We start from the raw sequence: 57,671 nt of genomic DNA on the forward strand, positions 1-57,671 counted from the left end.
CCTAACAATGCCATACACTCGCTCTGGGTCGGTAATGGCTGTTATTAGCGCCGTAGGTTGGGTTGCAATTACGCAACCCAACAATTCCTTTAAAATCGAACTCTTCATACCATGACTGAATTAAGCACCCTATATGACACCAATTACAGCGCCTGGGCAACGCAAACGGCTGAATTATTACGCACCGGGCGCTTTGCTGAATTAGACATCGAGCATTTGTTAATTGAACTTAGCGACATGAGTAAAAGTGAGCGGGATGAACTGGAAAGTCGCCTATTGATTTTAATTTCCCATTTATTAAAATGGGAATACCAATATCACACCTTATCTGAACGGTGGCGGGAATTTGATGGCCGCAGTTGGCAACGCACAATTATTGAACAACGGAAACGCTTAAAACGGCGATTGCTTAAATCGCCTGGCTTAAAAGCAATTGTGAACGAAGTAATTGCCGATGTGTATTCCGATGCGGTAGATTTAGCGCATAAAGAAACGCACTTGCCCATCACGACCTTTCCAATTCACTGCCCCTATCAATTGGCGCAATTGTTGGATGATAATTATTATCCTGACGCAGGACATGACAAGCCATGACTGAATTAAGCACCCTATATGACACCAATTACAGCGCCTGGGCAACGCAGACGGCTGAATTATTACGCACCGGGCGCTTTGCTGAATTAGACATCGCGCATTTGTTAATTGAACTTAGCGACATGAGTAAAAGTGACCGCCGCGAATTGTCTAACCGCTTGTTAATTCTATTGGCGCACCTACTAAAATGGCAATATCAATATCACATCTTATCCGAACGGTGGCGTGAATTTGACGGACGCAGTTGGCAGCGGACTATCACTGAACAACGCAAACGCATTGCTATTTTACTGCGGCAAGCGCCCGGCTTAAAAGCAATTATTAATGACGTGATTGCCGAGGTCTATTCAGATGCGGTAGATTTGGCGCATAAAGAAACGCACTTGCCTATGACGACCTTTCCAATTCATTGCCTTTATCAGTTGACGCAACTATTGGATGATAATTATTATCCGGAATCAGCAGTTTAGCTGACACAATATGAGGTTAAATAATGAATATGCCACAACTTGCTAATACCTCAGAACGGTTTAACTATGGTGATTATTGCCAATGGCCGGCCGATGAACGTTGGGAGTTAATTGATGGACAAGCCTTCGCTATGACCGCGCCCAGCCGTCTTCATCAAGCGTTCGTCGTGGAATTGACGCGCCAGATTGCTAATGCACTACAGAATCATCCGTGTCGTGTTTATGTCGCCCCCTTTGATGTTCGTTTACCGAAATATGATGAGTCAGATGATCGCATTGACACGGTGGCGCAACCCGATTTAGCGATCATTTGTGATCGGAATAAATTGGATGATAAAGGCTGTCGCGGCGCGCCGGATTGGGTGATTGAAATCCTCTCGCCCAGTAGCGCGGCACACGATCAAATCCATAAACTGGCGTTATATGAACGGCACGGTGTGCGTGAATACTGGTTATTGCATCCAATTGATCGGATTTTAATGATTTATCTTTTAGGTGAAGATCGGCGCTTTGGCAAACCAACCGTATGCGAATTAATTCAGCCGACGGCGGTGACAGTGATTGATGGATTAAACATTCAGTGGCCTGAGATGCTGTAGGTTAAATGATTGCTTTTGGATGTTGGGTTGATTACATTAACTCAATCTACGCGAATTGAATAACGATTATTCCCAAATCAAAACACACAACACCATGACAGAATTAAACACGCTTTATGATAGCAATTACAGCGCGTGGGCAACGCAGACGGCTGAATTATTACGCGCCGGGCGCTTTGCTGAATTAGACATCGAGCATTTGTTAATTGAACTCAGCGATATGAGTAAAAGTGAACGGGACGAGCTGGAAAGTCGCCTATTGATTTTGATTTCTCACTTACTAAAATGGGAATACCAATATCAAACCTTATCTGAACGCTGGCGCGAATTTAAAGGTGATAGTTGGCAACGGACGATTATTGAACAACGGAAACGCTTAAAACGGCGATTGCTTAAATCGCCCGGCTTAAAAGCAATTGTGAACGAAGTAATTGCCGAGGTGTATTCCGATGCGGTAGATTTGGCGCATAAAGAAACGCACTTGCCTATGACGACCTTTCCTGTCAACTGCCCCTATCAGTTGGCGCAATTGTTGGATGATAATTATTATCCAGAAGCGGGGTACACAACACCATGACAGAATTAAACACGCTTTATGATAGTAATTACAGCGCGTGGGCGACGCAGACGGCTGAATTATTGCGCGCCGGGCGCTTTGCTGAATTAGACATCGAGCATTTGTTAATTGAACTCAGCGATATGAGTAAAAGTGACCGCCGCGAATTAGCCAATCGTTTATTAATTCTGTTGGCGCACCTATTAAAATGGCAATATCAATACCACATCTTATCTGAACGGTGGCGTGAGTTTAAAGGTGATAGTTGGCAGCGGACAATTATTGAACAGCGCAAACGCATTGCGGTTTTATTGCGGCAAGCGCCCGGCTTAAAAGCAATTATCCATGAAGTGATTGCCGATGTGTATTCAGATGCGGCAGATTTGGCGCATAAAGAAACGCACTTACCTATGACGACTTTTCCTGTCAACTGCCCCTATCAGTTGGCGCAACTATTGGATGACAATTATTATCCGGAAGCGGGATGCGCAACGCCATAACTGAATTAAACACAGTTAATAACAGCAATGACAGCGCGTGGGCGACGCAGACGGCTGAATGATTAAATTATTCACCTAAATTGGACTGCGCGAGCAACCCGCCATTTCATTTCAATTGCCCACTGCGTCATTCATATTTATCCAAGTCTATTGCCTGCCCGCCTTCAAACCGCCGCCACTGCGCCCCGTCCCAGATTTCCAGCGGCCGATACTGTTGTTTATAAGCCATTTTGCGGCTGTTGGCGATCCAATATCCCAAATACAAATGCGTCACCCCCAACTGCTGCGCTTCGGTGATTTGCGCCAAGATCGCCGCTGTCCCGAGAGCGCGGCTGGACTCCGCGGGATCAAAAAAGGTGTACACCGCCGACAAGCCATCACTCAACACGTCAGTCACCGCCACCGCGACCAGCCGCTCGCCCTCGCGCAATTCCAATAACCAGGTGTCGCCGCCCCACGCCGTCAACAAAAAGCGTTCGTAAGCGTCAGTTGAGACATCGTCCGCCATGTCGCCATCCGAATGCCGCGTTAATACATAACGCGAATAGAGCGCGTAATGTTCGGCATCAAACTGCGGCGAGCGTTGAATGCAGCGTAAATCTTGATTGCGTTTAGCCGCCCGCCGCTGGGAGCGATTCGGTTGAAATTGCGCCACCGGCAAGCGCACGGCACGGCATTGTTGACACTGGTGCGGACGACACGAGGGGCGGTAAAAATGACTGCCGCTGCGGCGAAAACCAATTTCCTGCAACCACTGCGCCCGCTCAGTGTTGATTTCGGCAAGTGGATCAACAAACAACGTCCGCGCTCGTTGCTGGTCAAGATACGAGCAGGGGTGATCGTCAGTGAGATACAGTTGCAGGGCGTGATTGATTGGCGGCTCGGAAGTCATAGGGTGTCAGTTTGAGCAAGTGGAAAGTGGAGCGGGGCGGGATCCCACACGTTGACGGCGCAGGGCAGGTCGCGCACTGCGGTTAAACGGGTGACGAATTCGGCGCGGGACATGAGGTGCGCGCCCATGCGCATCAGGTGGCCGGTCAACACTTGGCAGTCAATGAGCGCAAATTGCCCGCGTGCCAATTGGTGGCATAATTGCACCAGTGCGATTTTGGACGCATTGTCCGCCGCGCTGAACATGGATTCGCCAAAAAATGCGCGGCCGATTGCCACACCGTACAGACCACCGACCAGTTTTTGCGTGTGCCAAACTTCCACCGAATGCGCAAAACCGCGCTCGTGCAGGGTGCAGTAGGCGCGGATCATCTCGGGTAACAGCCAGGTGCCGTCGTGCTGGCGCTGGGCGGCGCACTGGTGAATCACGGCGGGAAAATCGCGGTCGAAGGTGACGCCAAAGCGGCGTTTACGCAACAGTTTGGCCAGACTGTGTGAAATATGCAACGCGCTCGGCAGTAACACGGTGCGCGGGTCGGGCGCCCACCACAGAATCGGCTCGCCCTGACTGTACCAGGGAAAAATGCCGTGTCGGTACGCATTGACCAACCGCGTCACGCTCAGATCGCCGCCGATGGCTAATAACCCGTCGGGATCGCGTAATGCTTTGCTGACATCGGGAAATGCGCCGCTGGGATCATTGGCGGATAATAGATACGGCAATGAAGCGGCGTAGCGAATCACAATGCCGCCGTATTCGAGTTGGACGCAATTAATAATACCGTTAATTGGTCATTTAATTGCATTTGTACACCTCACGGCGGCGCAGTTGCATTATTGAAAACGCCTCAACTCGGGCGGCCGGGCGCCGTCCAGCGTTCAATTTCACGATTGAGATTGCGCCCGTAAAAAATCTCCATCATCTCCCGCCGCACCAGACGTTGAATACGCTCGTATTCTTTATCCGACAATTCGGCCGTATTCACACAAAACAAATAATCGTCCAAGCGGAAATCATTCACCACCATTTTGGTGTGGAATAGATTTTCTTGATAGACGTTGACATCAATCATTTGGTATGCGTATTTGGTCTCGGGCGTCAAATAGTTCTGAATGGAACTGATGTTATGGTCAATAAAATGTTTACGGCCGGTTAAATTGCGCGTAAAGCCGCGCACCCGGTAATCCATAATGACGATGTCCGATTCCAATGCGCGAATTAAATAATTCAACGCCTTGAGTGGTGAAATTAACCCGCAGGTCGAAACATCAATATCCGCCCGAAAAGTGCTAATACCATTGCGCGGATGACTTTCGGGATAAGTATGCACCGCAATATGGCTTTTATCTAAATGCGCCACCACCGCATCTGGTAAAGGCCCGGGCGTGGCGGAATTACTCATCGCCTCTTCACCGGGATGTTCTTCGGCAATTAACATGGTGACGGATGCGCCCTGCGGGTCATAATCCTGTCGCGCAACATTTAATACATTGGCACCGATGATATTCGCCACTTTGGTTAAAATCGTCGTTAAACGTTCTGCATTATAAGCCTCATCAATATAAGCAATATAGGCTTCTCGTTGTTCACAAGAATCGGTATAGCACACATCGTAGATATTGAAACTCAACGACTTGGTCAGATTATTGAAGCCTTGTAACTTCAAGCGTTTTAATGGCTGTGTCATGGTACCCCCAATTAAGGGCGCGAGAATTGCTCCGTTACGCGCAAAGGTTCAAACAAATTACTCAGTGTCACTGAGTGCTATTAACACCGCCGGATCAGGGCGGCGAATTTCGTAATCATGGGTGATGGTGGCCGTGGCGCCCAACATAATTGCCGCCGAGCAGTATTTTTCCGCGCTGAGTTTAATTGCCCGCTCGACGTGACGCGGATTTAACTCCTGCCCGGTGATAATAAAATGCACATGGATTTGCGTAAAGACTTTTGGATCGGTACTCGCCCGTTCCGCCGTGATTTCCACCACGCAATCCGTCACCGCTTGTCGAGCGCGGCGCAAGATCAATAGCACATCAAATTGTGTGCAACCCCCCATCCCTAATAATAACAATTCCATTGGCCGAGCGCCGAAGTTATTTCCCCCAAACGCCGGTGGCCCGTCCATGACAATTGTATGACCGCTGTCGGTGTGACCCAACATCACACAATTTTCTACCCATTTAATGCGCGCTTGCATGATAATTGTCGTTTCCTAAACAATGGCGGCGTGTTAATTAAGAATTGAAAATGAACACGCATACTGTGACAACTCGGGTCAATTTTATCACTAAAATCAAAACTGTTCCAAAAACCAATTATCTGCCGGCGGGGCGGGTGATTTTTTCGGCACCAGCGCGGCGCTCGACATTTTCACCCGCTCGGTCAATTGCTGACCAACCGACCAGGTCGGCGCGGAGGTGCGCTGCAACGTCGGTTGTTTCCAATCACCCGTGACGCGATATTGATAACTGCTCAGGCGATCCACCGCCCCGCCCGCCGCCTTGTCCACCAAATACACCGCCGCCCCGACCAGCGGCCCGCCCGCCACCGCACTCGCCAATGCCACGCCTGAGCCAATTTTTGGTGTAATTTCAACCAGATGGTCAACTGATGCGCGCACCAAATTCGTCGTGCCAGTGATGCGCACATCCGCCGTCGGTGACAGCAGCTGAATTGGATTTAACCGCGCCCGCCCGCGTTCCAGTTGCACCTGCCCGCTGACGCGATCAAAACTCAACCCGTCCGCAATCACGTCGCTAAAATCCAGCGTCACGCGCCGTAAAATCGCGTTCACGTTCAAAATTCCCAGCATCCGCCCGACGCCCGGCTCGACGTTGAGTAACTGCCCGCCGCCCAATTCAAACCAAATTTGCCCGCCCACCTGCGCCAGCGTGACCTCGGCGGGCGCCGCCGCCCACTCCAGCCGCGCCGTCGCCTCCAACACCCCACGCTCAAGTCCTTGATAAATCGCCAATTGTTTCAACACCGCCCCGCTGTCCGCGCAGGACAGATGCACATTCAACCGCGTTGACTCGTCCGTCCAACTGCCCGTCCCGCTCAATGTCAGCCACCGCCCATCAACCCGCAGCGCCTGCAAACGAATGCCCAGCGGGTCGGGCACCAATTGCAGCGCCGCCGACCCGAGCGCCAATTCGCCCCACTGCAATTGACCAATTGACAATGTCACCGCCGGCCACGAGCGCGGGTTGGCCGAACGCGGCGCCGCTGGCGACTTGACTGCTGCCGCGTCACCCGCCGCCGCGGCCGCTTGCTGCAACAGTGGTTTTAAATCCAATTGTTGCAATTCCGCCACGAGCGGCGGCTGACGGCTGGACGCGGCGGGAATGCGCACCTGCCCGCGTCCCTCGGGTACTTGCGCGCTGATGAGCCAATCTTTGGCTAACTGCTTGATTTCTAACTGAACTTGCGTTCCCAGCCGAATATTCAACAGCGGCGGCTGATCGGCAATTAAACGAGTCGTGATAACCAACACCCGCGCCGCCGCCGCCGATTTGCCCAATGATCCGGGCAATTGCAGCGCCGTCCCGCGCAAATCGGAACTGAGTTGCACCGTCAACGGCGGCGCCGCCGCCCCGACATCGGCGTTGCGCAGCGCCAGCGTCAACTGCCACGCACTCTCGCCGCTGGCAACTGACCAGAGCGCATTGGGAAACAACCGCGCCAGTTGCGGCACCGCAACAGTGGCCGTCATGGTCACAAGCGTTTGCGCACCCGCCGCACGATTGGCTTGCGTCGTGGCGATCTGCACCCGCAGTGGTCGCCCATCACACTGCGCGTTCAATGACGGCGCGGTGAGACCCTGTGGCGTAAATGTCAATTGCCCGCGCACCTGGTCAAAATGTAATGTGTCGCGCAAATCACCCAGTGGCCGCAGCGCAACACTGGTGGCGCCGTCAAATGCCAGTTGCCCGCGATAATTCCACGCCGCGTCAGAATTGAGCGGCACGTCGAGCTGCAACTCGATGCCCAAGTCACCCGTGACCTCGAACGCTCGGCTCAAGTGACCAAAACGGTCAACCAGTGGCGTTTCTGCCAACACTCGCAATCCGTCGCTGGCCGGCCCCGCGCCGTGCAGTTGTAAATTTAACACGGTGGCATGTGCCAAATCAGGCAAGGTCGCGCTGCCGCTGACCAGGCGCGTGTTGAGAAACTGCCCATTTTGCGCGGTAATTTCCATGCTATTGGCGGTGAACCGCAACTCGGCGGCCAGCTCAGTCAGCGGCGGCCAGTTGTCGGGTTGATAATCTAAGACACCGTTGCGTAATTGTAACACAGCTAAAAAAATGCCTTGCTGAGTTTTGAACGGGTAATCGGCCAGCCGCCCGCGTAACAAAATGTCACCGCTGGTCAACTCGCCCGCGACAATCGCCTGATTTAACCAGCGCCGCAGGTGCGGTTTGACTAATTTGACCGGCAAATACCGCCCGACCGCGGCCGCGTTGGCATCGCGCAGGTGCAGGTGAATGTCCGCCGCCGGGCTGGGATCGCCGGCACGAAATTGGAGTTGTAACCGCGTTTCGGTGTACGCATCGGACGTGATCGCCACCAACGCGGGCGCGCTGATGGTCAGGTCGCCCGCCGCGTCAAACGCCCAGCCAAGTTCGCCGTCAAGGTGGCGCAGCGGCAGCGCCGTCAGCAAATATGGGCGTAAATCCAACTCGCCGTCGGTGCTGTGCAAATGCGCAACACCGCCGCTCGCCGTCAACGCAAATTGCACGTTGAGATGTTTGACGCCGGGCAACTTGGCGGTCGCCGCAGCAGTCAAGTCGTGGATTTGACCGCGCAGTTGCCAAGTGGCCGCGGCGTTTGATGGCGCTTTTACCACAGATGGTAGATTTGCAACGATCTGCACCTGTTGCAATTGCCCGCCGAGCGGTTGCGCGAGTAACGGCTGCAATTGACCAGGTAGCGGCAGCGCGGCGCTCTGCACTAGTTGGCGTAACTCGTTGATTGGTAACGCATCTAGCGCGGCAGTCAACTGCTGGCGCTGCGGCTGCCACGCGCCGCGCAGCGTCCAACCTGTGGTAAAAATACCGCCGCCAAGGTGGCGCAGGTGCGTGTGCCAGTCGCCCGTGTCACGCTGCCACCGTGCCTGCGCCGTCAAGCTGCCGAGTGCTAAAATATCCCCAACTTTGTAAAGAAAATCCCCCCCGCTCCCCTTTTGCAAAGGGGGGTGAAGAGTTGACGCAACACGTTGTAATTGCACATCAGTCACCGTCACCTGATGCACCGCGCTGGTCAGTTGCCCGCCGCGCAATTCACTCCAGCTGCGCCACTGCGCTGCCCGTGTGGTCAGTTGTAAATGTGCCAACGGGTCGGGAATTTGCCACTGCTGCCGCAGCGCCGCGACGTATGGATTGCGCCACACTGTAGCCAAATCGCTCATTTGCCAGTCGCTGTAGAGCCGCCCTGACCACGCCAGTGGCTGCGCAGCATCACCAGTCAACTGCGCCAAAACGGTCAAGTTGGTATTTAACACGTCGAGCGTCACGCGCCACTGGTGCTGATCACCGTGATTAATGTTGGTTAATTCAGTCACTTGCAGCGCCAGCGGCGGCTGGGCGTGTTGCTGATCATGCCAAGTCAGCCGACTGTTCAAGATCGCCACCCGCCCGTGCTGTAGTAAAAATGTCAAGGCGGCGGGATCGTCACTTTTTGGCAACGAGCGCAGCGCGGGAATGACTAATTCACCACTCGGCAGGCGTTGCACCGTCAAATCAAGTCCACTGATGCTGATCTGCAACAGGCGCGGGCGGTGAGCGCGCAGCGTTGCCAGCAGATCGAGTTGCACTGTCAACCGCTCGGCAGTCAGCGGCGCGGCGTGGGGTTGGTCAGGTGGTGATACTCTGATTTGGCGGGCGGTGAGGTGTGGCGTCGCGCCGTGCCAGTCGAGCGTGAGTTGCGTGGTGCGGAGTTCCAACCCGAGTTGCCGACTCAATGCGTCCAGCAGCGGCGCTTGCCAAAAGGTGGTGTGCGGCAGGATCAGTTGCGTTGTCACCACAATCAGTGCCGCGTTGGTCAGCAGCAACAGTAACAGTGCCGACAACAGCGGCGCGATCTTGCGTGTCAGTCGCAGCATGAGGGGGGGAATCCGGCAAGCAGATCAATCCAGTGATGTGAGCGCTTGACCGCTTGGGTGGTGGCGTCAATCAGGATAAAACGCCAAGTTTAATAGGGCATCTCTCATCGTTTTGATTAAAGAAGTCAACTGATCCAGCACAGTTTCCATGAATAAATTGTTCATTCACGCTATTTAATCCATTTAACCCCGCCGCTCAGAGGCCGATTTATTTACAGCGGTGGATGTTAAATAACGCGCTCGCCGCTGCCGCAGATGTTGAATTAAATGCCAGCGCCACAGTGTAATGACGATGAAATACCCCAGCGCCGCACCGGCAGTGGCACAGATTAAACAGCCGAGTAAAAATGGCGCGAGGACGCCGGCCCAATTTTGCCAATTGAGCCAATGATGCCAGTCAAGCCAAAAGCTCGCCATATCGCCTAAACTTTGCGCCGGCTGCCCCAGTAGCCAACAGCCGAGCAAATACGCGGCATAAAACATCGGCGGCGCGGTAATCGGATTTGTCACCCATGCTAAAACAACCGCAATCGGCAAATTAACGCGCAATTTAATCGCGGCTGCGGCGGCAATGAACATTTGCCCCATCATCGGCAAATACATGACAAATAATCCCAGCGCCGTTGCACCCGCGACCGAGCGGCGGTTGAAATGCCACAGATTCGGGTCTTTGAATAGGTGACTAATGCCTTGAAAACTGGCATGACCGAGCAAAGTATGGCGAGTGGGCAGGCGATGTTTTAACCAGTGTTTCAAGCGAATTCCTGCATGGGGTGAGAGGGCGATTAAATGGCGGCGCTAGTATAGCCGTGCCAAGTGACGACATGCAGCGTGACTATTGATGCAATTGCGCAATAGTCTCGCGTTTATTAGCGGCATCGGCGGCTATTTTATTCAACCGCACCTGCCCGCCACCTGGCTGGTCGTCACCGCGCTACTGGTCACGGTCGGCATTGCGTGGCGCTGGCGCTGGATGTTACCGCTCGCCATCGCGCTGGTCGGCTTCAATTACACCCATTTCACCGCCGGCCGCGAGTTAGCCAACCGCCTTGACCCGCAGTGGATTGGACAGGACGTGCAATTGATCGGGCGCATCACCAACCTGCCCGACGTCGGCGAGCGCTCAACCCGCGTCACCTTCGCCATCGAATCCGCCCGCCACCAGCTGCAACCCATCACTCTGCCGCGTCAGGTCAGCCTCAGTTGGTACGCCACGCCCGCCCAACCCGTGCCGCACCTGCGCGCCGGCTCGCGTTGGCAATTGACCGCCCGCCTCAAACCGCCGCACGGTCTCATCAACCCCGGCAGTTTTGACGCCGAACGCTGGTTCGCCACCGAACATCTCGGCGCCACCGGCAGCGTCCGCCCTAAACCACCGCCGCAATTGCTCGCCGCCGCCAGCGGACATGACCGCCTCAATCGCTGGCGACAGGGTTTGAGTGAACAAATCATTCACGCCCTCGGCGCCACGCCCGCCAGCGGTTTAATTCGCGCATTAGTGTTAGGGGATTGCACCGGCATGACCAGTGCGCAATGGCAAATATTCGCCCGCACCGGCACCAGTCATTTAATCGCCATCTCTGGCGCCAATATCGGGTTAATTGCCGGTTTATTATTCTTAATCACCCGCTGGTTATGGTCACGCAGCGCCACGCTCGTATTATGGCTACCCGCCCCCCGCGCCGCCGCTATTGTCGCGTTAATCAGCGGAATTGGCTACAGTGCATTAGCCGGTTTCGCCATTGCCACGCAACGCGCCGCTATCATGTTAGCCGTCATTTTAATTGCCACCATCAGCGGCCGCGCCCTCCGCCCCAGCAGCGGATTATTATTAGCGATGATCGGCGTCTTATTACTTGATCCCATCACCATTTTATCATTTGGTTTTTGGTTATCATTCGGCGCGGTGGCATTATTAATCTACGGATTAAGCGCCCGCCTCAGTCAACCCATCTCAAGCTGGCGCAGTGTCTTGCATCAACCAATTCAACTCATCGCGCTATGGAGTTGGACACAATGGGTTGTCACGCTCGGATTATTACCTATCAGCGGCGCATTATTCGGTTATCAATCCGTGATCGGCTTTTTTATCAACCTGATTATCATTCCGCTGTTTAGCATTTTTTTACCCATTTTATTAACCGCCACCGCCGCGAGCGTCCTATTTGATTGGTCACTGCCATTGCAGTTAATGGCCGATTTACTCACGCACACCGAACACTTATTAGCACAACTTGCGCAACTTTCATGGGCAATTATTCCGATGAGCGCCCGCCCCGTCTGGGTTTTGTGCGCACTGGGCATTGGCATTTTAATACTACTGGCACCCCGCGGCATCCCCGCTCGGTGGCTCGGCAGCATTTGGTTATTGCCATTTTTGTTCATTACCCCGTCACCACCCGCCCCCGGGCAGATTCAATTCACTTTACTCGACATTGGACAGGGTTTAAGCGCCGTTATTCGCACCGCCAATCATACGCTGGTGTATGATCTTGGCCCGAGTTATTCCAGTGGATTTAATAGCGGCGAGCGCGTGGTGATGCCGTATTTACGCGCCGTTGGTATTCAACACATTGACCAGTTAATCATTAGTCATGCCGATAATGACCACGCCGGCGGCTTGTCGGGTTTATTAGCCGGACAAATACCAATTCACCATGTTTTGAGTGGTGAACCGCAGCAATTAACCGGCGTCACCGCCGCGTTTTGTCAACGTGGTCAACATTGGCACTGGGACGGCGTTGATTTCGAGATATTACACCCCGATCAACCGCGCAATAACGGCAATGATTGCTCATGCGTCTTAAAAATCCGCACCGGTCAATTCAGTGTTTTATTCACTGGCGACATTAGCAGTAAAATTGAAAAAGAATTGGTCAGGGTATTTGGTGCGCAATTAAACAGCGATCTTTTAATTGCCGCGCATCATGGCAGTGCCGGTTCAACATCATTGCAATTTTTACAGCAGGTGGCGCCGCAATGGGTGTTGTATTCAGCCGGTTATTTAAATCGCTATCGCTTTCCAACACAAAAGGTGCGCGAGCGGGTGAATGAATTGGGCATTAACAGTTTGAATACGGCCACGGCGGGTGCAATTGATTTTTTAATCACGCCAACCGGTTTTACTGCCCCGCAATTGGCGCGCCCGCAGGCGGCGCGGGTGTGGCGGCATGTGATGCAGTGATATTCTGTATCAGAAAAGTGCCAATTGGCAGGCAAAACCGGTAATTGATTTTAGTTGGGCAGCAAAAAAATTCCTTATCAGTACAGACTGATAGCGCAATCTCCTCAATAAAAGGTAAAATTCACCCTTGACAGTATCGCCAGTTACGTCTAAAACTAACTAAATACAGGGAGTTGTGAGCGATACTGCGTGTATTACTTTAACTTTGACCGAGGGGAAATCATGCGAGTATGGTATAAAAACAGCATCCTTGTTGCTATTTTGGTCACAATGGGATTGGCGCAGGGGTGCGCGAGTCGCGGCAGTAACGAGTTGAGCGGCGGCAAGTTCGAGCCGGATGCCGAGGACAGCCAGCGGGCTGACGTGGTGATGGCGGCGCTGTCGCAGGTTGGTACACCGTACGTTTATGGCGCAACCAAGCCCGGCGCAGCGCTCGATTGCAGTGCCTTGACTCAGTACGCGCACCGGGCGGCGGGTTTGGCGATTCCGCGTGCGTCCATGGCCCAGCGGGCAGCGGCGGCACCAGTGAAAAAACAACGGCTTGAAGCCGGCGATTTAGTTTTTTTTCGCACCGGTCCCGGCCAGTACCACGTTGGAGTGATGGTTGATGCGGCGCGTTTTGTTCATGCGTCCACGTCGGGACATCGGGTGTTAATTACGCACTTTGATACGCCGTATTGGAAAGCGCGTTATATTGGCGCTGGAACTTATGTTAAACCATAATTCACAGATTCTTATTAGATTTTATTCAATTTAGGCAGTTTGCAATTATAACACCAGTGGTTTTGCCAATTAAACCTGTTTAATACGCGAATCATTCAAGTCTGCAAACGTCTCATATCACTATTCAATTTTTGGCTGTGGCTTGGTCTTTAGATGTGCGCACTGCAACCCAGTATTCTACGCCGGTTGTCGTGCGCTCTTTTTTCCACAGCGGCACTGCTTTTTTCAATTCATCAATTAAAAACTCACACGCTCGAAATGCTTCTTTGCGATGCGCACTCGCCACCGCAATTAAGACAATTGGTGTTTGCGGATTTAATTGCCCAACGCGGTGAATGATGCGCACTGCTTCTAATGGCCAGCGCAGCGCGGCTGTCTGTGCTAATGTCCGTATTGCCCGCTCGGTCATTTCGGGGTAATGCTCAATCTGCATGGTTGCAATGCGCTGATCATCATTAAAATCCCGCATGATGCCAACAAAACTCACCAGCGCCCCGCTCTGCTGACAGTGATGTCGTATTGCAGCTTGTTCGACTTCAGGATCAAATAGATCAGTCCGGATTTGAATACTAATGTCAGTCATGGTTTATTTGTCGTAACCTGAAGCAAATGCACGGTTATTGGTGATATAAAAATCACGTTTGCAATAATGTTAATTACTCCGATTGAATGCAATTAGTTAGAAACACTAAACCAATGCCACTGATAACCAGTGAGTGTTTTTAATTGCATGAATAATGCCGGCAATGGCATGACTTCACCAGGAAAAATTGCCTCGACACTTAAAATAACTCGCCCAAATCCTGCATGATGCCCCCATTGCCATTGCCAGCCGGGTTGGTAATAATCACACGCCGCACACCGCAATAGCGGTTTATTATCATTTTCTAACCAGTTAATTATTTGTTGTTGCCAATCAATAGCTGCTTTACCGCATACCGGACAGCGCGGCGGGCGTGTATTAAACCCTGAAAAAAAGCGGGGGTGTGTTGTTGGCCCTGCTAATTGCAAATGACAGGGCGGCACTGTGGCAGCAGTGGTTGATGTGTTGGGCAATTGTACCGCGCAGCCAGTGAATGCAATGAAATGAAAAAACTGTTCACCACAGGTGAATGCAATTGGCTGGGTATCATCACACGCTGATCGGGTTAATTGCGTTCCTAATAACCCAAGTGCTTGTAATTCAAACTGTAATTTTTGACAATTTGGTGCAGCATCAACTGGTTGTGGCGCTAATAATAAACGGCCGCTAGGTGGGGAAATTGGCATCATGGTGCGAAATGCTGGTATTGTATGGTTGTTATAATTAAACAGTAGGTGATCCAACGAACTGGCTATTTATACCTAGTGATTATTGGGAGTATACTACAGGGTGAGTGATGATAAAACGATTGAGATTATCCGGTGACATCCAGTTAAAAATCGCATACGCATACAACAATACCAACCCGATTTTTTATTTAAATTGTAGCAAAAAAACTGCGCCCAAATTGTTTTTGTTACAGCCCATCATCACAATAATGAACGCTTGATAAACAGCACATTCTCATTTAAATATTGTCGCATCTGTTAAAAATACATATTTTAAGTGGATTTTCGGTTTATACGATTCATTCCCATTCGCCCTTTGTCTGTTGAAAGACGTTATTTATTTATCCTTCGACAAGCTCTGAATGAGCGGCAATGATTAAAATGCTCGGAAATTGTTATTTATAGAATACATGAGAACTCATCATTAATCCGCTCGGATTTTAATTGTCAATTAAACATGACTATATTGACTACTGTATAGTGCGTTAAACTACACCTACCGGCTGTGATCTCTGGTTAACAATTTAACAATAGTGACAACGTGATGTCTGAACTGTCTCATATCTTACCAAACACTGCATCGAGTGAACCCCGATTATCTTTGTTAGAAGCACAATTAGAAACTTTATTTGATGTGAGTTGTGTACTCAGTCGCTCACTCGACTTGCGTACCACCTTATATGAAGTATTAAAAACCCTGCATGATCGCGGCCGCTTACATTTGGGCATGGTGAGTTTAATCGATGAAGACACTGGCGAATTGATTGTCAGCGCCCAATATAATGAACACGCCACACCGTTTGAAAAAGTGCGTTATCAATCTGGCGAAGGCGTGGTTGGCCGTATTTTTGAAATGAATGCCCCCTGGATTCTACCGCGTATTAATGATGAACCCCGCTTTCTTGACCGCCTTAATATTTATGATCGTCATTTACCCTTTATTGGTGTGCCAATTCGTATTGGCAATGAAGGCGCGGTTGGTGTATTTGCCGCCCAGCCACCAGTGGTTGATGGTTTATTAACAGAACATGCCCGGTTTCTGGAAATGGTGGCGAATTTAATTGGTCAAGCAGTGCGATTATCGCGCACCGTTGAAGCTGAACAAACCGCGTTGCGTGAGGAGCGCGATAAATTGCGGCGCCACTTAAAAGGTGAACATGGTTTTTTTAATATCATTGGGCATACACAACGAATGCGTTTTGTATTTGAACAAGTCCGTCAAGTTGCAAAATGGAGTACGACTGTATTATTACGCGGTGAATCCGGTACTGGTAAAGAGTTAATCGCAAATGCTATTCACTACAATTCACCACGCGGGCGGGGGGTTTTTATTAAACTCAATTGCGCTGCTTTGCCAGATAATTTATTAGAATCTGAATTGTTTGGACATGAAAAAGGTGCATTTACTGGCGCGATTACACAACGCAAAGGGCGCTTTGAACAAGCGGATGGTGGGACATTATTTCTGGATGAAATTGGTGAAATTTCTCCGGCATTTCAAGCAAAACTTTTGCGCGTATTACAAGAAGGTGAATTCGAGCGTGTTGGCGGCAATCGTACTCTCAAAGTCGATGTACGCGTCATTGCTGCCACGAATCGGCATTTAGAACAAGCGGTAAAGATGGGCGAATTTCGTGAAGATTTATATTACCGTTTGAATGTTATGCCAATTACAGTACCGCCACTCCGCGAGCGAATTGAAGATATTCCTGAATTAGCCCGATTTTTAGTTGCTAAAATTGCGCGGTTGCAGGGACGCGAACTAGAAATGACCGATTCAGCATTAAGAATTTTAATGCAACATGATTGGCCAGGCAACGTGCGTGAATTAGAAAATTGCATGGAACGTGCCGCCGTGATGAGTGAAAATGGCATCATTGATCAGGCAGTTATTCAATTAGCTGGGCTGCATTTAGATATAGAAAACCATTTTAATCACGACGCAGTGCGCTCAATTTCTAATCTTGACTTGCAAGATGTTGAATTGGATGAGCGCGAGCGCGTAATTTCCGCACTTGAACAGGCCGGGTGGGTACAAGCTAAAGCAGCGCGTCTATTGGGTATGACACCGCGTCAAATTGCATATCGTATTCAAACACTGAACATCAAAGTGAAGCAATTTTAATTACTAGAATGAAAAAACAAACTTAGCTGAAACAACGAATTTTCAGTGTAAAAACAATTATTTCAACACGATTAATGATTTAATTACTCAACTAACTAACTCTTGACAACAATCTATACATTTAACAAATGTTAGGATGTAGTGAGTTTGCTAACCATAGCATTCTTGGCAAATTTCCAATACGATTCGTTCCACACCGTATCTTACGCAAGCTCAACTTAAAAATTATCACGACTTAAACCGAATCTTTTAGAAAAGACCCAATCATCACAGGGCACATCAGTCGTCACTCACCAGCAACTATATGATTGTTATTTTGCCCTTATGAATATCATTCGCAATGGTACTGTGACGCTTAGTTTAATAGGAATTTGCATCCTATTGGTCAGCGTATTATTAATCAGTTTAGTTATACACCAGTACCTTTTTGCCATAAAAACTTACACGGAACGTCAATTTAATGCCGTCCAAGTGCGCACTCAAGCATTAGCAACATCAGAAGAGGCATTGTTATTAGCGCGGCTTGATGAGCTTGATCGTATTTTAATTGATATGCGCAATATGGTTCCGCTTGAACAAGGGCCGAAATATGCTTTAACACGCCTTCTCCGTGAAACTGATAGCAAAACAATATTAGATTTTTTATTATTAGATCGAAATGGAAAAATTATTGCGTGGACATTAGCTGGAACACCGCCGGATGTGACAGACCGTGATTATTTTACGGTGCATCGTCATCGGCAATTGGATCAACCTTATCTATCACCGCTCCTATTATCGCGGGTTTCACCGCAACGTCATTTTATTGCGCTGAGTCGGCCGTATTTTGATGCCAATAATGACTTCGCGGGCGCTGTAGTCGCTATTATTGAATCTGATTGGTTAGCAGTTGCATTACACAATACGCGACATATTGCGGCAACATCTATTCTGATTACGTCATTGGATGGACGTATTGTCGTGTATTTACCCAATCGTGCTGATACGGTTGGGCAATTATTACCAAACATCGCTGCATTTCAGAGTGAAATACCACAACAAGCGACACAGGTGACACTGCCACCATTTGAAACTGAAACACAAATGATGTCATGGCGTCGTTTGGCGAATTGGCCATTGGTATTAATCATTACAGAAAGCATTGAACCAATTTTGGAAGATATTGCTGTCTATAAAGGTCAGCAGCAATTTTTATGGATATCAGTAGCATGTGGAATTTTCATACTATTCGTTGGAATTGCTTGGTTAATTTATTGGTTATTAAAAACAATTAAAGCATTGGCAATTAGTTTAACGGATGAACGTCGTACAAAAGCAGCGTTGGTTGATAGTGAAGAAAAGTTTCGCACTCTCACACAAAACATTCCCGGTGCGGTGTATCGGTGTCTTAATGATGTGTTTTGGACCATGAATTATATCAGTGATGGTATTGAAACCCTTTCGGGCTATCCAGCTTCAGGGTTTATTAATAATACTATTCGTGCCTATGCTGATATTATTTGTCCAGATGACCGTATTAATGTTAATAGGCAAGTACAGGATGCTGTATTAAAACAAGAGCCTTTTGAGTTGACTTATCGGCTTTGTCATCGTGACGGACATCATATTTGGGTTCAAGAAATTGGACGTAGTATTCATACAGATAATGGATATTTACTTTGGCTCGATGGTATTATTGTTGATATTACAGAACGCAAACGTGCCGAAGCGACATTAAAAGAATTGAATCAATTTAATGTAATTGCTTCACGGTTAGCGACCGCAAATGCACAATTGCGTATTGAAACACTTAATAAAGGACTTACTGATTGTTTGGAAATTCTTGGCCGATATTTAAATGCAGATCGTGCTTATCTATTTAATAATAATTTTATAACAGAAACTTGGTCAAATACACATGAATGGTGCCGTTCAGGTGTGAATTCCCAAATCGAGCAATTACAAAATATTCCTTTTACAACCTTTCCAGGCTTGATTGAACGCTTTAAAACTGGGCAGTCATTAGTCATAAGTTATTTGAACGAATTACCCACCACAATGGCAGCAAGTAAAGCAATACTGCTTGAACAGGGTATTAAATCTTGTTTAATGCAACCCATGTTTTTAGATGGCGATTTAATTGGATTTGTTGGGTTTGATGATACGGAACAAGAACGGCAATTCTCTTCAACTGAACAGGCGTTATTGCGATTAGCCGCCGACAATTTTGCCGCTACTTTAGGGCGTTATTACCAATATTTACAGGAACAGAAAGCGCGACAAGAATTAGAGCACACTATTCATTTGCGGCGCTGGGCACAGGATGCGTTAAAACAATCGGTTGCTGAATTACGTGAAGCAAATACTGCCTTAATCCGTTCTAGTGAACGCGCTGAAGCATTGGCACATGCGGCTGAAGAAGCGAATGTCGCTAAAAGCGATTTCCTTGCAAATATGAGCCATGAAATTCGCACGCCTATGAATGCAATTGTTGGCATGACGTATTTACTTCAAAATACAGAACTTAGCCAACGTCAACAAGGTTATCTCAACAATATCAATGTTGCGGCAACAGCATTATTAAATATTATTAATGATGTTCTCGATTTTTCTAAAATAGAAGCCCGAAAACTTGAATTAGAAAATGTTCCTTTTACATTAAATCAATTATTGGCAGATTTAATCGCTATTATTGGATTGAAAGCGGAAGAAAAAGGATTAACATTGACTTGCCAAGTGGCACCAGACGTGCCGCAATTATTGTGTGGTGATAGCTTACGTCTTGGACAAATTTTAATCAATTTAGTAAGTAATGCGGTGAAATTCACGCATACTGGAAGCATTACAATCAACGTCACCATTGAACAACAGAATACACAACAGATCAGTTTGTGTTTTGCGGTGACTGATAGTGGTATTGGCATAGATTCACACCAAATGGCTCGTTTGTTTCAAGCCTTTTCACAAGGAGATAATTCAACTACCCGTCGCTTTGGTGGCACTGGTTTAGGATTGGTAATTAGCAAGCAGTTAGTTGAAATGATGGGAGGCGATATTTGGGTAGAAAGTCATTTGGGGCAAGGAAGTACATTTTATTTCACCGTGACACTAAACCGCGTCATTGATAAAGAAATAAACACTCAATCAATCACCACAAATCCCCCAATTCAATTAGGTCACTTCATTCAAAGTGTTCACGCAATCTCTCAATCAATTAGTCAAACAACGCAACAGCAGCCATGCACGATTTTACCTTTAGTTGGCCGACAAGTATTGTTAATTGAGGATAACGCACTCAATCGTGAATTAATGTGTGAGTTATTAAATGATCTTGGCATTAGTGTAACCAATGCAATACAGGGACGTGAAGGTTTACGGCTTGCTTTAACCAAACCGTTTGATTTAATTTTGATGGATATTCAGATGCCTGAATTAGATGGTTTAGAAGTGACGCGACGTATTCGCCGCTGTGAACGCCGCCGCGCTCGCTATGGAGTTACCAATGCCGTTCCAATACGCATACCTATTATTGCGATGACTGCGCACGCTATGCAAAAAGATCGTGATCGCAGTTATGCCGCCGGCATGGACGATCATTTAACCAAACCGATCAACCCACAACAGTTAATACAGGTGTTACAACACTGGTTGTCAAGCAATCCTGATGATTTAGATATTCCAATCAACTGTGATGGAACAATTAATGATGAAAAATTGCCCGTGGTGCTGCCACCTTTTGATTTAAAAATAGGATTAGCACATTGCAATGGTAAACCAGCATTATTGCGGCGTTTAATCGCGCATTTTGCTATACAATTTGCCGCAACCCCGGCGCAATTAAAGGAAAGCCTCATTGCAATGCGCTATGAAGATGCTTTGCAATTAGCTCATTCTTTAAAGGGCAGTGCCGCAACTTTGGGATTAGAAATGGTGAGTAGTCTTGCAGCTCAACTAGAGCAAGTCTTATCTCAACCGAAGACAGCACAGTTGCAAATTGAATGTGATCGGCTTTTAACTATTTTGCAACCCGTATTAGAGCAGGCGATTACAGTGGCCGCAACGTTAGCGCCCAAGTCACATGATTTAATTGTATCAGCTCATCAACTAGCATTTATGAATAATAACGATTTAACAACACCGCCGGTTGATCTATTATCAGCGCTACAAACATTGCAGGCACAATTAACACATAATAGCCTGAACGCCCGTCGAAGTTTTCAAACCATATTGCCGCAACTTGCCAGTTATGGGTTGGAGGAAGAGTTAATCAAAATTGGGCATTGTTTGGATCAGTTGGATTTTCTACAAGCAATTACACGTTTAGAACAAGTGATGCGTCATATTGGATTGGAGCAAATGACACCACCGCTCTGATTTTAATGCTTTTGTGCTAAATTTTTAGTCGAACCAAACGAATGTATAAACTTAGTTAACAGCATAATATGCGTGATGACACCATGACAATTCAATAAAACAGTAGCCGCATAAACATGCTCTCTGTTGTTTATGCGACTACACAGATTGTTGGGTATTAGCCGTGCGAATTCATCATCAATTTAAGAATCTTAAAATTGATAACGACAAAACGTACTAATTGCCAAATAATTGAAGTGCGCATATAGCAAGTGAATGCTGTTGGCACCGGTGGGTAGTATGCTTGTTGATACGGTTCACGATTTTTAACTGGCATCACCGCGCTCCTTATTTTACTAATGTAGGTTTATTAAAAACACGCCCTGATTAGATGGTTTAATCTGGCAACAACCACCAACCAAAACGTAGTTTCGCTTGATATAAAAAGACATGGTGCAAAATGTATTTCATCCAATGTCCTGCCAATCCAATTTCGCCAAACGTTAAACTCATATCCCGCCCATAATCGGGATAGGTATCATAATCTGGCACAACTGGAAAGACAGTCATCGTTGCCGCCGTGCCTTTGAAAATGTGTGATCCTGTGGAAGCAACACAAGCCGCCCCCATTTCGCCCATTGAAGCGTGACGAGTGGGTTCTATTGCACCACGCAACATGTCACGAATACTCCCCGCAACCGCTTTACCCATCGTTGCTGACGGCATACCAGTACGCGGCGGCGTGGGACTAATTGGCGTTCCATTCGGGCTTTTCATTGGCTTACTGATTGGGTGCGGTGGGGCAAATGCAATTCCAACTGCAAAGATATTTTTATGTGTTGGCGTTTGATAAGTCCGTGGCCAATCATGTTTACTCCAATCTTCATAGGGCTTGGCAGTATAATCAGCATCTACGCGCATCATGCTATTAGGTGCAAATAATTTATCGGTGATGTCACTGCCGTCTTTCGCGTATGCTTTTAATCCGACCCCCGCGAATGGTGGAATTAGCATAGCGAAATCAAACTTTAATTCATTTTGACTGCCATCAAGTAATTCATAGTGAATCACTCCCGACTCAACTTTACTAACATGAGCGCGTGTAATCCATTGCATGCCACGCTCTACCATCATAGATTCGGCAAAAACCTTTCCATTGGTTACATACCCACCGCGATGAAGATGCACTCCCCCCATGCCAAAATCACCGAGTTCATATTCGTTACTAATCCAAATAATACGCGCTTTATTGCGTACCTTAGCTTCACGCAAAGTGTGATCTATATTATAAATGTATTCAAATGCGGCACCCTGACAGGTACACATTCCATGCCCCGTTCCAATAACAAAGGTGCGCGTTTGACCGGCTTTTAATGCGGCAATATTCTCTTGTAATCGTGCATTTGCCTCTAACGCATGTGTAGCAGTGCAGACAGAAACCGTATGACCGTGTTCAGGCCCAAGCCCTGGTGTTGCATTAAAATTCAGTTTGGGACCAGTCGCATTGACCAGAAAATCATAATCAATAATATCAGTTTTTCCGGCGCGTTCTGAATCAGTATATTCAATAGTGACATGAGGACGTGCTTGATTGTCATTACCGTCCGGGTGAATAGAAATTGCGCGTGCTTGGCGAAAATCAATATGTAATTTTTTATAAACTGGCGCCAATTCAAATGTCACTTGTTGTTCAGTCATTTCTCCCACCCCTACCCAAATATTGGATGGAATCCAATTCCATTTGGCATTGGGTGATACAACCACAATGTCATGTTTTTTACCAACCCAACGCCCTAGATAACGGGCGACTGTGTGACCAGATAAACCTGCACCAAGAATAACGATACGTTTGCGTTCCATAGATAAACCTCCCCGGCGTATTTATTGTGACAACGTTTGAGACAGCGTTTGAATAACATTAGATGGGTGGTTAGGTCAAGTATTATTGCTAAACAACGCTGTTTGACAGTCAGCTGAGACTACTATAATAACTACTATAGTGACTCAACTGTGTCAAGACAACTAAAGCTATTCAACTATAAATTATGTTAGCAATCACTGAAATACGACAGTGAACTGAAGTTGCCAGCAATAAGACACTTGAATATTACTCAATATTGTCATGTCTAAAGTAATGAAAAATAATACAATATTGAGTTAAATGTTGTGTTCTTTTTAGTTATATGCCAAGCATTAAACATTGTTCAACTGTGTATAATTAAAAATATACTTGTTAGGTGGAATTCGTCAAATGTTTTTTAACAAATTCAGCGACTTCAATTGCCGGCATTGGGTGACTAATGAAATAACCCTGTGCTGCATCAGCACCAAGCTCGCGTAAAAAGTCTAATTGCGCTTGTGTTTCCACACCTTCGGCGATGGTTTCTATACCGAGTGCTTTTGCCATCGCAACAATCGTGCGCACAATTGCCCGATCATTACCATCCTGCTCTATATCACGAACAAATCGTCGATCTATTTTTAATGCATTGACGGGTAATTCTTTCAGACGTGCTAATGAAGATTCGCCCGTTCCGAAATCATCAATTGCAAGTTTAAACCCAGCAGCAACCAAATCATGCCAAAACTGCGATGTTTGCGTGGTTGGACTCATTGCTGTTTCGACAATTTCTAAATCCAAATCATCGGCAGTAATTCCAGCAGACTTGACCGCTTGCAATAGCATATTTTTTAATACACCCGCATCAAGTACTAACGCATCTAAATTACACGCAATACGCCCCACTGGTAAGCCAGCCGCCCGCCATTCAGCACTCGCCCGCGCTGCCTCATGCACAACCCATTCTGTTAATGCCGGCATTAACCCGGCATCTCGTGCTTCATCAAGAAAATGACCGGGCGCTAATAGACCCTGTTCGGGATGCTGCCAACGTAATAAGGCTTCAAAACCAATCACACGATTAGTTGAGAGTGCTATTTTTGGTTGATAAAACAAACGCAATTGATTTTCACTCAAGGCACGTCGCAAACTAGATTCCACTGTAAAACGCCGGGCGACATCCGTTGCCATATCTGGATTGAAATAACAATAACTATCACGCCCTTGTTTCTTTGCAAAATACATTGCTGCATCCGCATTTTTTAATAATGAAATCCCATCAGTTCCATCCTGGGGAAATAAACAAATCCCAATACTAACCGTAATATGCAGGTCATTACTCGCAATACAGATTGGTTCACGCACAAGAATTAAAATCTGTTGCGCAACTTGCGATGGTGGACCACTCAGATAAAAATCATTAATTAAAATACTGAACTCATCACCACCAATCCGTGCGCAATAACTATAGCTGTTCACCAGTGTCCGTAAGCGCTGTGCGATCTCTTTTAACAGCGCATCACCAACCAAGTGTCCGAGCGTGTCATTAATACGCTTAAACCGATCAATGTCGAGATAAAGAAGTGCGAGTTCTTGATGATTTTGTCCAGCTATAATAATAGTTTCTTTTAATTTCTCGATAAAAGCACTGCGATTTGCTAAGGTAGTAAGTTGATCGTGTTGTGCAAGATCACGCAATAAATCATCTTTTTGATGCAAATCGCTCAAATCACGGCAGATTGCCACATAGCCTAATATGTGTTTTTTTTCATTAAAAACGGCTGTAATTTTTAACCAAGCGGGAAATAACTTTCCATTTTTATGCCGATTGATAATTTCACCTTGCCAATGACCATGATGATTGAGTGTATCCCACAAATTGGCATAAAAGGTGTCATTTTGTTGTCCTGATGAGAGTAAGCGCGGATTTTTTCCTAACACCTCTAATTCTGTGTAGCCAGTAATATCTGTAAATGCCGTATTAACAGCTTGAATGTTGACACTGGCATCTGTAACTAATAGCGCCTCACCAAAATTTTGAAATGCAATGTCAGCTTGCTTCAAATGCAATTGATTTTGGTAAGCCTGCGTGACATCACGAAATAAGACGATTGTCCCAGCGATTTGATGACTACTTTTTAATGGAGATGCTGTTAGACTGACGTGAATTTTATGACCATCACGATGATAAAAACATTCTTCTTCGGTGTGCAATATTTGACCAGAATATGCAGCGATTTGTAATATGCAAGGCAATACTTCATCAGTTTTTACCGTTGCAGGATGGAGATGAAATAGGCGATGTGCATTTTGACCAATCAATTGATGACGTGCATAGCCAAGAATATCGGTTGCGGCTTGATTGACATGAACAATTAGACCGTTATTGGTGACAACGTATAATCCTTCGGCCATGTGTTCGGTAATAGCATGTAAATATTGTTTGGATTCTAGCCAACCTTTGAATACAAATGCTGTTGCAATAATCAGAAGACTAGCAATACAACCCAGTAACACAAAATAGATTGTATCTTGGCGATAATTTGGAGCATCAATATAAGAAACTGAATAAGCAATAACATGATTTTCAGTGTTAGCTATTGGTGATAGATTGATAGCAAAACAAGTGTTCAATTGAACACAAACGTAGTCACTAAAATATGTTTTTTTAGCAATCGCATCGTGTAGTTTTGTGAGTTTACCAAGATAATTGTCAAGCTGACTAACCCAGTCATTTAGCGCTGTATCGCCAGTTTGGTCAAAATGATGTTTATTAAATACGGGAACGTCAGCTGCGATTTGAGCGACAAATTCTGGGTGTAATACAGTGGGGCGAAAGATTTTTTCTACGTCTGGTATGGGCGTCATATCTAATTGATCGCGTCGCACAATGAGTTGGTGTGCATTACGCGAAGCATTCCTAAAACTGGCAAATACCCGTCGCCGTGTGTTAGAAGTATCAACACCAAAATCTATGATTGCGATTAATTTTTCTTTATCTAACAACGGATAAACATAACGAGAAGATGGCAAAGACATGCCGGTTTCAAAACCATGTTGAAAACTGCGGGTTGCAATTGCCCGGCGTACTGTTAAACGTTTTGCAGAGACGTTTTCAGTAATAATATCTGGACGTTCAAAGCGTAGAAAAGAATCACCACTAGGTAAAATAATTTGCAGTGATTGCACATGATGATCACGCAAAATTCGGTAGGTTAAAATCAATTCACGGTAAAGCAAACCGCGTAGTTGTGGTAATTGATCCGGTGGGGTGGTTTGAATATGAGTGAGTAAATTACGAATTGTTAAACGATCAATGTTCTGGCGTAAAACAACGCTAGTCAAATGACGATAGCTTTCTACCACTGCACTATGGCTGCCAGTTAGTTCCGAACGTAAAACGGTTAATTGTTGTGCAGACTGAAGAGCAAACCACTGCCACAATCCCAATAATAAAATTGTTTCGGAAATACCGATAAATACAAGCGTGATTAAGGTTGATCGGTTCAAGGTTATTTCGTGTTAATGACATCAGCAGGCAATGGCCACGGGATAAGTTTTAACGCATTGTCAATCTGCGTATAATCACCACATTGCTCGGGTGGCAAAAGCCCATAACGTAAAGGCAATCCCCACTGCATCAATTCCGGCTTTTGTATTGGAGTTAGTGAGAGTAAGGCTTGCTGCAATGCGATCTGTAATGATTTATTAACTGTAGCGGTATTAACCACTAATGAAAACCCGGGGTAAGGCGGGCTAATAGCTAGAATTTTTAGATTTAAATGTGCGTATCGTTGGGCGATACTCATTTTAATACTGGCGACCGCATAATCACCTGCAACAACACCAAGTGCCGCAATGGAATGGCTGCCCGCATAACTAAACCAATTGCCATCGCCGTTAATATCACGTCCCGCCGCTGTTAAAATTTGTGCTGCATTTAAATAGCCGCAGGTTGAATGAGGCTGAGTCAGCGCGATATGCATATTCACTATATCATGCACCGTTGCTGGTGGTTCACCATTAAAACCAACTAACGCACAACGCAAGGTTGCCATACCATCAGCATCAGCAACACATGCTAATGGTTGCGCTGCAGTATAGGTGCGTTTGAGCAATGTATAAGGTAATGGACCAAGATATGCTAAATCAATATTACCGTGTTGGAACTCATCTAAAATTGCTGCATAATCCGTTAAAAATACCCATTCAATACGCACTGATAACGCTTGTGATAAGTAATTCACAAAGTCTTTAAACTGTTCAATCGCAATACTTTGATTTTCTTGTATTAAAGGTGCAAAACGAATCACTGGCGGTGCGGCATAATTGACGGGTGTAAATATTATTAAAGTAATATAAAACCATATTAGTATCAGCCTACATTGTCTCTCGCAGCGCTTCACACATAACACAAGTGCAGGAAAAAAATGGTAATTTACCATAATCTAATCAATCCAGCGATCGAACTAAATTATTATAGTGACAATTTGCATCCAACGGCGTCAATACGAACAAAGGTGACACAGGTTGAAAATATGGCGGTTTCTGCTCCAGAAATTAGATCATCATCATAAACATCAACACGATAACTCACTGAGGTCGTTCCACGATGACTAATGTTAATTACAAAGCGTAATACACTGCCTTGTTTAGTGCTACGATGAAAAGCGACTTGATCCATACCAACGGTGACAAAATGATAGCCAGGATAATCACGACTGGCAGCAATCCAAGAGATTTCATCTACCCATTTCAATAAAAAACCGCCAAATAACTTCCCGTAATGATTTAAGTGTTCTGGTCGAACAAGCCGATAACTTTCCATTGATTATAACCTTGCTGTATGGCACAATTTATATGCTATTATGGTTGGTAGTGTTGTATCCGAGGTGTCGTCATTTAATTATTTTTGTCAGTCAATTATTTAATAGCTGCTTGTTTGTGACTGGTCAGATCAGATTTTCATATCCCATCAATACATTATCTATAGGTTAATAACTATGCAAAAATCTCCCGTTTCCAAACCGATTGTCGTTAAATCAGCTGATTTACCAATATGCTGTCCACCATTGCATGATGCAATATGGAACGCACACCCTCGTGTGTATTTGCCTATTGAAGATAATCCAGAACATCGGGCAATATGTCCATATTGCGGCGCTATTTATCAAATGCAATAATCAGTTGACTTTGATAGACTAAAGTATGGAGAAATTCAGCGGTTTAATTAAATTAAAAGGCAGAATTTCTCCCTATGTTTTCAATCATATTGTTCAAATAAAACCGATCAAAAATTATTGAAATCTTTTTTGTCAGTTTTATAATGGTTACATTAAGTCTGATGTTATCAATCGAATATCGTCAATACGTCATTTTTTTGACATAGTCATGTGATCGGTTTCACAGTACAACCCCTATTAATGCCGTAAACCCGCCACTTTTTTAAAAGCGATTGCTAACCTCTTAATTTTAAGCTAAAAAATATTGGCGTTAACATTGCTTAAGTTTCTGGAAAATGCTTTTCAATTCGGGAAACTTACTATGCACACCATGACTTATGCCGATACACCGCATCTTACTTTGGTCACCGCCAGTAATGAAATGCCACTGCTATCACTGCCGCCAGTCGAGCCAATTCAATTCCTACAAGCAATTATCAGTACGCTGGATCCGCACCACGCATTTACTATGTTGAATCATTTTTTAATGAATGTGATTCATCACACCGGCTGGGAATATTATTGGACACACGTCAATTCTATACCCACAGCGGCTACCCTGCGGCTCTCTGGTGGCAAAACAGATCGGCACAGTCTGGAATACACCTTAGTCTTTAATGACCGTGAGATGGGCGTATTAAAACTTATGCGCGGGCGACGCTTCACTGAGGCAGAACAGACACACATTGAAGCATTAATTGGTTTAGCCGCACCGGCATTACACAATGCATTGCAGTTTCACGAATTAAATGCACAATTAGAAAGGGATGTATTAACTGAACTTGGCAATCGGCGCGCATTAATGACACAAGGGCAGGCGTGGTTGGCAGATTGCGAACGCCAACAACGCCCTGCTAGTATGTTGGCATTAGATTTAGATAAGTTTAAATTAATTAACGATCAATACGGACACCCCACCGGGGATCGAGTTTTAATTGCAGTGGCACAGGTATTGCGACAAGTAACACGCGCTGCCGATTTATGTGTGCGAATGGGGGGCGATGAATTTGTCATTCTCTTGCCTGGTGCAGATATTATTCAAGCGATGGAATGCGCGGAACGGTTGCGTCATGCACTTACGGCATTAGTTTTAACAACACCTGAAGGGCAAACCTTAAATATCAGTGCCAGCATTGGTTTGGCGACTTATCGTCCAGGCTATACATTGCAACAATTATATGAAAAGGCAGATGCAGCGTTATACGCCGCAAAACACGCAGGTTATAATCAAGTTTTAGTGGGCAGTCGGAGTGCTGCGGCCCACCATCATCATACCCTTGTGCAATGATGTTAGTTCAACTTTTTATTATCAATAGCCGTACATTTTTAACGCGCTAATAACGCATCAAGCCACGCGCTCAGATGGTCATCTGTTTCAAGCAAAGCCTCGTTAATAACCCAGTGATGGAATGGTTCAGCGGCTGTTATTAACGTGTGATGTTGTTGTGTATATTGATGAAGTGTTTCAGTCCACGCTGCCGTTTCATTCGGAATTGTGGACACAGGGAAACTCGTCGTGAGTGGAGTCTCTGCCGCTAATACTGCATAACCCATTGCACCCCATTGCCATAATTGTTCCATTAACCGTGCGGTTGGCGGTAAATGCGGAGCAACGCAACCGTCCAAATCCAAATCCCGCAACGCCGTTGGAGTTTTAATTTGATGCGGATAGATTTCAGCTTGAATTGCTTGTGCTTCGGGCGGATTCCAGCCAATAAATACCCAATCAATCTCGCGTGCCAACTGCGGTAAAGCAGCAAATAACGGCTGCAATACGGCTAATTCTTTTTCACGTCCCACCCACCCAAAACGTGGGGCAAACCATCCCACTCGCAATTTACGCCATTTCTTGATTTGTTTGCGTGGTTCTATTGCACCCCAGTGTGCTTGCGGCAAATACGGCGGCAATACAACAATATCAGAATGAAAATTAGCTAATAACTTCGCCGCCTGTGTATTTGGCACTATTAACCGCTGACATAATTGCGCAATCGCAGTTACTTGTGCAAATAATTTAGGATTTTCCGTCTCACTTAACGCCTCATTATGCAGCAAAGTTAATAGCGTATCCTCAACTGTAAAGACGCGGAATAATTCGGGCAACACCGCAGCATAATCCGCCAATACCGCCTGTGATGTATTAATAAAAGCGCGATGCACTAATAATGTTGTTGGACGAGCGCGTACTAATTCCGTAGCACTTGGCAACACACGCTGTTTGCCAAATTCGGCTGAACAAATAAAATGACACAATTGTTCTGCACTTGTTAATGCCATTAAAGGCGCAATCACGCGCTGTTCAATTGCAGCTCGCTCGGGTAATAAAGCGACGACTCGCGGCAATGGTTCAAGAATAGGATGCCAAGGGACATCCATCACGCCATCAATCACCCAATCTGTATCGCGCACACTGAGATAACGATGATGCGCCGGATCATTTTGATAAATATTTAACCAGCGTTGATTAAACTGTTGTGTCAATTTTTCATTAACCGCTGTTGATGCAGCATCTTGCGTACTATCATTTATTTGTTGAATTAATGTGACGTGTGGCGTCCAAATGATACGATAGCCTTGTTGGCGCAGTTGTAAACATAAATCAACGTCATAATAATGCTGCGAAAATGTTTGTTGATTAAAACCGCCCATCGCTGCAAATACATCATGGCGTACACATAACCCTGGCACTGCCACTGCTGAATACTCTTGTGTGACTTGCAAACGCCCAAGATACCCAGGTTGATTTAATAATTGTGCGCCACCAAGCGCCTGCGCTCCATTACCCATGCCAATAATCACGCCAGCATGAATAATGTGTTGTTGTGGATCAATCACTCGACAACCAACCGCGCCGACATCATTCTGTATTGCTAAAGCCAGTAGTTGCTCTACCCAATGATCTTGTGCAATAACCGCCGTAGCCGTTAAAAAAATAAAAAACTCGCCTTGTGCCGCTTCCGCCGCATAATTAAATTGGATTGCTAAATCACTTCCATAGGGGGCGGCAATTACTTGAATACGGGGATCGCGGTGTGGTAATTGTGCAAATGATTCGCGGGTTGTGGCATCACCTAATTGCGTATCTGCAATAATGATTTCGTAATGCGGATACAGGGTATTTTGCAAGATGCTATCAAGACACACAGATAAAGGTGCGGCATTAGATTCAATCGCAACAAGAATTGAAACACGCGGCTGATAAGACAGTTGGTAATCAACAAAAAACCGATCCGGTAATAAACCAGGACATACTGATGCGTTGATGCCACAGCGGGTCAAATGAGATTGCAGAATAGGTTGCGCGGTTTTTATCCAATCTTCTGGTGCGTTATTGAGGTCTTCTGGTACTGTCAATAACAATTCATCAATATGCCCTAAACCCTTATTACCATACAGTTCAATCGCCCGCAATGCAGCATAAAATGCCCATGCTCGGGGTGATGTTAATAATTCCGTTTCTAATGCTTGCCACAATTCTCGGTGAACTAAAACAGCTTGCCCGATATACGCACTGCTGCGCAGTAATTCAAGATTGACAGCGGGTTTGCAATCAGGATTGAGCGTTTGCCCGTCCGAAGATAAATGATCTTCATCACAATAGACACAACGCCACGTCGAATGTTGCTGCGCTGTTAATAATAGATAGCAAATAAATCCAGGGTCTAAGCGTATGCCCGCCGTGCCAATCATTAACCAGCTATATGGTGATTGCGTAAAAGCGGTTTTGATTGCATGGTTGAATTGAGTTGGATCAGTGACCGTGACCCAGTCCAACATTGATTCAGTTTCAAATAAAGCGTTTGGACAGGATAGGGGAGAAATAATTGTTAAATGCCAATACGCGGGGATTTGGGCGGCAAGTGAATCAATCGTATCGGCGAGTAGTTGATAGTCATCATCATTATAAACAAATAAAAAGAAATGCACCCCTCGATCAGGGCTATCAATAATTTCAGGTTGACTAATCAGCAATCGTTGTATTGTCGCAGGCGTTAATCGGTGACGTTCTCGCCAGGTAGCATAGGTTTCTTCCGCTGGTGCAGTGTTGTCTAATAATTTTTCTGATTCGGATTGTTGATTATTTGCTGGACGAGCGCGAATTAAAATCTGAAAGGCTTGTAATTCAAAAATGTCTTGTTCCGTTAGATCGTTGAGCGTAAGTTTGCCAATGGTGAGGTTGTCACCGGGTGTTACAGTTGATAAATCAATAACCTTTTTTTCTTCCGTATGAGTCTGTGGGTTTTCAACAATAAAATCTAATTTGGAAATAACGACGGAGCCAATCTCATCAACAATATAACCCGTTTCCGAAAAGAATTTATGAATTTCATTTAGCGTGAAAAAACGAATATGGGTGACATCGAGTAAACCAGCTTCACGATAAGTCCAATTACCGTGCGCAAGATCAGAGAGTAAACTGAAATGACGGCTATTGGGTAAACTGACAAGAACTTGAGCATCAGCAGTGAGATATGGTTTTAAGTTTTCAAGCACCGCCCAGGGATTATAAAGGTGTTCAAGAACATCGCCAAAAAACACAGTATCAATAGAATTAAGCGGTATTGCATGTTCAGTAAAGTCGAGTTTTTCAATACTCTCTACAATGACTTGATCGAGTTTTATTTGCGCAATTTTTGCGGCAGTTTGATTTAATTCTACTCCGATGACAATAGTATCAGGATATTGCCGCTTAATTTCAGCACCTGTTGCGTCTGCTGCGCAACCCATATCTAAAACATATTGCGGCGGATGTTTTAATAAAGCAATTAATTCATGACATACCCCGCTGTAATAATCGATACTAACATCATCCAAAGTTGCTGTTCGTGCAGAGAGCGCTTGCCAAACGTAATGCGGTGGTTGCAGCGGCAATGAACTTCTTGAAGGTTTTTTTATTTTTTTGGCTAACTTTGCCATGAGTGCTGCAACCCGTTCAGTGGCGCGGCCGTCAACGCCAAGGTTGTGATAACTCGCGGAATCACGCATTTGTTGTACATGTTGTTCTCGATAATGTTTATCTATGATAAGCCGCTCAATTTCACACGCGAGATGTTGTGGTTCGACTTCAATAACACCTGAGTTAACATCAAAACAAGGACCTAAAATTAAACCCAGTTCATACATTAAATTAATAGCGGGCGTTTCCGCGATCAGTGCTTCTATCAGCAGACCAGAATCAACTGCAACAACCACATCGGCAATAGTGACAATTTCAGCTGTATCAGCTAAAACGTAAAAGAAATCTTCTACTCCGCAGTTTTTAGCAAGATTGCTAATAGTTTCTAGGGTGGTTGCTTTAAACGCATTTTGCGGACGATCTTTAATGACAAAATTAGCCTGAATACCCTTATCAAACAACTGTTTGCAAGCGGAAAAAAAGTGTTTAATTGTTTTTTCAAAAACAAGAGGATCACTAAAAGAAGTGAAGTAACCATGCCATGTTGTGCCGAAAACTATTATAGGTCTATCAGGATTAAACTTATACTTTTCAATAATATAAATTCGCGTTGTCAACTTTTGTTTTTTTAGCTGTGAATAAACATCGGCATGAGGTGCGCCGGTGACAAAAATTCTGGAAAGATCGAAACCGAAATCTGCATAGGCTTCAAGTGAACGATGATTGGCAACAGCCAAAAAATCGGCGTATAGACTACTGTGTATTGTAAAAGGGTTCTGGGTAGTAAAAGCGTGTTCAACATGTAAGCTCGGTATGCCCATTGACTTAGCCCAACTTATGACCGCACGAGCTAACGCCATGAAATCTTCATTTACTATAACTAGCTCAATATCGTAAAAATTTGATGCCTCACACAGTCCCTCGAAAAGAGTTATACCAGCTATCAAACTATTAATTGCTACTTCATTAAAGACAAGATGAGAAGTATTTTGATTGACACAAACCTGGTTAAAGTAAGAAGCAAATTCGTTACTTAAACCATAAACTAACTGACGATTCTTGTCTTCAAAGACGAGATTGAGACTATTTATTTGCTCTTCTATCAAAAAATCTTCAATTCGTAGTAATTGATTTCCCGTACTCTTTACTAAGGTATGCAAAGATTCACGATACAAAACACTAGGAACTAAAACAGAAATCGATTTTTTGTCTAAAAAACAACGCAAAACTGGATCGTTCTTTTCCCAAAGTAAAGAGACAATGGCTCTATTCATTTTGCAAAAATATCTCGGGGTTAGAGAACAGTTCTTGTAGCATTTGGTACTCAGTTAAAGCACCAAATTCAACATTTTTGAAAAAAAACACTTCCGAAAATTCAAATTGTTTGTACCATGTTTTAGTGATAAAAAGCACTTCTTCATCCCTAACATGACGTTTTGACCAATTCGCAAAAGTTATCAGTAAGTCATCAGGTAACCACGACGGGAATTTGTCACATACCAAATTGCGATCCCCGTGCCAACAACGGCTATAAAGTACATAAAACAACACCTGATTACGCAGCGTATCGAGGAAAGAAACTAGATTCTGAGACCAGATGAAAAAATCAACATCAACTTCTATATTTTCAAGAAAGATTATAAATTCAAATAAATGTAAGTCCTTTTCTTTCCAGTTAATCATTCGTTGCCAAGAGTAATAGTAATCATTAGTTTCAGAGCATAAACAAGCGATTACAGGAGGTCTTCCGCAATAAATATGTCTGAAAAAATCAGCAATTTTTCTAGAATTTTTCACGGCAATCTCAGTGTTGTACCCTTATTAACTAATTGCCAATGTACTACCCAATTTTTCTAGCAACTAACAGCATGTTAGATGAGAGAAGATTTTGAGACAAAAAAATCTGAAAAGCTTCACCTACTTCCTCCCATTGTTCTATTAAAATCTGTTTTAAGAAAGGATAACCGCTTACATCGAACTTACCTGAGAGAATTTGCTTCCGCACCAATTCCGCATCAAGTTCTCCCGGAGTTCGTTTTTCAATCAAATCAAAACCACATATTTTTAACAACATAGTCAGAGAACTGACGTTAAATAAATTAATGTGTTCATTATCGACAGCGCTAGATTCCTGTCCCAGTGTGGTTATGTCAAAACCTTTAGCATTAGGACACGTTATGATCAGTATCCCGCCTTCGGCTAGTAAACTGTGACACTTGCTTAAAAAGTCTTTAGGACAAAAAAGATGCTCAATTACTTCAAAAGTAACTATTACATCAATAACCTCGTTACCAAATTCAATTTTTTCTATAGGTTTTTCAACTATATTGATACCACGATTGCGGCAGGTTTCTGCCAAGTCTGGAGTGGGTTCTACCCCTATAATTTTATTAAAAATACCAATTTTTTGCATTTCTTCGCAGAAAATTCCAAACCCTGCTCCAACCTCTAAAAGAGTGTTCGTTTGAACGTTTAATCTTTTACAAATTTCAACAACCTTTTCGACTCTTGGTTTAAATATTTTCTCACGCCTAATTGCTTCTGAAGCAGGGAATATATACTTGTTCCAGTAGGCATAGTTTTCTGAGCAAGCGTAATATTCATCTAAATGTTCTGGTTGAGGACGTGGGTTAGCATACAACGTACCACAACACTCACAAGCCACAAATTGAACTTCGTATTTTTCATAGACTTTGTGACTCTTATTAAACCCGCAGGCAGGGCAGTTGACAGTAATAAACTCATGTTTGTGTCGTAGCAAGCGTCGGATATCTGCTGCTAAACGATCAGCTTGATCTCTCATTAACTCATCTGGTCGAATCTCTGATTCTTTTAACATAGTAAAAGCCATGTAGTTATAAAATAATAGAGAAAACTAAATGAACGCAACATCCGCAGTGCATTTATTGATAGGAAATCAGCCAAGTCAATTTTTTCAAGTGCTTTGATTCAAGATGTCCTACTAAAAATGCACCACACTTATTCTAACTTTACTACAGCGTTCGATTTACAAGCGTATTGAACAAGAACCAAATACACTACACATAAACATCAATTTCCACCGTTGTTCTTCAGCAAAATTTAAAGTCGATGGGTAATTCTTATTTTGCAATAAACAAGGAGGTAGAACATGCAGATTAATAAACTCTTGCTTTATTTCTTTAAACTTAAACCCATTTAATTTATATCGATAAGACAAAGGATTTTCCCTAATATTATAATAGGCACCTTTAGACAAAGCAGAGTCCGAAATCAACTTTGAGAATTCAGAGCGATGGTACCTGTCCGGGATGAAGTTATTTTCGAAGAAATCAATTGTGTGCTGATTTAGACTGAACAAGTCAAATAAACTATTAGAGTGGGTGACAACTAGATAGCCTCCTGATCGAACAATTCTAGAAGCCTCTTGATAAAAAGTAAGTTCTTCTTCATTAGTCAAATATGCTAAGACATTAAAACTTAGCAATCCATCTAGTGATGCAGAAGGGATTTTTTTAAGATAATTAACATCAGAAACTTGAATTAGACAGGAATCAACTCCTAAATTGGTTAATCGCTGCTGTCCAATTTCTACCATTTCGGGAGAAATATCAATTCCTTCAATGTGACATCCCATTTCTAAAAACCAGGGGAAAAAGACAGCATCTCCGCAGCCAAAATCAAAAATTTGCGATTGCGGTTTAAAAAGTTCTGCGGGAATCAGCGACCGAATAACATCTATTCTATGTTATAGTCATTTTTTAAAGCATCCGAATATTGCTTAGCCTCATCTGTCCAATATTGTTTGGAGTCAATATCTTGACCTAATTTTTCCATAGTTGCTCGCCTCTCTTATTTCAAGAACTTAACTAATCAGCCTGATCACTTATCAGACCATAAGCTGATGGTTTTCCCCAGATGTTGTCCTTAACCCATTGTCCATCCTCAACTCGCCACACTCTGGGGTTGCGGAATTGATCGCAGATTTCATCAAACTCGCTTTCACTCATGCCAACATATTCTAACCATCGCTCCAAATCACGGCGGGGTTTAACAGAATCGTATTTGCGAACCATCTCAATACCCTGTTCGCGAGTCATCAGACCAGCCCGAATATCTTTACACGCATGGTCGGATGCGCGGCCATAGCCAAATTTAATGAATTTCAAGTAATCATGGATACCGTTTTCATGCATATCATCCAAATTGGAAATCATCCGGTAAGTACGCTCAAATGGTTGTTGGGCAGGTTTCCAACCATATTGTTCTATTACCAATTTGGAGTGTTCATTAGCTTCCCAATTGATAAAATTACCTAGATAAATGCCGCGCACTCCAATCGCGTCAATTTCATCATCTGAAGGATACTGTGCCCATAGCAAGTCTTTAGTTGTCAACCCTTCTTGAAGATCAGGTCGTCCCAATTTGTTTAAACCTTCATCGGTAAAATCATACCAATCATATCCACGCAGCGCGTGTTCCAAGCGAAACTTCGCGGTAAATTCTACTAAGTCGTTATAGGAATACATTCCTCCTAAATCCATAAAACCATGCTCGCCCCATAAAATTAATGGCACTTTGTAGCGAACTGCAACTTGAATAGGTACTGTAAAAATTCCACAGTGTCCATGCCAATTCATATCACCCTGAAGCTTGAAACCAATCCGGTTCATTTTGATTAGTATGTCTACACTGGGGCGAACAATGATGTGGTCGCAATCAAAGACCTCGCGCATTCGATAGAGGTTATATTCACCTTCAGGGAGATAGTTATTTCCGTGATAAGTTACTAGAAGAGGTTTGAGCCCTAATTCTTTAACGGCAATATGAGTTTGAAAATAACTATCTTTCCCACCACTAACAGGGATGACAATGTCGTAATTATTCTGAGAACAGTACTCGTCTGTTAATGTTTTTAACCACTGCCACCGCTGTTGCCAATCAATTTGTTTTTTCTGATTATGAATACGGCATCCGGAACACACGCCATTATCATCAAAGGTTAAAGGAGCCGCACTAATCGACGGATAAACACATTTCGTACAGTATCGGACTGACATAAATTTTCCTTGTTACCAAACAGCCTATAAACGAACCCCAATACCGGCTTTTGCCAAAACCCGCTTTGATCCTCTATCTGATAATTCTTTAAAATGCCAAATGTTAGCAGCAGCAACGGCAGAAGCGCCTGCCTCTATACCTTCAATATAATGTTCATATTTGCCAACACCACCACAAGCAATAATAGGAATCTTAGTATTAAAACTAACTGCATTAATAAGTTCTAAGTCATAACCAGTTCCTGTCCCATCACGATTGATGCTATTCAGTAAAATTTCTCCCGCTCCTCGCTCTTCGGCTTCTTTAGCCCACCGTTCTGGCTTTAAGTCTGTCGGTTGACTTCCGCCGTTGATAAATACCAGCATTTTTCCATCAGTTTGTCTAAACACGTCAATACTTACTACAACTGCTTGGCTACCTAAAACATTTGCGGCCTGAGTAATTAACTGTGGATGTTCCACGGCCACTGTGTTAATTACTATTTTATCAGCTCCTCTGCTAATAATTTCTTGCATTTGACTTATCGTACGAATTTTACCTCCCCAAGTTAAGGGCATAAAGCAAGTTTTGCTAACTTCATCTAATATCGCAAGGTGATCGCTTAAACCTTTAATTTTGTGATCGTCTCTACGCAAGTCATATTCGTAGCTTTTGCTGATATCTAAATATATTAATTCATCAACATTCCACTCGTTAAAACGTTTAGCTTCATGAATAGGGTTGCCAATAATTTGATGGATTTCAAACGCTTCGCTGCGAACTAGTAAACCATTTTTCAAAAGCAAAACCGGAATAAGTCTTTTTTTGAGCATTTGTTTTTTTACAAAGTCGATTTAATAAAATTATCTAAAACTTTTAATCCTACTTTTTGACTTTTTTCTGGGTGAAACTGAGTTGCATATATGTTGTTTTTTTCTAAACTGGCAACAAATTCTATACCATGACAAGTTAATCCACTTATCAGGTGGCCTTTATTTTCCACATCAAAAACATAGCTATGTACAAAATAAAATACTTGAGAATCTCCTAAATCTTGATAAAGCCCATCTCTTTTTAAAATTCGAACATCGTTCCACCCCACATGGGGAACTCTAATTTGAGGTTCGTTACTTTCTATTTTTTTGACTGTACCGGGAATCCAATTCAAGCCTTTATGCAACCCATATTCAGTTCCAACTGTTGCTAATAGCTGCATACCTAAACAAATACCCATAAATGGTTTTCCTTTTTTTATGACTTCTTCCTCTAAAATATCTAACCAACCGCATGAGCAAAGATTTTTCATACCATCTCCAAAAGCACCAACACCAGGCAAAACCACATGGCTGGCGAAACACAAATCATTTGGATTTCGAGCAATAAATGCTGCATAACCTATATTGGCAAAAGCATTGGCAACCGACTTCAAATTGCCCATTCCATAATCAATAATTGCTATTTTAGTGTGCTTTGTCATAAAAAACTATTCAGTGCTAAAAATCTTATAGGAATTGATAGCTACTACAGTACGAGTAAAAAAATTACCACAGTAAATCCCATGATAAGGGCGTACCTTTAGAAATAAACTGCCGCGCAGTTTTACCATAAACAATGTCTAAATATTTGGGTGCTAAACCCTTGCCAGGTCGAATAGCGCGAACATTTCCTTCCGTGAATTGTTCGCCCTTTTCCATGTCTTGTACAACATACAAAGAACGACGAAACATGTGAGAGTTCAACTCCGTATCCATTACACCATAATTTATTTCACCCAATGCCTCCCATGCGTTTTTTACTTCTTTGCATAACTGTGCAAATTCAGTTGGTTCTAATGAAAAAGCGGCATCTACACCACCATCAGCACGACTCAATGTGAAATGTTTTTCAATGACTGTCGCACCTAATGCAACTGCTGCGACGGCAGCGCCTATGCCCAACGTGTGATCTGATAATCCGACTTCACAAGAAAACAATTCACGCATGTGTGGAATTGTACGAATATGGCTATCTCTCTGATTTGCGGGATAAGCGCTGGTACATTTTAATAAAACAAGCTCTTTACAACCAGCTTGACGAACTGCTCTTACTGACTCATCTAATTCAGCCAGCGTTGCCATTCCTGTGGAGATTAGTAATGGTTTACCTGTGGCAGCTACCTTGCGCAATAATGGTAAGTCCGTATTTTCAAATGAAGCTATTTTGTATGCAGGCACCTGCAAAGACTCCAAAAAATCCACAGCAGACTTATCAAATGGAGTACTAAAAGCAAACATACCGCGATCATAAGCACGTTTAAAAATAGGCTCATGCCATTCCCATGGTGTATATGCCTGTTGATATAGAGCATATAATGATTGCCCGCCCCAGAGCGGATGTTCAATATGAAATTCACCATGATCTAAATTAAGTGTCATGGTGTCTGCTGTGTAGGTTTGTAGTTTTATTGCATGTGCACCTGCGTCTGCCGCAGCATCAACAATCGCCAATGCACGCTCTAATGACTGGTTATGGTTGCCAGACATTTCGGCAATAACAAGTGGCGTACTATTTTGACTAATAACAAATTTTCGATTTTTATTCACTTTATTCACGCTTTTTGGAAAACCCACAACTTACCTTGTGCGCATTCACTAATTAAAGGCAAATAGAATGCCAACTGATTGATTGTATCTTCATATTGCGGATCACGATTTTCTTGCTTTGCTAACCATGCGTTAACGACACGACTGATAAAGTAGTAAGTAGCACTATAAGGAACTACTTTAGTTAAATAACAATCACCCAAATTAAGTGATTCCATATTGTTATCGTTTAAATAAATATTATGCCACGGAGGTATAATTTCAGTAAGTCCTACACGAACTCTAAGCTTATTGATCTCTTCTAGTCCTTGTTGACTATTCTCACATAATAGCAAGTATCCTTTGGGTTTTAAAAAGTGCGCCATATTGTTGATAGCAACTGTTTGCATTTCCCAATTTGGTAAATTGATAAGCATACGTTCACTATAAACAATATTGAATTTTTCATCCAACATTGGCGGATCGAGAATATCTGCTACGGCAAATTGAACACGGGATTCCATATTAGCGTTTTTAGCATAAAGCCGGGCATGTTCAATCATTTTTTCTGAAAAATCAAATCCTTTTATGTGTACAAATTTTCTTTTCAACAATTCTATCGCTGTAACACCATTCCCACAACCAAATTCAAGTAATTCCATTTCATCTTTTATCCAAGAAGACAAAACCTCTATTTCTAAGGCTTTGATTAAAACATCATCTGTACCTGCCCGATTTTGCAAAACCGCCCGACTATCCCAAAAATCTTTCACCAAGTTATACTTTTCCGTATCCATTGTCACAACACTTTATTCATTGCCTGAAATAAATACTGGCATCCATATCCATTAGTTAGTTGCATAGCAGCTTTAGATATGTCAGCTCTTTTGGTTGAATTATTTAACATATCATCTAATTCTGACACCCACTGTTTTACTTCAACTTCATGCAAACAACCTAAATAAATCAGAACACCTTTTTTAAGGCAAGGTATACCATTGACATCCTGATTATCTTCCACAGTGACGACTAAACTTGGTAACCCTAAACAACAACGCTCCCAAGTGGCAGACCCTCCCGCCCCTAGTGCCAAGTCGGCTTGTGCCATCAATTCGGCCATATTGTCCACTTCACAATACAAATGCGTTTGATGAGGCGAAGCATTACACGCAGACTGAATCGCATCACGGTGCGGATTTGCCTCTCCAATAACAACATCCACAATAAGATTTTCAATTGGTTTAATCTGTGCAAGCGCCTCTAATGCTTTAAGAGTAACTCCTTTGGCATCAGTTCCACCAAAAAACACTAAAATACGGCGCACTGTATCGAATTGTTTGATTAGTTTTTGCCGCTGCTCGACAAATTGAGAGCGTAATAAAGCGTAGCGTGGGCCTATAAGTCTTATACAACGAGTCGGTACTAAATCTTTATATGCCTCATTATCCCGAAGGTTTTGATCTAGCAAAATATCGCAATCATGTGGACGATTAGCTAAATCATCAATCACCAGAATATGTTGCACATAAGGACGTAATTGTTTTTCCCAAAACCTATCCAACTCATAATGATCAACAACTAACCAATCTGCTTGTTGAAAAGCTAAACGACTTTGTTCAGCATCATGCAAAAAATTATTTAATCCTGTTGGTAAAAACGTCACTTCATGTCCTTGTACAAGGATTTTTTCATATAAATTATTTAACAGTTCACGACAGACAAACTGAGTGATTACCCCCCGTTTTTTTAATTCTTCTGCTAACACCAAACAGCGCATCACATGTCCTGTCCCTAAACTAATAGACGCATCTACTCGAAAAACAACTTTCATTCTAAATTACCAGCCATAATATCCTCATATAACCGTATGAGAATTAAAGCACAGCAGCCCTTTGCAATTCACTTACAACGTAAAATTGCTCACTCTCAGTTAAATCTGGAAACAAAGGTAGTGATAATGCGTTCCCATAGTAAGATTCCGCCTGTGGAAAATCACCAAGTTTGAATCCAAGACGCTGATAATCAGGCTGCAAGTGAACAGGAATGTAATGTACATTTACGCCAATTTTGGCTTGACGCAATGCCGAGTACACCTGTTGACGTTTCGCAGCATTCTTTAATTCAATAATATACAAATGCCATGCTGAATTTTCACTTGGCAAAGGTTTTTTGATTGGTAAATGCGCCAATAACGCATCATAACGCATAGCCAAATTACGGCGCTTTGCAATAAATTCATTTAACCGAGTTAACTGTGACAAACCAAGTGCTGCTTGTATTTCAGTTATCCGATAATTAAATCCAAGTTGCTGTTGTTCGTAATACCAGCCCCCTGCTGAATCGTATTCAAATTCACTGTTATTACGAGTAATGCCATGATTTCTTAACAAACGTAACGTTTTTGACAACTCCAAATCATTAGTTAAAATCAATCCACCTTCGCCAGTAGTTATGCTTTTTAGTGGATGTAAACTAAATATACAACAATCAGAATGTTGACAGCATCCAATTGGTAAGCCCTGATATTGCCCACCCAACGCATGAGCGGCATCTTCTATTAACTTAATTCCATAAGGCTGAATTAAGTTCTTAATTTCCTGCATTGCACAGGATCGCCCGGCAAAATGTACTGGAATGATCGCTACCGGTAAAGTGTTTTGTTTTTTAGCTGAATTCAATTTTTTCTGTAATTCTAGGAGACTCATGTTTTGAGTTTCTTCGTCGATATCCACAAAATCAACGGCGGCACCACAATAACGCGCACAATTTGCTGAAGCAACAAAACTAATAGGTGATGTCCAAACAATATCGCCTGTTGTTATTTTTAAAGCTAAACAAGCAAGATGCAACGCCGCTGTGCCATTCGCCACCGCCACCGCATCAGCAACTTTGCAATAATCAGCTATAGCGCGTTCAAATGCCGGAACAAGTGCTCCTTGTGTTATGAAATCAGAATTCAACGCCGCCACCACCGCAGCAATATCATCTGCATTAATGCTTTGCCGACTGTACGGGATCATAATAACTTTTTGCGTATAAAAACTAGAATTTCTTAACCCGATTTTTAACAAAATTAATGCACTAGTGCCTTTTGCATTATATGACTGTTGACATTTGACCACTCAGGATTTTGATCTAAAATGCGAACTATATCTTCCATTGCAAATTGCGAATGAACAGGATAAATTTTTTCCAATACTCGCTTCACTAATTCAAAGTCCTCAGCAGTGTCTACTGTCCAACGATATTGACTCAAATCGACAGCATTTTTTATTTGGCTAATCCGAAAACGTTCCGGTTGGCAATAAAAAAAAGGCGTCACATGCTCTCGTTCGTAGGCTTTAGTTGCTTCTTCATAAGCTAATTCCAAAAGCGCAAAAGAGAAAACTTCGGTATCCAGTCCACGCGGGTAAGTTCTCTCGATAGTATTGGAAACGTAATCAACCTTACCCTGAGAATCCAAATAAAAATTGATGACTTGTTCTGATATTTTTGGATCAATTAGCGGGCAATCAGATGTGACACGCACCACAATATCTGCATTAAATTGTTTTGCAGCTTCATAATACCGTTTTAATACATCCAGTTCATCACCACGAAATACAGCTACATTTTGCTGATGACAAAAATCTTCAATGACATCGTCCAATGAACTTGTTGTTGTTGCAACAACCACCGCATGAACATTACTAATATGTTTCAATCTTTCAATTTGATACATTAAAAGCGGTTTGTTCAAAATTGACATCATCACTTTACCAGGCAAGCGTGTTGATGCCATCCGTGCTTGGGTAATAACGACAATTTTTTGAAATGTCATAAAACATGACCGTTTAGGTTTTCTATTTCTTTCACGCTGAGAAAATAACTATTATTACTAGAGTTGTACTCAAATCCGTCATTAACTGCCTCACCACATTCACCGAGCGCATTACGATGACAATCTACAGGATTAGTCAATTGAATACTTGGCGTAATGACATAGTGATCTCCAAATTCTAATACACGATGCGCTTCATCGGCGGGACACATGATTTCATGTAATTTTTCCCCAGGACGAATTCCAACATATTTGATTTGTAAATCTTTACCTAATGATGCGACCAAATCAACAATACGCACTGAAGGGATTTTTGGCACAAAAATTTCACCGCCTTGCATTCGTTTGAATGATTGATTCACAAATGCGACGCCCTCATCTAAAGTGATCCAAAAGCGTGTCATGCGCGCATCTGTAACAGGTAATGTTTTTTGTCCATCACGAATCAATTGTTGAAAATACGGCAAAACCGAACCTCGAGAACCAACAACATTGCCATAGCGCACCACAGAAAAACGTGTTGGATACCCCCCTGCAATGTTATTCGCTGCAACAAATAATTTATCTGAAACTAATTTCGTGGCGCCATACAAGTTAATTGGATTAGCCGCTTTGTCGGTAGAAAGTGCAATGACTTTTTGTACGCGATTTGCTAATGCAGTGTGAATGACATTGTCCGCGCCTTGAATATTCGTTTTAATACATTCCATTGGATTATATTCCGCAGCAGGCACCTGTTTTAATGCCGCTGCATGAATAACATAATCAATACCCTGCATTGCTTGAACTAACCGTTCTTTATCACGAACATCTCCCAGAAAATAACGCATACACGGCAAGTTAAATACTTGCTGCATCTCAAATTGTTTTAATTCATCACGGGAAAAAATAACAATGCGACGTGGTCGGTAGTCTGTCAACAAAAGTTTGACAAAATGTTTCCCAAATGACCCCGTACCTCCAGTGATTAAAACAGACTTATTATTAAACATTTTCAATAACTCATAATTGCAAAGATTCGATCAGTAAGATATTTACTGTTTCGCATACCACCGATCGAACATCCCCTCAAATGCTTGTCCTAATTCCTCTGCTAACCCTTTCGCATCACACAATTGACTGTGGCGCATTTTCTCACGTTGAATAGGTCTTAATTGCTGACGAAGGGCAACATTTTCAGCAAGCGCAACCGATTTTTCAATATACTCTTCTTCAGTCTGAGCAATCCACTCTGGATGACCCAAACCAGTAAGAATTGATGCCGCCATGCGCCCACCCATCCAATTCCCTGCCAGTGTAATTAAAGGGGCGCCCATCCACAGCGCATCAAATGCAGTTGTGCCGCTATTAATTGTAATTGGATCAAGCACAACATCAATCATGTCATACTTGGACATGTGTTCAGCCCAGTCTGCTACTGTTGGGATAAATACAATGCGTTCAGCAGTAATCCCCTGTGCAGTAAAAATAGAAGTTATGCGTTCTTGATGCGTTTGTTGATTACCCAAAGCAGTTTTCAACAATAAACGTGCTTGCGGCAAGCGTTGTAATACTTTGACCCATAGTGCCAGCGTTGCTTCTGTGAGTTTGGCGAGTTGATTAAAGCTACCAAACCAAACAGCGCTATCAACCGCCGGTTGCCATTGAGGAACGGGTGCCGCTTCCAGCGGTTCATACGCAATCCAAGCGCGATTAAGTCGCCAAATTTGCTCGGTGAATTGCGCATCCAATGCTGGTGGCAGCAATACCGCATCACCAATAAAATAATCCATTTCAGTTAAACCCGTCGTTGCAAACCAACCAATGTAATGACATTGAATTGGCGCCGCACGGCGGGCGATAATAGGTAGCTGGTTATTCGCCGTGTGACCACTGGTTTCAATTAAAACGTCAATTTCATCTTCACGAATACGTTTTGCCATTGCTTCATTTGTAAGACCGGCAAGTGGTACCCAATAATCTGCTAATACTTTGAAATCCTTAGTGAATTCACTATCCCGCTGTGTTGAATACAAGAACAACGTAAAGCGGTGACGATCTAATTCTTTTAACCAATTACGCAGGAAATACGCGACCACATGTTTAGAGAATTCCGCTGATAAAATGCCAATACGCAACGGTCGATGCTGACGCCCCTGCCGATAAAAAACATGCTCTCGTGCCGCAATACGCACAGACGCACTCAGCACCTTATTTTCCCACTGTGGCGCTTCACTATAAATGTCTTCGGGCGAAATAAAGCCTGTGTAAGCGCCAAAGAATAATAATAGACTTTGGGCAATCGCACAATTGGGATCATATTGTAATGCTTGACGTAAGTAATTCGCTGCTTCTTCAACACGCCCGGACCGTCCAAGAAAACTCGCATAACTGGACAATAGAGTGGCGTTTTCAGGTTCTAATATTAAAGCACGTTGATAGGTCGCTTCCGCTTCGTCAAAACATTTAATATGATTCAACCAGTATGCAATGGAAAGCAGTATACCAATAGATAACTGCGGATTATTTAGCAGTTTTTTAATAGTTGTTTCAGCGCGATTATGTTGACCGGATGCAATTAAAGTTTCTAACAGGTTAGAATAAAACTGCGGAACATTTGCATGCCATTTTAAGGCCTGTTCAAAAACATCTGCCGCTTCTTCCAATCGTCCAATATCGCGGTACAAATAACCCAGGTTATTGTACAATTCAATTGCATTTGGAACGAGTTTTAAGGCAATACGAAAATGCTTTTCCGCGTCTGCATGATGCCCGAGTGTACCGTGCAAAACACCTAAATTGCTTTGGGCAATTGCATAATCAGGGTTTAATTCAATTGCACGTTGAAACGCGGACAACGCATCATCAAAATGCCCCGCCCGTTGCAATAAAATGCCCAAATCAGAATGTCCAGCCGCTTCATTCGGGCGATATTCAACGACCTTTTTTGCAGCGGCAATTGCTTGAGTACGATCCCCCGCTTTTTCATAACTATTAGCTAATACTGCCCAGCCATTTGGATCAAGCGGCCGCTGCTTGACAAACTCTTCGGCAGCAGTCACTGCTTCAGAAAATTTCTTTGCATCAATCAGTGCGGTGATTTTGTTGATTTCAGTTTTGAGCGGCGTTTGTTTATCTTTCTTTTTCTGTTTTTGTTTAACATGAGGCGGCAATACATGACTTTTTTTGACATCAGAATGCGATAATTCGGGTATGATTGGATCAGAATCTTCTTTATACAATGCAGGCGCTTCAATAACAGCGGATACAATCATAGAATCAGGATTATCTAATACAGGTATGCTGGAATCAGGCGATGAGCAAGATGGTTCGGGCAATAGAACTGGCGTATTCGTTATAAAAATTTGCCACCATTTTAATAATACCTGACACGCCGCCGTGGGCGCACTACGCATGACCCAATGATCGCAGTTTGCCATGTGCTCTAATTGAACTTGTGGCATCCCAGCCAAAAAATAACAATCAGATTGATCTAAATAACATGGACTCGTGCGCGTCATGCGTAACGGCCACAATGGCAAATCACCGGTGAGTAATAAAATTGGCGCTGGATAATTGGCAAGGTCAGCATAATACAGCGGCTCTGCTGTATTGTCTTCGACATTATCATGATAGCCAAGCCATGTATAAGCTAATTGACGCCAGCAATTCTCTTTTGAGTAATTTCCGACTAACCGCCGCAATGGCCACAGTTTAGCGGGTGCTAAAGGTGGGTCTAATAAGACTAATGGCGGTAGGGAAAAATCTCGATGAGCGGTGGTCAATTGGAGAGCAATTAAACTACTAAAGCCTTCTGCAATAATAAGCTGCGGTGCTATCGTGTTTTGTTGCTGCCAATGATTGATGATTGCTGCCGCCCAAGCTGCATGTTCATTGGGCTTTGACGGTAAAAAATGTTCAAAAATCTCTAATGAAAGCGTGACAATTTCAAACTGCTCCGCGAGCAGCGGCGCTAAAATAGACTGATCTAAAACGGCATTGCAAAACGGATCAGGAATTAACAATGCTTTTGGTAAAATATTCATGTCAATTAATTAATTAATTCCTAATCATGCCACGCCGCTAACCAATTAGTCAGATTTTGACCGCGTAAAAGATGACGTGCTACCACCGCTTGTTGCAATGCTAATCCCTGTTGATAACTAGCGAATGGATCAGCAAGATGTGAGCGAATGGCATCAATCCAATCTTTATGCCGATTTTTTATTCGGGTGACGGGCAAATTACCTTGATAAGGCAATAGATTAGAACACACTACCGGCACTCCACACCAACCATATTCTAATAACCGTAAATTAGATTTGCAACGATTAAACGGATTATCTTCCAAAGGCGCAATCGCCAAATCCCATTGACTGACTAATGACATTAATCGTGCGGGATAATACGGTGTTGGAATACCATTAATAAACCGTTTGACTACTGGTTGCAAGCGCTCTGGACACATGCCAAAGAATTCCCATTCAACCTCATCCGCCAACGCGGTAATGACATTTTGCACGAGTTCCAAGTCGCCTTGATGACCAACGCCACCTGCCCAACCAATACGCGGTTTGCGCTTTTTATTTGCTTCTGTATAAACCCGCTGCGGCGGATTAATTCCCCATAAATGGGCGGGTAAACAATTTTCAACCACCCGCACATCCCGATTCAATTTATTTAATTGTTCGGCCAAAGGTGCAGTAGAAACAATTAGACGATCACATAGTCCAATTGCCTTTGTTAGGCGTTTGCGTATATCAGCTGGCATGGCATCGCGATGAATACTTTTTAGTGGAATATTGAATAGCAAGTCGTCTACTTCGTAAATTTTTTTAATGTGATTTAATTGTAGCAATTCTTCTAATAAGGTAATCTGAATATCTGTGTGTGGACGTTGGAAAATGAGGGTATCGGCACCGCTACGCAATACCAAATTAGCACCAAAAATTTCGTATGATAATCCGCCTTCAATTAACTGATCATCCAACATCGCCAACATAGGTTGAATAATACGATAATTACCACAGCCCTGCATGTCTGCGGGAAAAGCGATAACTTTTGGATAAATTAAAGCGTCATTTTTCGGCGGTGTTAATAGCGCATTAGTTTCAATTTCAAAGCTGCGATTAACTAAAGATAATCCCGGACTATATGCAGAATCGTTTGCCACGCATTGTGGCCATTTATTATAAAAAATCCCTTGTTCTTGACGAAACCGTTGTTGTTTTTTATCAGATTGTGCAATCTTTTTTTCCGCAGATTCAATAGCGCGTCGTTGACTGGCACTGCCCTCGTGCAGCAATATCGCTAATGGCGTCCAAACAATTTGCTTGCTTAATGCCGCCAGCCGTAGACAAAAATCTACGTCGTTATAACCGACAGCAAAATCGGTTTCATTCAACCCATTGACATCAAGATACAATTCTTTTTTGACCAATAAACACGCCGCCGTCACCGCCGAATAATTCTGCGTCACCTGCGCACGGAATAGATAGCCTGGTTGATCTTTTTCTAATCCTAAAAACGGATGCTCGGCCGGCCCCGCTAATCCTAATACCACGCCCGCATGTTGCACCTTACCGCCGGGAAATAATAATCGTGCACCAACTGCGCCAACTTCTGGCCGCAATCCATGTCGCATTAAATGATTTAACCAATCCGCTTGAAAAACAGCGGTATCATTATTTAACAGCAATAAAAACTCGCCAGTTGCTATTTGTGCGGCTTGATTATTTAACCGCGAAAAATTAAATGGTCCCGGCGCATACAGAACACGAATCCGTTCTGGCGCAATGGTCTCCATGCCGCGCAAATAGGCAACACATTCTGAATTGGTGCTGCCATTATCAATAATAATAATTTCATAATTGGGATAAACGGTTTTAGCTAAAATGGATTCCAAACAGCGTTGCAAATAGGGCAGTTGTTCTTTGGTGGGAATTAAAATGCTGACCTTTGGTGTGCGCGTCAACGGATGTAAAAAATGAAATGTCCCCGGCGCTGGCCCTTCATTCAGTGTCGCAGCTATGCCCAGCCGCTGCGCGTGTTGTTCTAATAAAATGCTTAATTTGTGCCAAGTTTCTGAGGTTGCCGCAAACACGGTGTCAATTGCTGGATTCAAATGCGCCAATACCAGCGGAACGCGCACAATGTGTTCTGATTTGAATTGTTCAATAGCAAATAAACAAAGCGCGTAGGCGGCTGTTAATTGCAATGGCCGTGCAGTGATTGCCGCCTGTTGATTAAATAAATCAGCGCGGGCGGCGAATACGCGGCCAATATACGGATAGCTGCGTAATAAATCGGGATTTAAGGCCGGTTTGAAATGCGGATTGGCGGGCGGTGTATTGCCGTCATAATGATCGTGATCGCAATATATCAATACCGCATCCGGCGCGGTTTTAATTGCCTGCGCCAGCACTTGCAGCGCCTCGGGTGTCAAAATGTCGCCAGACTGGAGATCAAGTCGCCAGTCATTTGCGCCCAGCGGCGGCAGATGTGCGGGTTGTCCACTCGCGTCACAAATCACGATCCAGCGGGCGGGATGGCGTTGCTGGTGGACGCTGCGCAGTGTGTGCGCGAGGCGAGCGGTGTTGTTATCTGCTTGAATAAACACCAAAAATTTAACCAACACGGGCGCAGCAGGGACGCGCTGTTCGGGGAATAACCAGCGCAATTGCAGCGCGTAATTGCGCACGGCGGCGGGAAAATAACTGCGGTCATCGCGTGATACAGTATGCACGGCAATGGGTTGCAGGCGCTCGACTCGCGGCGCAGCGGTCGGGTAGTGTGCAGCGACAATATCGTCTAAATGGCAGTGATTGACGCCGATTTGTACGAATTTTTGCCACAAATTCGGCACATCTGGCGCGGTGAGGTGCGGACAGGCGGCGCTGAGGTGAAAGGTTTTTAACGCGGCGTGATACACCGATGCGGTGGCGACGTGCTGCCCAAGTTGCGGTGATTGCCCGCCGTGATCGGTTGGTTCGTCCACATCGTCAAGAATTTGACGCGCCAGCCCGTGCGCCCATTCGCATTGGGTGCTGCGCGCCGCACCGAGTAACTGCGCCAAATGTTCGGTGGCGAGGGCATCTTCGCCGGCGATGTGACAAATCCATTGCCCCCGCGCCAGTCGCAGGCCGGCATTGGTGCGGCGAATCAGGTTGGAACGTGACGGATGTGGTGGCGATGTGAGCCGATATAGCCGCATTCGTTCGTCATGTTGCAAGTTGAGCCATTCCAACGTGGCGGCTGAATGCGTGGCGTCGGCGATAAACAGCACTTCAAACTGCGGGTAACTTTGCTGGCGCAGTGTGGGGATGAGACGCTCGAACACGCGCTCGCCGCAGGTGAAATCGGCGACGATGATGGAGATCAGCGGGCGCGAGTCGGTGAAGGCGCACCCGTAATTTGGGTGACGGCGCAACGCGGCGAGGCAGTCGCGGTCGGTTTGGATGCTGGGTAATTCGGTCACGGCTTGACCACCGCTGTTGAGGGTTGCTGTTGTGAAGCGGGTGGGCATGGCGTGGTAGATTCCAACTTTGGCCGAGGTTAGTCAATGGTCAGCAATTTGTGGGCCGTTTTTCCATTAAAAACCAGTTGCTGTCTTCGCCGGGGAAATTGGGGTCGTGGCGGTAAAGAAATCCGTAGTCAATCAACCGCAAATTTGGGAATCGAGCTAACATTTCGCCGGCGAAATCTCTTTTATAAAGTTTATTAGTGTGGCCGCGATAAACGATTTCGACTGGCTCTGGATTATAATACTCGGCTACCAGCACATACCGCGCCGCGCATTGATACATAAGATCATAAACCGCCGGCAATTTGTCGGGATGAATATGAATTAACACACCGCGAGTTAATACCAAATCCCACGTTTTATTTGCTTGAAAAGTGAGAATAGAGGTTTGGTGTAAATCAACAGCCGGCAGCGCTTTTTTTAATTCTGTTGCTGCTTTTTGATTGATTTCCACGGCGGACAGTTTTGCATCAGGAAGTAGTTGTTTTAATGCAATTAAATTCAACCCAATATTTGAACCAAACTCGATGATTGTGTTGAGTGTTTGAGTACGACTAATTACCTTGCATAAAAAAGCTAAATTGGCCGCAATGAGTTTATCGCCGCGGTTGCGATCAACATAATGATTGCCAAAATCACCGTGCCAAAATGCTTCTTGCTCTGTCTCAAATGGTGTCATGCTGCATCGCTCCCAGTTTTTAACTTTTATTCATTCACTGCATGGTTATCAAATAGATTATTGTGTGATTAATCCAATCACACACTCCCCATTTCATGTTAATATCTCATTAACACCTTCGTTTTGGAATACATAAACTCATGCCCAAAAGTATGACCGCCTTCGCCCGCCGCTGCGATAATGATGCGCCGGGTGAACTGATCTGTGAATTGCGCTCGATCAATCACCGCTTTTTTGAACCGACCATCCGCCTGCCCGACGACCTGCGCAGTCTTGATCCGCTGATCCGCGAGCGCCTCGGGCAACGACTGGAGCGCGGCAAATTGGATTGCACGGTGCGCTACACCCTCCAATCGGGCAAGGTCGCGCCGTTGCAACTCAACACCGCGCTGCTCGACCAACTGTTGGCGGTGACTGACACCCTCGCCATGCGGCTGGACGACCCGGCGCGCCCCAACGTGTTGGAACTGCTGCGCTGGCCGGGGCTGTTGATTGAACCAGCGCCCGACATGACGGGGGTGCAGGCGCGGGCTTTGGCACTGCTTGACCTGACCCTGACCGACCTGCTCGCGGCACGCGAGCGCGAGGGTAGCCGCTTGCAGGCGATGATTGAGCAGCGGTGCGAGCGCCTCGCCGCGCTGGTTGACACGGTGCGCGAGCGGCTGCCGACCTGTTTGGCCAACTACCGTCAACAATTGCACACCCGATTGGCGGAACTGCGGGCGGAACTTGACCCGACGCGGTTGGAACAGGAAATGTTGCTGTTTATCCACCGTACCGACGTGGCCGAGGAACTGGATCGCCTGACTAGCCACCTGACCGAGCTGCGCAGCACCTTGACGGCAACGGGCGCGATTGGGCGGCGGTTGGATTTTCTGCTGCAAGAATTGAACCGTGAAGCCAATACGCTCGGCTCCAAATCGCAGGATGTGGTGGTGACGCGGGCGGCGGTGGACATGAAAGTTGCCATCGAGCAAATCCGCGAGCAGGTGCAGAATTTGGAGTAATTGCGCATCGTTCCCCGCCAATTAGCATCATTTGCCGTCAGGTGCGCCCACCCGCCATCCGCTCCCGCACCTGCAACGCCACCGTCAGCGCTTTCAACCCGACTCGCCCGTCCACCAGCGGTTTGTCACCACTGCGCACCGCCGCGACGAATGCGGCAATTTCACAATCCAGCGGCTTGACGGCGGGTGGCGTGAGGCGCTGGCGCGTAATCACCGGCCGCTGCGCGGGATCAGACTGCGGTTGCGGGGCGGCGATGTCGAGCGTTTGCGCGGCAAAATCGAGTGCCAAGTACGCCTGCGGTTGAAACACGCGAATGTGGCGCACCCGTTTATCGGACACGCGGCTGGCGACCACGTTGGCGACGCAGCCGTTGGCGAATTCGAGTCGCGCACTGGCGATGTCAACATGCGGCGTCAACACGGATGCGCCGACAGCGCGAACGTCGGTTAAATCGCTGTCAACGAGCGCCAAAATGATGTCAATGTCGTGAATCATCAAATCGGTGACGACATCCACATCCGTTGCCCGTTCCACAAACGTACCGAGCCGCTGCGCTTCCAAATAACGCGGCGTGGTGATCCGCTCCGCCAGCGCCATCACCCCGGCGTTAAACCGTTCCAGATGACCAATTTGCAACAGCGCGCCATGTTGTTCAGCCAGCGCGACGATGGCGTGACCGTCCTCAAGCGTGGCGGCAATCGGTTTTTCCAACAGCACCGCGATGCCGCGTTCTAAAAATGGGCGGGCAACGTCCAAATGCAGACTGGTGGGGACGACGATGCTGACCGCGTCCACGCAATCAAGCACGGTGCGGTAGTCGGCGCTGTAGCCGCAGCCGGCTTCGCGGCCGATTTGCGCGGCGCGGGTTAAATCGGTGTCAATCACGGCGACGAGGTCAACGCCGGTTAATTGCGCGTAAATCAGCGCGTGAAAGCGGCCTAAATAACCTGCGCCAATCACGGCGACGCGCACGGGTATTGTCATGTTGTCATTCGCTCCCGCATCTGATGCGACATTTGATCGTTCCCACGCGCCAGCATGGGAACTGTTCTTCCTTGAAAATCAATCGGTTAAAAGCTCAACTGCATCACGCCTGAATCAACCAATTAACCCGCAGCGGTGCAGCAAAAATTCAACCAGCAACGGCACCGGCCGCCCCGTTGCACCCTTCTCCTTGCCGCTGACCCACGCCGTGCCAGCGATGTCCAAGTGCGCCCACGCCGGGAATTTTTTGGTGAACCGCCCGAGGAACAGCGCCGCCGTGATCGCCCCGCCGTCGCGTCCGCCGACATTCGCCATGTCGGCAAAATTGCTATCCAACTGCTGCTCGAATTCTTTCCACAACGGCAAGCGCCACACCCGATCCCCCGAAGTCTCACCGGCAGCCGTCAGAGTCGCGGCTAACTCGTTGTTATGCGTGAATAAACCGCTCGGATGATGCCCGAGTGCCACCACGCACGCGCCGGTCAAGGTCGCCATATCCAGCACCACCGCCGGATTAAACCGCTCGCAGTAAGTCAGCGCATCGCACAAAATCAAGCGCCCTTCCGCGTCGGTATTCAGCACCTCAATCGTTTGACCGGACAAACTGGTCAAGACATCGCCCGGTTTATACGCCGCGCCGCCGGGCAGATTTTCCGTCGCCGGAATCACGCCGATCACGTTGATTGGTAAGCACAATTCCGCCACCGCCCGCAGCGTCCCCAACACACTCGCGCCGCCGCTCATGTCGTACTTCATCTCGTCCATGTCATTGGCCGGTTTCAGCGAAATCCCGCCCGCGTCAAAGGTCAAACCCTTGCCGACCAGCACCACCGGCTGCGCATCCGCCGCCCCGCCCGCGTACCGCAACACAATCAACTTGGCCGGTTCACGACTGCCGCGTGCCACGCCGAGCATCGCCCCCATCCCCAGCGCCGCCATCGCGTCGGCATCCAAAATCTCCACCGTCACCTGCGGCGATTGCGTCGCCAAAAACTGCGCCTGTTCCGCCAAATAACTCGGGGTGCAAATATTGCCGGGCAAATTGGCCAAATCCCGCGTCCAATTGACCGCCGTCACCAACGCCTGCGCGTGCGTGATCGCCAACTCACACGCCGCCTGCGCCGCCCCATCCGCCACCCACAGCGTCAACTGGTCGAGCGGCGGCTTATCGCCCGGCTGCGCGGCTTTGGTTTGGGTATACCGGTAACTGCTCTGCCCGGCCGCTAACATTGCCGCCCGCGCCGAGTGATAAACCGACATCGCGGCCGGCAGCGGCTCGGGTAACGCCAAGGTCGCCGCCGTCACGCCCACGTCCGCCAAGCGCTCAAACGCTTTTTTCAAACTTTTGGCGTAATGAGCGCGGTCAAACTCGTCGGCTTTGCCCAAATTGACCAGCAGCACCCGTTCGGCCGCGACATTGGGCAGCGCGTACAGTAAAACACTCGCGCCAATTTCTTGATTCAAATCACCGCATGACACAAGGTGATTTAACGCACCGTTGCTGGCGCGATCAATTAACCCCGCGGCCGGCGTTAATTGCCCATTATTAAATGAACCCAAGACCAGGGCCGGGGTGGAAAGCGTGGCCAAGTCATTCGTTAAAACCGTTAATTTCATATTGATTTGCACAGTCCTTGAGTGTGTTGGATAGCGGATGAAGAATTCGTTTAACTGAGAGTGTTAAAATACGGCAAATAAAAAACGCTGTCAAAATGTCTTATTGCACCGGCGGCATGGCATACGGTAATAATTGTTCACCCGCTTCAAAGCGCCGTAACCACGCATCCCGATAGCGCGGCCCTAATGTGGTTAATGCACGATTGGCATCCGCATCAGAATAGAATAAACCATAAATGACCGCGTACATTTGTCCATTCGGCCCCGAGCGATACAAATAAATATCTTTCGCATCGCCGCCCTGTTCTTGCACAAAACTCCGCGCCGTGCGTTCTAATTGAAACGCCGCCAATTGAATACCAAAACCAATTTGGTTGAGTAGCACCGGCGCATCAGTTGGCATTGCGATTGGCGTGGACGATGCCGGGGATGCCGGCGACGCAGCAGGCGGTGGCGGCGCGGATAATACCGCCAATAACGCGCTATTTTCCTTAACTGGCGGTGGCGGCGCGGGTTTAACCACCGGCGGTTCAGGTGGCGGCTTGACCACCGGGGCGGCGGCAGCCACGCGCTCGGTACGCGGCGGCGCGGTTTCCAACGCGCTACTGGCGGCGGTCAATCGCTGCTGCATGTCGGTTTGAAACTGCGCCAGCGCCGCCGACTGCACCGCCAACTGCCGTTCCAGTGCCTCCATGCGCTGCTTGAGTAACGCAGTATCCCGCGCCGTATCCGTCACCGCGTTGATGAGCGCCAACTGTTGCGGCGTATCATTTGGCGTACTGCCCAGCCACCACCAGGTACCGATAAACAGCACCAACATGCTGATCGCCAATGCCGTTAATCCGCGTGTTATCAACGAGTTAAGTCGTTTAATTTCCGATTGTTCCGGGGCGAGACGCGCTGCCGCCGCACCTTTTTTTGACTTAACCGGCGCGGCCGCTGGACGTGACCGGGGCGGTGGCCGCTCGGATGGTGGCGAGAATGGTTCCGGATCAGGACGTGGTGGTGGTGACGGTTCACTGGCGGCCCGAGCGGCGGCGGCGGCGGCGATGGCGGTGGTCACGCCTACAGCGGCGGCGGCAGTGGCGGTGGCGGTGGCAGTGGAAAATTCAGCCGCAAATGCCGAAGGAGATGATA

43 protein-coding genes (1 of these 43 running past the window's edge) are annotated in these 57,671 nt (G+C 45.4%); 11 read left to right on the top strand and 32 right to left on the bottom strand.

What is annotated here, in order from left to right; all coding sequences use genetic code 11:
* Positions 1–111 precede the first annotated feature (111 nt).
* The 5 genes from HUK38_RS06920 to HUK38_RS06940 all read left to right on the top strand — a co-directional run bounded on the left by HUK38_RS06920 (position 112) and on the right by HUK38_RS06940 (position 2,719).
* Complete coding sequence (locus HUK38_RS06920) at positions 112–594, top strand: DUF29 domain-containing protein (protein WP_182583597.1); 483 nt, start codon at positions 112–114, stop codon at positions 592–594.
* On the top strand, positions 591–1,064 hold the full coding sequence (locus HUK38_RS06925; protein WP_182583598.1) for a DUF29 domain-containing protein: 474 nt from the start codon (positions 591–593) through the stop codon (positions 1,062–1,064). The genes HUK38_RS06920 and HUK38_RS06925 overlap by 4 nt, the downstream gene beginning before the upstream one ends.
* A 23-nt stretch (positions 1,065–1,087) precedes the next feature.
* A complete protein-coding gene (locus tag HUK38_RS06930; RefSeq protein ID WP_338065375.1) occupies positions 1,088–1,663 on the top strand; it encodes a Uma2 family endonuclease in 576 nt (191 codons plus the stop codon).
* Between the two features lie 94 nt (positions 1,664–1,757).
* Positions 1,758–2,240, top strand: a complete 483-nt coding sequence (locus HUK38_RS06935) for a DUF29 domain-containing protein (protein WP_182583599.1) — start codon at positions 1,758–1,760, stop codon at positions 2,238–2,240.
* Complete coding sequence (locus tag HUK38_RS06940) at positions 2,237–2,719, top strand: DUF29 domain-containing protein (RefSeq protein WP_182583600.1); 483 nt, start codon at positions 2,237–2,239, stop codon at positions 2,717–2,719. The genes HUK38_RS06935 and HUK38_RS06940 overlap by 4 nt, the downstream gene beginning before the upstream one ends.
* A 127-nt stretch (positions 2,720–2,846) precedes the next feature.
* Here the strand turns inward: HUK38_RS06940 and HUK38_RS06945 are convergent, their stop codons facing one another.
* The 6 genes from HUK38_RS06945 to HUK38_RS06970 form a co-directional block, all read right to left on the bottom strand.
* On the bottom strand, positions 2,847–3,611 hold the full coding sequence (locus HUK38_RS06945; protein WP_182583601.1) for an arginyltransferase: 765 nt from the start codon (positions 3,609–3,611) through the stop codon (positions 2,847–2,849).
* Complete coding sequence (gene aat, locus HUK38_RS06950) at positions 3,608–4,351, bottom strand: leucyl/phenylalanyl-tRNA--protein transferase (protein ID WP_182583664.1); 744 nt, start codon at positions 4,349–4,351, stop codon at positions 3,608–3,610. The genes HUK38_RS06945 and aat overlap by 4 nt, the downstream gene beginning before the upstream one ends.
* A 107-nt stretch (positions 4,352–4,458) precedes the next feature.
* On the bottom strand, positions 4,459–5,298 hold the full coding sequence (speD, locus tag HUK38_RS06955) for an adenosylmethionine decarboxylase (protein WP_182583602.1): 840 nt from the start codon (positions 5,296–5,298) through the stop codon (positions 4,459–4,461).
* Between the two features lie 57 nt (positions 5,299–5,355).
* Positions 5,356–5,808, bottom strand: a complete 453-nt coding sequence (locus tag HUK38_RS06960; protein ID WP_182583603.1) for an OsmC family protein — start codon at positions 5,806–5,808, stop codon at positions 5,356–5,358.
* Positions 5,809–5,904: 96 nt separating this feature from the next.
* On the bottom strand, positions 5,905–9,711 hold the full coding sequence (locus tag HUK38_RS06965; protein ID WP_182583604.1) for a YhdP family phospholipid transporter: 3,807 nt from the start codon (positions 9,709–9,711) through the stop codon (positions 5,905–5,907).
* Positions 9,712–9,894: 183 nt separating this feature from the next.
* On the bottom strand, positions 9,895–10,467 hold the full coding sequence (locus tag HUK38_RS06970) for a DUF2062 domain-containing protein (RefSeq protein ID WP_182583605.1): 573 nt from the start codon (positions 10,465–10,467) through the stop codon (positions 9,895–9,897).
* An 85-nt stretch (positions 10,468–10,552) separates the two neighbouring features.
* On the opposite strand from HUK38_RS06970, the gene HUK38_RS06975 reads away from it, so the two are divergent.
* Together HUK38_RS06975 and HUK38_RS06980 are read left to right on the top strand one after the other, a co-directional pair.
* Entirely contained in the window at positions 10,553–12,895 is a 2,343-nt protein-coding gene (locus tag HUK38_RS06975; RefSeq protein WP_182583606.1) for a DNA internalization-related competence protein ComEC/Rec2, read from the top strand.
* Between the two features lie 222 nt (positions 12,896–13,117).
* Entirely contained in the window at positions 13,118–13,618 is a 501-nt protein-coding gene (locus HUK38_RS06980) for a C40 family peptidase (protein ID WP_182583607.1), read from the top strand.
* A gap of 124 nt (positions 13,619–13,742) precedes the next feature.
* Here HUK38_RS06980 and HUK38_RS06985 read toward each other — a convergent pair whose 3' ends face one another.
* Positions 13,743–14,201 carry a molybdenum cofactor biosynthesis protein MoaE gene (locus tag HUK38_RS06985; RefSeq protein ID WP_182583608.1) on the bottom strand — a complete coding sequence of 153 codons (459 nt, stop codon included), beginning with the start codon at positions 14,199–14,201 and terminating at the stop codon, positions 13,743–13,745.
* Positions 14,202–14,293: 92 nt separating this feature from the next.
* Positions 14,294–14,890 (bottom strand): hypothetical protein, encoded by a 597-nt coding sequence (locus HUK38_RS06990; protein WP_182583609.1) that lies wholly within the window; start codon positions 14,888–14,890, stop codon positions 14,294–14,296.
* Between the two features lie 583 nt (positions 14,891–15,473).
* Between HUK38_RS06990 and nifA the strand changes: the two genes are divergently transcribed.
* Entirely contained in the window at positions 15,474–17,054 is a 1,581-nt protein-coding gene (gene nifA, locus HUK38_RS06995; RefSeq protein WP_182583610.1) for a nif-specific transcriptional activator NifA, read from the top strand.
* Between the two features lie 324 nt (positions 17,055–17,378).
* Positions 17,379–21,407, top strand: a complete 4,029-nt coding sequence (locus HUK38_RS07000) for an ATP-binding protein (protein WP_182583611.1) — start codon at positions 17,379–17,381, stop codon at positions 21,405–21,407.
* 157 nt (positions 21,408–21,564) lie between these two features.
* On the opposite strand, the gene HUK38_RS07005 is transcribed toward HUK38_RS07000, so the two are convergent.
* The 5 genes from HUK38_RS07005 to HUK38_RS07025 all read right to left on the bottom strand — a co-directional run bounded on the left by HUK38_RS07005 (position 21,565) and on the right by HUK38_RS07025 (position 28,054).
* Positions 21,565–21,723: a hypothetical protein gene (locus HUK38_RS07005; RefSeq protein WP_182583612.1), complete on the bottom strand. Its 159-nt coding sequence runs from the start codon at positions 21,721–21,723 to the stop codon at positions 21,565–21,567.
* Positions 21,724–21,782: 59 nt separating this feature from the next.
* On the bottom strand, positions 21,783–23,246 hold the full coding sequence (locus tag HUK38_RS07010; RefSeq protein WP_182583613.1) for an NAD(P)/FAD-dependent oxidoreductase: 1,464 nt from the start codon (positions 23,244–23,246) through the stop codon (positions 21,783–21,785).
* A 373-nt stretch (positions 23,247–23,619) separates the two neighbouring features.
* Positions 23,620–26,736 carry a putative bifunctional diguanylate cyclase/phosphodiesterase gene (locus HUK38_RS07015; RefSeq protein ID WP_182583614.1) on the bottom strand — a complete coding sequence of 1,039 codons (3,117 nt, stop codon included), beginning with the start codon at positions 26,734–26,736 and terminating at the stop codon, positions 23,620–23,622.
* A gap of 2 nt (positions 26,737–26,738) precedes the next feature.
* Positions 26,739–27,539: a PhnD/SsuA/transferrin family substrate-binding protein gene (locus HUK38_RS07020; protein WP_182583615.1), complete on the bottom strand. Its 801-nt coding sequence runs from the start codon at positions 27,537–27,539 to the stop codon at positions 26,739–26,741.
* 164 nt (positions 27,540–27,703) lie between these two features.
* The gene (locus HUK38_RS07025; RefSeq protein ID WP_182583616.1) at positions 27,704–28,054 is read right to left on the bottom strand and encodes an acyl-CoA thioesterase; all 351 of its coding nucleotides are present in this window, start codon (positions 28,052–28,054) and stop codon (positions 27,704–27,706) included.
* Between the two features lie 716 nt (positions 28,055–28,770).
* On the opposite strand from HUK38_RS07025, the gene HUK38_RS07035 reads away from it, so the two are divergent.
* Complete coding sequence (locus tag HUK38_RS07035; RefSeq protein ID WP_182583618.1) at positions 28,771–29,736, top strand: GGDEF domain-containing protein; 966 nt, start codon at positions 28,771–28,773, stop codon at positions 29,734–29,736.
* 38 nt (positions 29,737–29,774) lie between these two features.
* On the opposite strand, the gene HUK38_RS07040 is transcribed toward HUK38_RS07035, so the two are convergent.
* From HUK38_RS07040 to HUK38_RS07110, 16 genes are all read right to left on the bottom strand, one after another.
* A complete protein-coding gene (locus HUK38_RS07040) occupies positions 29,775–34,166 on the bottom strand; it encodes a glycosyltransferase (RefSeq protein WP_182583619.1) in 4,392 nt (1,463 codons plus the stop codon).
* 445 nt (positions 34,167–34,611) lie between these two features.
* Positions 34,612–35,142: a hypothetical protein gene (locus HUK38_RS07045; protein ID WP_182583620.1), complete on the bottom strand. Its 531-nt coding sequence runs from the start codon at positions 35,140–35,142 to the stop codon at positions 34,612–34,614.
* Between the two features lie 43 nt (positions 35,143–35,185).
* Complete coding sequence (locus tag HUK38_RS07050) at positions 35,186–36,184, bottom strand: class I SAM-dependent methyltransferase (protein ID WP_182583665.1); 999 nt, start codon at positions 36,182–36,184, stop codon at positions 35,186–35,188.
* Between the two features lie 168 nt (positions 36,185–36,352).
* Positions 36,353–37,066, bottom strand: coding sequence for a methyltransferase domain-containing protein (locus HUK38_RS07055; RefSeq protein WP_182583666.1), 714 nt, complete (start codon positions 37,064–37,066; stop codon positions 36,353–36,355).
* A gap of 127 nt (positions 37,067–37,193) precedes the next feature.
* Positions 37,194–38,384 carry an N-acetyl sugar amidotransferase gene (locus HUK38_RS14900; RefSeq protein ID WP_202985521.1) on the bottom strand — a complete coding sequence of 397 codons (1,191 nt, stop codon included), beginning with the start codon at positions 38,382–38,384 and terminating at the stop codon, positions 37,194–37,196.
* Between the two features lie 24 nt (positions 38,385–38,408).
* Positions 38,409–39,197: an imidazole glycerol phosphate synthase subunit HisF gene (gene hisF / locus HUK38_RS14905; protein WP_202985522.1), complete on the bottom strand. Its 789-nt coding sequence runs from the start codon at positions 39,195–39,197 to the stop codon at positions 38,409–38,411.
* Between the two features lie 8 nt (positions 39,198–39,205).
* Positions 39,206–39,841 carry an imidazole glycerol phosphate synthase subunit HisH gene (gene hisH, locus HUK38_RS07065; protein WP_182583621.1) on the bottom strand — a complete coding sequence of 212 codons (636 nt, stop codon included), beginning with the start codon at positions 39,839–39,841 and terminating at the stop codon, positions 39,206–39,208.
* A gap of 64 nt (positions 39,842–39,905) precedes the next feature.
* A complete protein-coding gene (pseI, locus tag HUK38_RS07070; RefSeq protein WP_338065376.1) occupies positions 39,906–40,955 on the bottom strand; it encodes a pseudaminic acid synthase in 1,050 nt (349 codons plus the stop codon).
* The gene (locus HUK38_RS07075; RefSeq protein WP_182583622.1) at positions 40,952–41,722 is read right to left on the bottom strand and encodes a class I SAM-dependent methyltransferase; all 771 of its coding nucleotides are present in this window, start codon (positions 41,720–41,722) and stop codon (positions 40,952–40,954) included. The genes pseI and HUK38_RS07075 overlap by 4 nt, the downstream gene beginning before the upstream one ends.
* A 2-nt stretch (positions 41,723–41,724) precedes the next feature.
* The gene (gene pseG / locus HUK38_RS07080) at positions 41,725–42,756 is read right to left on the bottom strand and encodes a UDP-2,4-diacetamido-2,4,6-trideoxy-beta-L-altropyranose hydrolase (RefSeq protein ID WP_182583623.1); all 1,032 of its coding nucleotides are present in this window, start codon (positions 42,754–42,756) and stop codon (positions 41,725–41,727) included.
* Between the two features lie 43 nt (positions 42,757–42,799).
* Complete coding sequence (pseC, locus tag HUK38_RS07085; RefSeq protein ID WP_338065377.1) at positions 42,800–43,996, bottom strand: UDP-4-amino-4,6-dideoxy-N-acetyl-beta-L-altrosamine transaminase; 1,197 nt, start codon at positions 43,994–43,996, stop codon at positions 42,800–42,802.
* A gap of 2 nt (positions 43,997–43,998) precedes the next feature.
* The gene (locus HUK38_RS07090) at positions 43,999–44,745 is read right to left on the bottom strand and encodes a cytidylyltransferase domain-containing protein (protein ID WP_182583624.1); all 747 of its coding nucleotides are present in this window, start codon (positions 44,743–44,745) and stop codon (positions 43,999–44,001) included.
* Positions 44,742–45,737 (bottom strand): UDP-N-acetylglucosamine 4,6-dehydratase (inverting), encoded by a 996-nt coding sequence (gene pseB / locus HUK38_RS07095; protein ID WP_182583625.1) that lies wholly within the window; start codon positions 45,735–45,737, stop codon positions 44,742–44,744. The genes HUK38_RS07090 and pseB overlap by 4 nt, the downstream gene beginning before the upstream one ends.
* Positions 45,738–45,779: 42 nt before the next feature.
* The gene (locus tag HUK38_RS07100; RefSeq protein WP_182583626.1) at positions 45,780–48,770 is read right to left on the bottom strand and encodes an O-linked N-acetylglucosamine transferase family protein; all 2,991 of its coding nucleotides are present in this window, start codon (positions 48,768–48,770) and stop codon (positions 45,780–45,782) included.
* Positions 48,771–48,790: 20 nt separating this feature from the next.
* Positions 48,791–52,249, bottom strand: a complete 3,459-nt coding sequence (locus tag HUK38_RS07105) for a glycosyltransferase (RefSeq protein WP_182583627.1) — start codon at positions 52,247–52,249, stop codon at positions 48,791–48,793.
* Between the two features lie 40 nt (positions 52,250–52,289).
* Positions 52,290–52,925 carry a pseudaminic acid biosynthesis-associated methylase gene (locus tag HUK38_RS07110; RefSeq protein ID WP_182583628.1) on the bottom strand — a complete coding sequence of 212 codons (636 nt, stop codon included), beginning with the start codon at positions 52,923–52,925 and terminating at the stop codon, positions 52,290–52,292.
* A 140-nt stretch (positions 52,926–53,065) separates the two neighbouring features.
* Here HUK38_RS07110 and HUK38_RS07115 point away from each other — a divergent pair, with 140 nt between their 5' ends.
* The gene (locus HUK38_RS07115) at positions 53,066–53,932 is read left to right on the top strand and encodes a YicC/YloC family endoribonuclease (RefSeq protein ID WP_182583629.1); all 867 of its coding nucleotides are present in this window, start codon (positions 53,066–53,068) and stop codon (positions 53,930–53,932) included.
* Positions 53,933–53,969: 37 nt separating this feature from the next.
* Here the strand turns inward: HUK38_RS07115 and HUK38_RS07120 are convergent, their stop codons facing one another.
* The 3 genes from HUK38_RS07120 to HUK38_RS07130 all read right to left on the bottom strand — a co-directional run.
* Positions 53,970–54,917 (bottom strand): Gfo/Idh/MocA family protein, encoded by a 948-nt coding sequence (locus HUK38_RS07120; protein ID WP_182583630.1) that lies wholly within the window; start codon positions 54,915–54,917, stop codon positions 53,970–53,972.
* 114 nt (positions 54,918–55,031) lie between these two features.
* Positions 55,032–56,534, bottom strand: a complete 1,503-nt coding sequence (locus tag HUK38_RS07125) for a leucyl aminopeptidase (protein WP_182583631.1) — start codon at positions 56,532–56,534, stop codon at positions 55,032–55,034.
* Positions 56,535–56,634: 100 nt separating this feature from the next.
* Positions 56,635–57,671: the 3' portion of an SPOR domain-containing protein gene (locus HUK38_RS07130; protein WP_182583632.1), read on the bottom strand. It continues 871 nt past the right edge of the window; only the last 1,037 of its 1,908 coding nucleotides appear in the window; the start codon falls outside the window, past its right edge; the stop codon is at positions 56,635–56,637.

It is taken from the genome of Thiospirillum jenense, assembly GCF_014145225.1.
Classification (GTDB): domain Bacteria; phylum Pseudomonadota; class Gammaproteobacteria; order Chromatiales; family Chromatiaceae; genus Thiospirillum; species Thiospirillum jenense.

Coding starts and splice junctions, on each gene's coding strand:
- HUK38_RS06920 (WP_182583597.1), top strand. CDS start 112: ATGACTGAATTAAGCACCCTATATGACACCAATTACAGCGCCTGGGCA.
- HUK38_RS06925 (WP_182583598.1), top strand. CDS start 591: ATGACTGAATTAAGCACCCTATATGACACCAATTACAGCGCCTGGGCA.
- HUK38_RS06930 (WP_338065375.1), top strand. CDS start 1,088: ATGAATATGCCACAACTTGCTAATACCTCAGAACGGTTTAACTATGGT.
- HUK38_RS06935 (WP_182583599.1), top strand. CDS start 1,758: ATGACAGAATTAAACACGCTTTATGATAGCAATTACAGCGCGTGGGCA.
- HUK38_RS06940 (WP_182583600.1), top strand. CDS start 2,237: ATGACAGAATTAAACACGCTTTATGATAGTAATTACAGCGCGTGGGCG.
- HUK38_RS06945 (WP_182583601.1), bottom strand. CDS start 3,611: ATGACTTCCGAGCCGCCAATCAATCACGCCCTGCAACTGTATCTCACT.
- speD (WP_182583602.1), bottom strand. CDS start 5,298: ATGACACAGCCATTAAAACGCTTGAAGTTACAAGGCTTCAATAATCTG.
- HUK38_RS06960 (WP_182583603.1), bottom strand. CDS start 5,808: ATGCAAGCGCGCATTAAATGGGTAGAAAATTGTGTGATGTTGGGTCAC.
- HUK38_RS06965 (WP_182583604.1), bottom strand. CDS start 9,711: ATGCTGCGACTGACACGCAAGATCGCGCCGCTGTTGTCGGCACTGTTA.
- HUK38_RS06975 (WP_182583606.1), top strand. CDS start 10,553: ATGCAATTGCGCAATAGTCTCGCGTTTATTAGCGGCATCGGCGGCTAT.
- HUK38_RS06980 (WP_182583607.1), top strand. CDS start 13,118: ATGCGAGTATGGTATAAAAACAGCATCCTTGTTGCTATTTTGGTCACA.
- HUK38_RS06985 (WP_182583608.1), bottom strand. CDS start 14,201: ATGACTGACATTAGTATTCAAATCCGGACTGATCTATTTGATCCTGAA.
- HUK38_RS06990 (WP_182583609.1), bottom strand. CDS start 14,890: ATGATGCCAATTTCCCCACCTAGCGGCCGTTTATTATTAGCGCCACAA.
- nifA (WP_182583610.1), top strand. CDS start 15,474: ATGTCTGAACTGTCTCATATCTTACCAAACACTGCATCGAGTGAACCC.
- HUK38_RS07000 (WP_182583611.1), top strand. CDS start 17,379: ATGAATATCATTCGCAATGGTACTGTGACGCTTAGTTTAATAGGAATT.
- HUK38_RS07005 (WP_182583612.1), bottom strand. CDS start 21,723: ATGCCAGTTAAAAATCGTGAACCGTATCAACAAGCATACTACCCACCG.
- HUK38_RS07010 (WP_182583613.1), bottom strand. CDS start 23,246: ATGGAACGCAAACGTATCGTTATTCTTGGTGCAGGTTTATCTGGTCAC.
- HUK38_RS07025 (WP_182583616.1), bottom strand. CDS start 28,054: ATGGAAAGTTATCGGCTTGTTCGACCAGAACACTTAAATCATTACGGG.
- HUK38_RS07035 (WP_182583618.1), top strand. CDS start 28,771: ATGCACACCATGACTTATGCCGATACACCGCATCTTACTTTGGTCACC.
- HUK38_RS07040 (WP_182583619.1), bottom strand. CDS start 34,166: ATGGGCATACCGAGCTTACATGTTGAACACGCTTTTACTACCCAGAAC.
- HUK38_RS07050 (WP_182583665.1), bottom strand. CDS start 36,184: ATGTTAAAAGAATCAGAGATTCGACCAGATGAGTTAATGAGAGATCAA.
- HUK38_RS14900 (WP_202985521.1), bottom strand. CDS start 38,384: ATGTCAGTCCGATACTGTACGAAATGTGTTTATCCGTCGATTAGTGCG.
- hisF (WP_202985522.1), bottom strand. CDS start 39,197: ATGCTCAAAAAAAGACTTATTCCGGTTTTGCTTTTGAAAAATGGTTTA.
- hisH (WP_182583621.1), bottom strand. CDS start 39,841: ATGACAAAGCACACTAAAATAGCAATTATTGATTATGGAATGGGCAAT.
- HUK38_RS07075 (WP_182583622.1), bottom strand. CDS start 41,722: ATGGATACGGAAAAGTATAACTTGGTGAAAGATTTTTGGGATAGTCGG.
- pseG (WP_182583623.1), bottom strand. CDS start 42,756: ATGAAAGTTGTTTTTCGAGTAGATGCGTCTATTAGTTTAGGGACAGGA.
- HUK38_RS07090 (WP_182583624.1), bottom strand. CDS start 44,745: ATGACATTTCAAAAAATTGTCGTTATTACCCAAGCACGGATGGCATCA.
- pseB (WP_182583625.1), bottom strand. CDS start 45,737: ATGTTTAATAATAAGTCTGTTTTAATCACTGGAGGTACGGGGTCATTT.
- HUK38_RS07100 (WP_182583626.1), bottom strand. CDS start 48,770: ATGAATATTTTACCAAAAGCATTGTTAATTCCTGATCCGTTTTGCAAT.
- HUK38_RS07105 (WP_182583627.1), bottom strand. CDS start 52,249: ATGCCCACCCGCTTCACAACAGCAACCCTCAACAGCGGTGGTCAAGCC.
- HUK38_RS07110 (WP_182583628.1), bottom strand. CDS start 52,925: ATGACACCATTTGAGACAGAGCAAGAAGCATTTTGGCACGGTGATTTT.
- HUK38_RS07115 (WP_182583629.1), top strand. CDS start 53,066: ATGCCCAAAAGTATGACCGCCTTCGCCCGCCGCTGCGATAATGATGCG.
- HUK38_RS07120 (WP_182583630.1), bottom strand. CDS start 54,917: ATGACAATACCCGTGCGCGTCGCCGTGATTGGCGCAGGTTATTTAGGC.
- HUK38_RS07125 (WP_182583631.1), bottom strand. CDS start 56,534: ATGAAATTAACGGTTTTAACGAATGACTTGGCCACGCTTTCCACCCCG.